Origin of the sequence: Exiguobacterium sp. 17-1 (assembly GCF_023096305.1) — a bacterium.
Lineage (GTDB): Bacteria > Bacillota > Bacilli > Exiguobacteriales > Exiguobacteriaceae > Exiguobacterium_A > Exiguobacterium_A sibiricum_A.
The window spans coordinates 519044-576714 of the sequence record NZ_JALIGJ010000001.1 but is presented as its reverse complement, the minus strand read 5'-3'; the positions used below and the strand labels follow the sequence as shown (position 1 = coordinate 576714).

General features: G+C 45.9%; 57 protein-coding genes and 2 other annotated features (2 of these 59 running past the window's edge). Of the genes, 20 read left to right on the top strand and 37 right to left on the bottom strand.

Annotation, left to right across the window (positions count from 1 at the left end):
• Positions 1 to 416 carry the 5' end (the start) of a class I SAM-dependent methyltransferase gene (locus tag MUN34_RS02810; protein WP_247856833.1) on the bottom strand. 493 nt of this gene lie to the left of the window's left edge, so only the first 416 of its 909 coding nucleotides appear in the window; it begins with the start codon at positions 414 to 416; its stop codon lies off the left edge, out of view.
• A 103-nt stretch (positions 417 to 519) separates the two neighbouring features.
• The gene (tpx, locus tag MUN34_RS02805; RefSeq protein ID WP_152538843.1) at positions 520 to 1026 is read right to left on the bottom strand and encodes a thiol peroxidase; all 507 of its coding nucleotides are present in this window, start codon (positions 1024 to 1026) and stop codon (positions 520 to 522) included.
• Positions 1027 to 1190: 164 nt separating this feature from the next.
• Here tpx and MUN34_RS02800 point away from each other — a divergent pair, with 164 nt between their 5' ends.
• On the top strand, positions 1191 to 2006 hold the full coding sequence (locus MUN34_RS02800; RefSeq protein ID WP_026827725.1) for an NAD kinase: 816 nt from the start codon (positions 1191 to 1193) through the stop codon (positions 2004 to 2006).
• A 34-nt stretch (positions 2007 to 2040) separates the two neighbouring features.
• Here MUN34_RS02800 and MUN34_RS02795 read toward each other — a convergent pair whose 3' ends face one another.
• Both MUN34_RS02795 and ezrA read right to left on the bottom strand, forming a co-directional pair.
• Positions 2041 to 3600, bottom strand: coding sequence for an amidohydrolase (locus tag MUN34_RS02795; RefSeq protein WP_247856832.1), 1560 nt, complete (start codon positions 3598 to 3600; stop codon positions 2041 to 2043).
• Positions 3601 to 3666: 66 nt separating this feature from the next.
• The gene (gene ezrA, locus MUN34_RS02790) at positions 3667 to 5373 is read right to left on the bottom strand and encodes a septation ring formation regulator EzrA (protein WP_247856831.1); all 1707 of its coding nucleotides are present in this window, start codon (positions 5371 to 5373) and stop codon (positions 3667 to 3669) included.
• A gap of 219 nt (positions 5374 to 5592) precedes the next feature.
• On the opposite strand from ezrA, the gene MUN34_RS02785 reads away from it, so the two are divergent.
• From MUN34_RS02785 to MUN34_RS02775, 3 genes are all read left to right on the top strand, one after another.
• Entirely contained in the window at positions 5593 to 6078 is a 486-nt protein-coding gene (locus tag MUN34_RS02785) for a GAF domain-containing protein (protein ID WP_026827722.1), read from the top strand.
• A gap of 226 nt (positions 6079 to 6304) precedes the next feature.
• Positions 6305 to 6904, top strand: a complete 600-nt coding sequence (gene rpsD / locus MUN34_RS02780; protein ID WP_026827721.1) for a 30S ribosomal protein S4 — start codon at positions 6305 to 6307, stop codon at positions 6902 to 6904.
• A gap of 117 nt (positions 6905 to 7021) precedes the next feature.
• A complete protein-coding gene (locus tag MUN34_RS02775; protein WP_026827720.1) occupies positions 7022 to 7549 on the top strand; it encodes a biotin transporter BioY in 528 nt (175 codons plus the stop codon).
• Between the two features lie 47 nt (positions 7550 to 7596).
• On the opposite strand, the gene tyrS is transcribed toward MUN34_RS02775, so the two are convergent.
• Positions 7597 to 8844, bottom strand: a complete 1248-nt coding sequence (tyrS, locus tag MUN34_RS02770; protein ID WP_247856830.1) for a tyrosine--tRNA ligase — start codon at positions 8842 to 8844, stop codon at positions 7597 to 7599.
• Positions 8845 to 8894: 50 nt separating this feature from the next.
• Positions 8895 to 9096, bottom strand: a binding site (T-box leader).
• A gap of 150 nt (positions 9097 to 9246) precedes the next feature.
• Here tyrS and MUN34_RS02765 point away from each other — a divergent pair.
• Positions 9247 to 11811 carry a transglycosylase domain-containing protein gene (locus MUN34_RS02765; RefSeq protein WP_247856829.1) on the top strand — a complete coding sequence of 855 codons (2565 nt, stop codon included), beginning with the start codon at positions 9247 to 9249 and terminating at the stop codon, positions 11809 to 11811.
• 133 nt (positions 11812 to 11944) lie between these two features.
• On the opposite strand, the gene acsA is transcribed toward MUN34_RS02765, so the two are convergent.
• A complete protein-coding gene (gene acsA / locus MUN34_RS02760) occupies positions 11945 to 13648 on the bottom strand; it encodes an acetate--CoA ligase (RefSeq protein WP_026827718.1) in 1704 nt (567 codons plus the stop codon).
• 146 nt (positions 13649 to 13794) lie between these two features.
• On the opposite strand from acsA, the gene MUN34_RS02755 reads away from it, so the two are divergent.
• The 4 genes from MUN34_RS02755 to MUN34_RS02740 all read left to right on the top strand — a co-directional run bounded on the left by MUN34_RS02755 (position 13795) and on the right by MUN34_RS02740 (position 17132).
• Positions 13795 to 14427, top strand: coding sequence for a GNAT family N-acetyltransferase (locus tag MUN34_RS02755; protein WP_026827717.1), 633 nt, complete (start codon positions 13795 to 13797; stop codon positions 14425 to 14427).
• Positions 14428 to 14438: 11 nt separating this feature from the next.
• Positions 14439 to 15071, top strand: a complete 633-nt coding sequence (locus MUN34_RS02750; RefSeq protein ID WP_026827716.1) for an acetoin utilization AcuB family protein — start codon at positions 14439 to 14441, stop codon at positions 15069 to 15071.
• The gene (locus MUN34_RS02745; RefSeq protein ID WP_247856828.1) at positions 15068 to 16261 is read left to right on the top strand and encodes an acetoin utilization protein AcuC; all 1194 of its coding nucleotides are present in this window, start codon (positions 15068 to 15070) and stop codon (positions 16259 to 16261) included. Before MUN34_RS02750 ends, MUN34_RS02745 begins: the two co-directional genes overlap by 4 nt.
• 106 nt (positions 16262 to 16367) lie before the next feature.
• Positions 16368 to 17132 carry a FixH family protein gene (locus tag MUN34_RS02740; RefSeq protein ID WP_247856827.1) on the top strand — a complete coding sequence of 255 codons (765 nt, stop codon included), beginning with the start codon at positions 16368 to 16370 and terminating at the stop codon, positions 17130 to 17132.
• Positions 17133 to 17187: 55 nt separating this feature from the next.
• On the opposite strand, the gene ccpA is transcribed toward MUN34_RS02740, so the two are convergent.
• The 4 genes from ccpA to MUN34_RS02720 form a co-directional block, all read right to left on the bottom strand.
• The gene (gene ccpA / locus MUN34_RS02735) at positions 17188 to 18198 is read right to left on the bottom strand and encodes a catabolite control protein A (RefSeq protein ID WP_026827713.1); all 1011 of its coding nucleotides are present in this window, start codon (positions 18196 to 18198) and stop codon (positions 17188 to 17190) included.
• Between the two features lie 157 nt (positions 18199 to 18355).
• Entirely contained in the window at positions 18356 to 19441 is a 1086-nt protein-coding gene (locus MUN34_RS02730; RefSeq protein WP_026827712.1) for a bifunctional 3-deoxy-7-phosphoheptulonate synthase/chorismate mutase, read from the bottom strand.
• A gap of 125 nt (positions 19442 to 19566) precedes the next feature.
• Complete coding sequence (locus tag MUN34_RS02725) at positions 19567 to 20133, bottom strand: YtxH domain-containing protein (protein ID WP_034769743.1); 567 nt, start codon at positions 20131 to 20133, stop codon at positions 19567 to 19569.
• Complete coding sequence (locus MUN34_RS02720) at positions 20133 to 20702, bottom strand: DUF948 domain-containing protein (RefSeq protein WP_026827710.1); 570 nt, start codon at positions 20700 to 20702, stop codon at positions 20133 to 20135. The genes MUN34_RS02725 and MUN34_RS02720 overlap by 1 nt, the downstream gene beginning before the upstream one ends.
• A gap of 140 nt (positions 20703 to 20842) precedes the next feature.
• Between MUN34_RS02720 and MUN34_RS02715 the strand changes: the two genes are divergently transcribed.
• Entirely contained in the window at positions 20843 to 21955 is a 1113-nt protein-coding gene (locus MUN34_RS02715) for an aminopeptidase (protein ID WP_026827709.1), read from the top strand.
• 53 nt (positions 21956 to 22008) lie between these two features.
• Here the strand turns inward: MUN34_RS02715 and MUN34_RS02710 are convergent, their stop codons facing one another.
• The 7 genes from MUN34_RS02710 to MUN34_RS02680 all read right to left on the bottom strand — a co-directional run bounded on the left by MUN34_RS02710 (position 22009) and on the right by MUN34_RS02680 (position 27373).
• Positions 22009 to 22449 (bottom strand): Dps family protein, encoded by a 441-nt coding sequence (locus tag MUN34_RS02710; protein ID WP_026827708.1) that lies wholly within the window; start codon positions 22447 to 22449, stop codon positions 22009 to 22011.
• A gap of 115 nt (positions 22450 to 22564) precedes the next feature.
• Positions 22565 to 23080, bottom strand: coding sequence for a DUF2179 domain-containing protein (locus MUN34_RS02705; RefSeq protein ID WP_026827707.1), 516 nt, complete (start codon positions 23078 to 23080; stop codon positions 22565 to 22567).
• 171 nt (positions 23081 to 23251) lie between these two features.
• Positions 23252 to 24547 carry a UDP-N-acetylmuramate--L-alanine ligase gene (gene murC / locus MUN34_RS02700; protein WP_026827706.1) on the bottom strand — a complete coding sequence of 432 codons (1296 nt, stop codon included), beginning with the start codon at positions 24545 to 24547 and terminating at the stop codon, positions 23252 to 23254.
• A gap of 78 nt (positions 24548 to 24625) precedes the next feature.
• The gene (locus tag MUN34_RS02695) at positions 24626 to 25513 is read right to left on the bottom strand and encodes a hypothetical protein (RefSeq protein ID WP_247856826.1); all 888 of its coding nucleotides are present in this window, start codon (positions 25511 to 25513) and stop codon (positions 24626 to 24628) included.
• A 37-nt stretch (positions 25514 to 25550) separates the two neighbouring features.
• Positions 25551 to 26159 (bottom strand): YtpR family tRNA-binding protein, encoded by a 609-nt coding sequence (gene ytpR, locus MUN34_RS02690; protein WP_247856825.1) that lies wholly within the window; start codon positions 26157 to 26159, stop codon positions 25551 to 25553.
• A 53-nt stretch (positions 26160 to 26212) separates the two neighbouring features.
• Complete coding sequence (locus MUN34_RS02685) at positions 26213 to 27010, bottom strand: DUF1444 domain-containing protein (protein WP_247856824.1); 798 nt, start codon at positions 27008 to 27010, stop codon at positions 26213 to 26215.
• A gap of 54 nt (positions 27011 to 27064) precedes the next feature.
• Positions 27065 to 27373: a thioredoxin family protein gene (locus MUN34_RS02680; protein ID WP_247856823.1), complete on the bottom strand. Its 309-nt coding sequence runs from the start codon at positions 27371 to 27373 to the stop codon at positions 27065 to 27067.
• A gap of 124 nt (positions 27374 to 27497) precedes the next feature.
• On the opposite strand from MUN34_RS02680, the gene MUN34_RS02675 reads away from it, so the two are divergent.
• Positions 27498 to 27788: a hypothetical protein gene (locus MUN34_RS02675; RefSeq protein ID WP_026827701.1), complete on the top strand. Its 291-nt coding sequence runs from the start codon at positions 27498 to 27500 to the stop codon at positions 27786 to 27788.
• A 99-nt stretch (positions 27789 to 27887) separates the two neighbouring features.
• Here MUN34_RS02675 and MUN34_RS02670 read toward each other — a convergent pair whose 3' ends face one another.
• Complete coding sequence (locus tag MUN34_RS02670; RefSeq protein ID WP_247856822.1) at positions 27888 to 28904, bottom strand: PTS sugar transporter subunit IIC; 1017 nt, start codon at positions 28902 to 28904, stop codon at positions 27888 to 27890.
• A gap of 134 nt (positions 28905 to 29038) precedes the next feature.
• Complete coding sequence (locus MUN34_RS02665) at positions 29039 to 30109, bottom strand: M42 family metallopeptidase (protein ID WP_026827699.1); 1071 nt, start codon at positions 30107 to 30109, stop codon at positions 29039 to 29041.
• A gap of 120 nt (positions 30110 to 30229) precedes the next feature.
• On the opposite strand from MUN34_RS02665, the gene MUN34_RS02660 reads away from it, so the two are divergent.
• A complete protein-coding gene (locus MUN34_RS02660) occupies positions 30230 to 30532 on the top strand; it encodes a PepSY domain-containing protein (protein WP_012371126.1) in 303 nt (100 codons plus the stop codon).
• A gap of 59 nt (positions 30533 to 30591) precedes the next feature.
• Positions 30592 to 30948, top strand: coding sequence for a DUF1304 domain-containing protein (locus MUN34_RS02655; RefSeq protein WP_026827698.1), 357 nt, complete (start codon positions 30592 to 30594; stop codon positions 30946 to 30948).
• 65 nt (positions 30949 to 31013) lie between these two features.
• Here the strand turns inward: MUN34_RS02655 and MUN34_RS02650 are convergent, their stop codons facing one another.
• Both MUN34_RS02650 and trmB read right to left on the bottom strand, forming a co-directional pair.
• Positions 31014 to 31529 carry a hypothetical protein gene (locus tag MUN34_RS02650; RefSeq protein ID WP_026827697.1) on the bottom strand — a complete coding sequence of 172 codons (516 nt, stop codon included), beginning with the start codon at positions 31527 to 31529 and terminating at the stop codon, positions 31014 to 31016.
• 115 nt (positions 31530 to 31644) lie between these two features.
• Positions 31645 to 32286: a tRNA (guanosine(46)-N7)-methyltransferase TrmB gene (gene trmB / locus MUN34_RS02645; protein WP_026827696.1), complete on the bottom strand. Its 642-nt coding sequence runs from the start codon at positions 32284 to 32286 to the stop codon at positions 31645 to 31647.
• Between the two features lie 175 nt (positions 32287 to 32461).
• Between trmB and MUN34_RS15995 the strand changes: the two genes are divergently transcribed.
• From MUN34_RS15995 to budA, 3 genes are all read left to right on the top strand, one after another.
• Positions 32462 to 32563, top strand: a complete 102-nt coding sequence (locus MUN34_RS15995) for a cytochrome bd oxidase small subunit CydS family protein (RefSeq protein ID WP_426353925.1) — start codon at positions 32462 to 32464, stop codon at positions 32561 to 32563.
• 163 nt (positions 32564 to 32726) lie between these two features.
• On the top strand, positions 32727 to 34421 hold the full coding sequence (gene alsS, locus MUN34_RS02640; RefSeq protein ID WP_026827695.1) for an acetolactate synthase AlsS: 1695 nt from the start codon (positions 32727 to 32729) through the stop codon (positions 34419 to 34421).
• A gap of 16 nt (positions 34422 to 34437) precedes the next feature.
• Entirely contained in the window at positions 34438 to 35151 is a 714-nt protein-coding gene (budA, locus tag MUN34_RS02635; protein ID WP_026827694.1) for an acetolactate decarboxylase, read from the top strand.
• A 292-nt stretch (positions 35152 to 35443) separates the two neighbouring features.
• On the opposite strand, the gene MUN34_RS02630 is transcribed toward budA, so the two are convergent.
• The 6 genes from MUN34_RS02630 to pepV form a co-directional block, all read right to left on the bottom strand.
• Positions 35444 to 36247, bottom strand: coding sequence for a phosphotransferase family protein (locus MUN34_RS02630; protein ID WP_247856821.1), 804 nt, complete (start codon positions 36245 to 36247; stop codon positions 35444 to 35446).
• Positions 36248 to 36298: 51 nt separating this feature from the next.
• A complete protein-coding gene (pulA, locus tag MUN34_RS02625; protein WP_247856820.1) occupies positions 36299 to 38404 on the bottom strand; it encodes a type I pullulanase in 2106 nt (701 codons plus the stop codon).
• A gap of 93 nt (positions 38405 to 38497) precedes the next feature.
• Positions 38498 to 39364: a hypothetical protein gene (locus tag MUN34_RS02620; RefSeq protein ID WP_247856819.1), complete on the bottom strand. Its 867-nt coding sequence runs from the start codon at positions 39362 to 39364 to the stop codon at positions 38498 to 38500.
• A 13-nt stretch (positions 39365 to 39377) separates the two neighbouring features.
• Positions 39378 to 39890, bottom strand: coding sequence for an RNA 2',3'-cyclic phosphodiesterase (thpR, locus tag MUN34_RS02615; RefSeq protein WP_026827690.1), 513 nt, complete (start codon positions 39888 to 39890; stop codon positions 39378 to 39380).
• Positions 39891 to 39895: 5 nt separating this feature from the next.
• Positions 39896 to 41041 (bottom strand): MFS transporter, encoded by a 1146-nt coding sequence (locus MUN34_RS02610; RefSeq protein ID WP_247856818.1) that lies wholly within the window; start codon positions 41039 to 41041, stop codon positions 39896 to 39898.
• A 90-nt stretch (positions 41042 to 41131) separates the two neighbouring features.
• Positions 41132 to 42529: a dipeptidase PepV gene (gene pepV / locus MUN34_RS02605; protein WP_026827688.1), complete on the bottom strand. Its 1398-nt coding sequence runs from the start codon at positions 42527 to 42529 to the stop codon at positions 41132 to 41134.
• Positions 42530 to 42835: 306 nt separating this feature from the next.
• Here pepV and MUN34_RS02600 point away from each other — a divergent pair, with 306 nt between their 5' ends.
• Together MUN34_RS02600 and MUN34_RS02595 are read left to right on the top strand one after the other, a co-directional pair.
• A complete protein-coding gene (locus tag MUN34_RS02600) occupies positions 42836 to 43054 on the top strand; it encodes a DeoR family transcriptional regulator (protein WP_012371138.1) in 219 nt (72 codons plus the stop codon).
• A 110-nt stretch (positions 43055 to 43164) separates the two neighbouring features.
• Entirely contained in the window at positions 43165 to 43797 is a 633-nt protein-coding gene (locus MUN34_RS02595; RefSeq protein ID WP_247856817.1) for an SDR family oxidoreductase, read from the top strand.
• Positions 43798 to 43838: 41 nt separating this feature from the next.
• On the opposite strand, the gene MUN34_RS02590 is transcribed toward MUN34_RS02595, so the two are convergent.
• Together MUN34_RS02590 and MUN34_RS02585 are read right to left on the bottom strand one after the other, a co-directional pair.
• Complete coding sequence (locus tag MUN34_RS02590; protein ID WP_026829610.1) at positions 43839 to 44558, bottom strand: pseudouridine synthase; 720 nt, start codon at positions 44556 to 44558, stop codon at positions 43839 to 43841.
• Positions 44545 to 46209, bottom strand: coding sequence for a putative polysaccharide biosynthesis protein (locus MUN34_RS02585; protein ID WP_034769734.1), 1665 nt, complete (start codon positions 46207 to 46209; stop codon positions 44545 to 44547). The genes MUN34_RS02590 and MUN34_RS02585 overlap by 14 nt, the downstream gene beginning before the upstream one ends.
• A gap of 183 nt (positions 46210 to 46392) precedes the next feature.
• On the opposite strand from MUN34_RS02585, the gene MUN34_RS02580 reads away from it, so the two are divergent.
• Positions 46393 to 47652, top strand: a complete 1260-nt coding sequence (locus tag MUN34_RS02580; RefSeq protein WP_247856816.1) for a BaiN/RdsA family NAD(P)/FAD-dependent oxidoreductase — start codon at positions 46393 to 46395, stop codon at positions 47650 to 47652.
• Positions 47653 to 47684: 32 nt separating this feature from the next.
• Here MUN34_RS02580 and MUN34_RS02575 read toward each other — a convergent pair whose 3' ends face one another.
• The 5 genes from MUN34_RS02575 to MUN34_RS02555 form a co-directional block, all read right to left on the bottom strand.
• Complete coding sequence (locus tag MUN34_RS02575; protein WP_026827685.1) at positions 47685 to 48665, bottom strand: hypothetical protein; 981 nt, start codon at positions 48663 to 48665, stop codon at positions 47685 to 47687.
• A gap of 130 nt (positions 48666 to 48795) precedes the next feature.
• Complete coding sequence (gene leuS / locus MUN34_RS02570) at positions 48796 to 51201, bottom strand: leucine--tRNA ligase (RefSeq protein WP_247856815.1); 2406 nt, start codon at positions 51199 to 51201, stop codon at positions 48796 to 48798.
• 47 nt (positions 51202 to 51248) lie between these two features.
• Positions 51249 to 51471: a binding site (T-box leader), on the bottom strand.
• A gap of 39 nt (positions 51472 to 51510) precedes the next feature.
• Positions 51511 to 52155, bottom strand: coding sequence for an HAD family hydrolase (locus MUN34_RS02565; RefSeq protein WP_247856814.1), 645 nt, complete (start codon positions 52153 to 52155; stop codon positions 51511 to 51513).
• Between the two features lie 62 nt (positions 52156 to 52217).
• On the bottom strand, positions 52218 to 53249 hold the full coding sequence (locus tag MUN34_RS02560; protein WP_247856813.1) for a peptidoglycan bridge formation glycyltransferase FemA/FemB family protein: 1032 nt from the start codon (positions 53247 to 53249) through the stop codon (positions 52218 to 52220).
• A 167-nt stretch (positions 53250 to 53416) separates the two neighbouring features.
• Complete coding sequence (locus MUN34_RS02555) at positions 53417 to 54598, bottom strand: MDR family MFS transporter (RefSeq protein ID WP_026827681.1); 1182 nt, start codon at positions 54596 to 54598, stop codon at positions 53417 to 53419.
• Positions 54599 to 54776: 178 nt separating this feature from the next.
• Between MUN34_RS02555 and mnmM the strand changes: the two genes are divergently transcribed.
• Positions 54777 to 55370 carry a tRNA 5-(aminomethyl)-2-thiouridylate-methyltransferase MnmM gene (mnmM, locus tag MUN34_RS02550; RefSeq protein WP_026827680.1) on the top strand — a complete coding sequence of 198 codons (594 nt, stop codon included), beginning with the start codon at positions 54777 to 54779 and terminating at the stop codon, positions 55368 to 55370.
• A 50-nt stretch (positions 55371 to 55420) separates the two neighbouring features.
• On the opposite strand, the gene MUN34_RS02545 is transcribed toward mnmM, so the two are convergent.
• From MUN34_RS02545 to metK, 3 genes are all read right to left on the bottom strand, one after another.
• Complete coding sequence (locus tag MUN34_RS02545) at positions 55421 to 56125, bottom strand: alpha/beta fold hydrolase (RefSeq protein ID WP_026827679.1); 705 nt, start codon at positions 56123 to 56125, stop codon at positions 55421 to 55423.
• Positions 56126 to 56209: 84 nt separating this feature from the next.
• A complete protein-coding gene (locus MUN34_RS02540) occupies positions 56210 to 56698 on the bottom strand; it encodes a GNAT family N-acetyltransferase (protein ID WP_026827678.1) in 489 nt (162 codons plus the stop codon).
• 145 nt (positions 56699 to 56843) lie between these two features.
• Positions 56844 to 57671, bottom strand: partial view of a methionine adenosyltransferase gene (gene metK, locus MUN34_RS02535; protein ID WP_026827677.1) — the 3' portion only. Its footprint extends 381 nt past the window's final position; 828 of the gene's 1209 nt are visible here — the last part of the coding sequence; its start codon lies beyond the right edge, outside the window; it ends in the stop codon at positions 56844 to 56846.

Sequence of the window (57671 nt, the reverse complement as noted above, 5' to 3'; positions counted from 1 at the left end):
AGTAATTCCGTCACGGCTGCCGATAGTCGAATTAACGTTTCATCAACCTCAACTGCTTCGGCAACTGTATCTTTTGGAAGTTGACTGAGGACAGCATGTAACATACCACCTGTTCCACTGCCAAGATCCAGCAGACGGACATCCTCCTTCTTGATTAATTTCCCGATTAAATAACCCGCAAACAATGCAACGCTGTCCGGTGTCGGCAAGTGATTCGGTTGTGCTTGTTTCATTCCTTCAAGGATTGCGAGTGAGACGGCTTTCCGGACGGTTTCCGGTTCTACGTTTTCCGTATGCCGTTCATTCAAACGATCGATGACTTCCGTCAGACCTTCCAGGTACGGCATGTCTAAATCGTGTTCTAATTTACGTGTTTGATGTGTCAATTCTTTATATAATTTTTCTAACGATTCCATGTGTTTTCCATCCTTTCAAAACGAAACGGCCCCCGCACTTCTTGGGAGCCGTTTTTTCTCATTACCTTCATTGTAGCGGTTTTACACCGTTTGTAAACTATTCTTACTTCGTCGCTTTTGCTCCTTTAGCAGCAGCAAGCGCTGAATCAAAGTCAACTTCGTTCGTTGACTCTTCTAAATATTCCGCGTAGACGACTTTATTCGCTGCATCGATGACGAATACTGAACGAGCCAGTAAACGAAGTTCTTCGATTGCGACTCCGTACTGTGTTCCGAATGAAAGATCACGGTGATCTGACAGCGTCACGACGTTGTCGAGTCCACTCGCCGCACACCAGCGACGTTGTGCAAACGGTAAGTCGTTTGAAATCGTCAAGACCGTCACATCTTCAATCGCCGCTGCCTCTTCGTTGAATTTACGTGTTTGGGCATCACAGACACCTGTATCGATTGACGGGACGACGCTGATGATCCGGACCCCTTCATACGTATCGCGTGTCACCGGTGAAAGATCGTTTGCTAATACTTCAAAATCCGGTGCCTCTTGTCCGATTTCAACAGGTGTTCCGATTAACGTGATTGCGTTCCCTTTAAATGTTGCCATGTAAATTCCCCATTTCCCAATAGATTCATATGTCGTTTTCCATTCTACTATAAAAATGCTACCGCGATAACACAAGATTTCTGCCCGCACTTTGAGCTAGCAGTACCGGTTTTTGTCAAAGACGGGTATAATAAAAGAGTTCATGAAACGCTTTCAAGGGGGAATTGACCATGGCTCGAAACAATGTCTACCTGTATTACCGTAACAAACAAAGACACGAGACGCAGGTACGTAAACTGATTGAAGTAGGAAATCGGTATGGATTGAATGTCGTCCAGGATCACAAACAGGCTAACATCATTGTCTCCATTGGCGGAGATGGCGCCTTCCTTCAAGCAGCCCGCTTTACGGGATTCCGGGAAGATGCCATTTATGTCGGGTTTGCCGAAGGACCGAACTCATTTTATTGTGACTTCGATATCAATGATCTCTCTTCGGTTGAAGCCATCTTCAAGGAAACCGGAAGCCGTGCTTCTGAAGGCGAAATTGAAGTCCGTCGCTATCCGCTTCTCGAAGCTTCGATTAACGGTGGACCAGGCATGCTGTGTCTGAACGAATGTTCCGTTAAGTCGAGCATCATCAAGTCGCTGGCAATTGAAGTTTACATCGATGGGTTCCTGTTTGAGACATTCCGCGGGGACGGTATGGTCATCTCGACACCAACCGGTTCAACGGCTTATAACAAATCATTATCTGGGGCAATCGTTGATCCATTAATTCATTGTCTTCAAGTCAGTGAGATTGCTTCCGTCAACAACAACCGGTACCGGACACTCGGTTCGGCGTTCCTCTTGAACCGTGGTCGTAAGTTATCTTTACGCATCATCGAAGATGGTAATGACTATCCGATTATCGGGATGGACAATGAAGCGCTCAGTTTAAAACGGACGGATTCCGTCGATATTCAATTATCGGAAAAAGAACTCAAGACCGTTAAATTAACGAACAATACATTTTGGCATAAAATCCAACGCTCTTTCTTATAAAACAAAAAAACTGCCGATTGGCAGTTTTTTTGTTTTACTTCATGACTGGTGTTGCTTCAAAAACGGTTTTCCCTGCTTGAACGGTTTCAAGCAGCTGGTTGGTTAAGACAGCTTCCCCACGTAACGTATAAAAATCCTGTTCAAAGATCACGAAGTCCGCATCGTATCCCGGAAGCAACATGCCTTTTCGTCCATGTGTATCCGTCGCGATATGCGGATTTTTCGTGAACAACAGCAAGGCTTCATACATCGACAACACTTCATTCGCCTTATTGATAGTACCCGCCGTTCCAGTTGTCGCAGCATACAACGCCCGCCGGACATCCGGACTTGAAATCGGGGCATCGGACCCACCACAGAGAAGCGCCCCTGTATCAGCAAGTGATTTTAATCGATACGCCCAATCCAGCCGGTTCAAACCAAGACGGTCTTGCGCAAAATCAGCATCATCAAGCAAGAAGACCGGTTGTACATCGATCAAGACCGGCAATTTACGAATTCGTGCCAATAGTTCCGGACGTACGACGGTTGCGTGGATGATTCGGTCCCGTGTCCCTTTCGGAGCCGGATATTTTTCAAGGACGGCTACGAAACGTTCGATCGCCAAATCACCGATGACATGTGCTGCCACCGTAAAGCCGTAACTCCGGGCCCGTTTGACGAGTTGCTCGAGTTGTTCCGGCGAATGGACTTCGATGCCGCGTGTCGTCGCGTCATCTGAATATCCTCTGCCGAGCAATGCTGTCCGTCCACCGAGAGCTCCGTCAACGAACAGTTTCATCGCTCCGGTCGACAGTGTCGACGGCAGGACAGGATTCATCTGAATAAGCTGATCGATAACTAAATGATGAACAAGCAAATGGGCATGGAATCCCGTTTCTTCCGTCACTTCACTGTACGCTTGCAAGACTTCGGCTAAATCGCCGTGATAGGCCAAATCTTCCGTATGGGCGGCAACGATCCCATGACGGTGCAAATCTTTAATGGCTGACCGCAATGAGGATTTATTCCGCTCGACTGATCCCGACTGTAACGCATACAACGGTTCAATCGCCGCATCATAAAGGAATCCGTCCGCTTCTCCCGATTCGAGCAATCCGATTTTCCCGCCTTCGACGACGGTTGACGCTTTGTACCCCAATTGTTTGAACAAAACATCATTAACGAGTACGGTATGCCGATCCGTCCGCTTCAATAAAGCCGGTTCTGTCGGGAAAAGCTGATTTAACCACGCTTTCGTCGGTGCCCGGTCAAGCTTCGTTTCATCGTATCCTTCCGCCACATGTAGCCCATTGATGGCTTCTGCCTCAGTAAACGCTTTTCCCAATTCCGCTAACGTCGTATAACGCGACGCATCAACCCGCCCGATGGCTTCGCCGTATCCGATCAAATGAATATGAGCGTCGGTGAAAGCCGGATAAACGGCTTTCCCGTTTAAATCAACGATTGACTGAATCCGTCTTCCAAACCGCCGGCGTAACTTACCCTCTTCGCCCATTGCAATGATCCGTTCTCCTTCAATGAACATCGCCGAATGAATATCTGTTTCGTGCGTCATTGTTCGAATGATTCCGTTTACGTACAGTTTCCCCATCTCAATCGCTCCCTTTTTTACAAAAACAGGGTGACCTGGACGGCCACCCTGAATTGTCAGTGATGATTATGCATGCATCGTTTCCGGTTGACCACATGCTTTTCGAATACGTTCGATCGAGTCAGGCTCAAACTGTTCCAGCACTTGTTCACCTAACGTGATCGTCCGTTCATAGTCTCCGGCCAGGAACTTCGTCTCAGCAATCGTCAACGACATATGTATCTCATTATCCTGTCGGCGGAATCGATTTGCGTATTGAACGAGTCGTTCTGCATAAGTGACTTCGAATACTACTTTATCTATCCGTTCTTGCAATGTTTTAAACGTCCCGTTGACATCTTCACTCTGGGAAACGATGTAATGAACGTTAAACGGTAACTCTTCCAACCGCGTCTCAAGCATCTGTAATGAACGACTTGATGCCTGTAAGGCTTCTTCGACGTCTGCCGGAATTTTAGGAAGACCAAGTCGTTTTAAGCGCAAGCGGATGGCCGATAACAGTTGTCGCCATTCGGCAACACGTTGACGGACTTCTGTTTCTTCCTTCCGTAACGCCTGCAACTCAACGGCGAATCGTTCATATTGAATCATCAACTGTTCTTCCAGGCGAACAGCATCCCGCATTTGATCTTCGAGCATACTGAAGGGAATGATCCGGCTCGCGATGGATTCATCCAAATCCTTCGCGGCTCCAAACAACATTTCTTCATCGCGTTGAATCGATTCGTAATGTTCACCCAAATCTGCTGAAATCTCATAATTTTCCCGCAGCATACTGAACTCCTGTGCCAATTGATGAACCTTTTCACGCATCCGTAATGCTTTTTGCTTCAACGATTGATTTTCTTTTTTCACATGGTGCCGGGCATCGACTTCACGGCGGAACGTATCGTACATTTGGTCGATGTCTGAAGCGAGCTGTTGCACCTGCTCTTCAAGTCCGGTAATTTCAAGGAATTCGAGCTTCTTGACGAGACTCAAGCGTTGTTCTTCAAATCGCTTAATGTCGGATTGCATGCCGAGTGGTTCAAGCGGATACCCATCCAGTGTCATCTCTTTATAACCAGCTCCGAGCTGGTCAATCCGCTGTCTGAGTTCATGAGCGAGCGTCTTCCACTGCTGTGGAATCACTTCGACGAGTTGACGTGTTTCTTCTACTTTTGTTTCAAGTAACAAACTTGTCTCATAGGCTTTCGTCACTTCACCCGCTTCTTCAAAGGCAACCATCTCAATCCGCAACTGGTCAATCTGTTCCGCCTGTTCTTCCAATTTAGGTAACGCAGGTCCGAATGACGTCGCCTGCAACAATAACGATTTACGAATTTGACTGGAGTTTGTTTCGCCTTGTGCCTTAAGCTCCGCCAAGACCGATTGATTTGTCTTGAACGTCGACATGTCTACCAGCATCTCATCAATTAATCCTTCGAGTTCGGCAATTAATTGTTCTGTTACTTCCAGATCATTTTTAACCGCAACAAACCGGTAACGATCCAGCCCTTCTTCCGCTCGATATAATGTCTCATCGATTTGTGCGACGTGGACTGTCACTAATTCCTCCCATGCCTGATGCCAGGAAGTGAATTTCGTCTCCGTCTCACCCGCCATTGGGAGTTCCTTCAGTTCTTGCAACTCCTTCGGAATCGACGCGCTGATGATTCCTTGTTTCCGAAGATCAAGTTCATCGATTTTCGTATAATATTTTTTCCGACTGATCATGCTAAACAGCATGACGAGTAATACGATGACGATGACACCAATCACCCATGCCCACATTTGCTACGACCTCCACCCTATCAAGCGACTTTATATTTTGAGAAATTCGCTTTAATCTTATCCTTATAATAGTATAGCGCAACCGATTTGCATAGATTTACTCGGGCTTTTACTAATTTCTTCCGAATTTTTAACCGGGTTTCTTGAAATCAATTGTTTGTCAGTCGTGTGAAAACCCGATAAGATGATTAAAATATGATTTTTCAGGAGGAATTCTACATGTTTGAGACAACGACTTATGATGGTGACCGGACAAAACAATACGAGATGCTGAATAAACAGCTTGATGCGTTACTGACTGGGGAAACCAATCAGATTGCCAACCTTTCGAATGCAAGTGCATTACTCGGTCAATTTCTCGACCGGACGAACTGGGTCGGGTTCTATTTAATGGATCCGGAACAAAACGAATTAGTCCTCGGTCCATTCCAAGGGTTGCCGGCGTGTGTCCGGATTCCGCTCGGACGAGGAGTTTGCGGAACAGCAGCTCAGGATCAAACAACACAGCTCGTAATGGATGTTCATGCATTCCCAGGGCATATCGCCTGTGACGCGGCAACTAATTCGGAAATCGTCGTGCCGTTGATCAAAAACGGAAAAACGATTGGTGTCCTCGACATCGACAGTCCGGAACTCAATCGGTTCGACGAGACAGACCAAGCCGGTCTCGAAGCGTTCACCGAAATTCTTCTTCGCCATATTTGATTGACAGCAGGAATCAGCAGACGTATACTTGTAAAAGTGCAGAAATGATAACGATAGCGGTCAAATCGCTTACGTATCACATTTTATGACTCGGTTTTTGCCGGAGGGGCATCGTGTAACTTTGCTATCAAGCGAGGGTGCCACATCATGAAATGGGCGTAACGTGGGTTTGATGGCGTTATTATTTTTATGCAAATAATAACGAACACTAAGGAGGAGTCTTATTATGGCTCGCTATACAGGTCCAGCTTGGAAACTTTCACGTCGTCTCGGTATCTCACTTACTGAAACAGGAAAAGAAATCGCAAAACGTCCGTACGCTCCAGGACAACACGGTAACAGCCGTCGCAAAATGTCTGAGTACGGTCTTCAACTTCAAGCGAAGCAAACGCTTCGTCACATGTACGGAGTAAACGAACGCCAATTCAACCGTATCTTCAACGATGCTGGCAAAATGCCTGGTATCCACGGTGAGAACTTCATGTTCTTACTTGAAGCACGTCTTGACAACGTCGTTTACCGTATGGGTATGGCTCGTACACGTCGTGCTGCTCGTCAGCTCGTCAACCACGGTCACATCCAAGTTGAAGGTGCTCGCGTCGACATCCCGTCGTTCCGCGTGAAACCAGGTCAAACGATCTCAGTTCGCGAAAAATCGAAGAACTTTGTCGTTATCAAAGAAGCACTCGAAGTTGCTCCAGCAACTAAAGACTTCGTTACTTTTGATGCTGAGAAGCTCGAAGGAACGTTCGTCCGTCTTCCAGAGCGTTCTGAATTGAACGATCAAATCCAAGAACAACTCGTTGTTGAGTACTACTCACGTTAATCAGTTGTTTCAAGCATCCACTCCGGTGGGTGCTTTTTTTATGTTTCCCTTTTTCACGTTATGTGTTAACCTTTATTTTATATTGGTTAACACATAATGAAGAGGACGTGTCATAACATGAAAACAAAAGATCTTACATTTATCGCTTTAGGTGCTGCCATCATTTCTGCGGTCAGTCTGTTGCCGCAACTTCAACTCGTCGGACCTGTTCCGATCACACTTCAAATGCTCGCCATCATGACGGTTAGTGCCATTCTCGGTGCCAAACGCGGTGGACTGGCTGTCCTGATTTTCTTACTGCTTGCCGCTGCCGGACTTCCTTTACTTGGTGGAAAAGGAGGCTTGGCTCCGTTTGTTGGTCCGACCGCCGGTTATCTGATTGCCTTCCCGATTGCTGGTTTCTTCATCGGTCTCGTCGCTGAAAAGACCCGTCGTTTCGTTCCGCTGTTCATCGGGATGCTCGTATTTGGGCTCGGGCTCGTCTATCTGCTCGGCACATTCGGTTTAATGGCCGTCTTGCATCTATCATTCCTCGATGCCCTGACGATCAATATTCCGTTTATTCTCGGAGATGTCCTAAAAGCGTTGCTCGCAACAACGATTGCCGTTCGTCTGCTTCCCCTTCGCTTGTTCCGTGTCGCTTAAACCAAAAACAACGCTGACGAAATCGTCAGCGTTGTTTTTTATTCACTTCAAGCGTGCTCGAGCACAAAGTATTTCTTTTTCCCACGACGGATGATTGTGAAATCACCAATCGCATCCTGGCGTGTAATCTCTTTCGTTAACTCTTGTTCCCGTTCTCCATTGATGTAAATCGCACCGTTCGTCACATCTTCACGGGCTTGACGTTTTGACGGGCTGATTTTGGCTTCGACAAGGATATCGACCAAATTCGTTGCCTCTCCCAATGTAAAGCGTGGCATTCCTTTAAAAGCATCGGCAATATCTTCCGCTTTCAATGATTTGATTTCCCCGCTGAAAAGTGCCTTTGTAATTCGCTCTGATTGTTCGAGTGCCTCTTCGCCATGAACGAGAACTGTCATCTCTTCTGCCAACCGGCGTTGCGCGACTCGTTTTTCAGGTGCCGTCTCGACTTCCCGTTGAAGAGCGTTGATTTCGTCAGGTGTCAGGAACGTAAAGTATTTCAAGAACTTGATGACATCAAGATCGTCGACGTTAAACCAGAACTGGTAAAACTCGTACGGCGTCGTTTTATCAGCATCGAGCCAAACTGCTCCACCGGCCGTTTTCCCGAATTTTTGACCATCGGATTTCGTGACGAGCGGCACTGTAATCCCGAAAGCTTTTTGATCGTGACCGACGCGGCGGATTAATTCCATTCCCGCCGTGATGTTCCCCCACTGGTCACTTCCGCCGACCTGCAGACGGCACCCTTCATTTTCGTACAGCTTCAAGAAATCAAACGATTGAAGCAACATGTAAGAAAACTCTGTGAACGAAATCCCGTTTTGGAGGCGTGAGTCCACTGAATCTTTCGCCAACATGTAGCTGATCGGGAAATGTTTTCCGATGTCGCGCAAGAAATCAATGATCGTCAAATCCTTTGTCCAGTCGAGATTGTTCGCAATCGTGACCGGATTTTCACCATCAAGCGGTAAAAAGCGTGACAATTGCCCTTTAATCCGGTTCGCGAATTCTTCGACGATATCCGATGTGTTCAAAGAGCGTTCTGTCGAGCGGCCACTCGGGTCACCAATCATCCCAGTTGCTCCTCCGACTAAACCAATCGCATGATGCCCTGCTTGTTGGAATCGCTTTAACACAAGAATCGGCAATAAATGTCCGATGTGGAGTGAATCTGCCGTTGGGTCAAAACCTGTGTAAAGCGTCGTCGGGCTAGCAAGTAATTCCTTAATTCCTTCTTCGTCCGTCATTTGGCTGATCAATCCGCGAAACTCTAAATCTTCAAGTAACGTCATCTGTCTTCCCCCTAAAAATAGTCTAAAAAAAAACCGTCCCCTCGTCTGAACGAAGGGACGGAATATTCCGTGGTACCACCCTAATTGCATGAATTTCATGCCACTTAGATTGCTGATAACGGGGCAATCCGCTTGATTTCTCAAGAAGCTCCTGGAAGCGTAATTCATGAAGCGCTATGTCCTAGTTCGCAGCACCACTAGGTCTCTGATACAGGGAGCGGTTCATTACTTTTTTCCAATCACAGCTGATTCTACTATACATTTGATGAAGATGTTTCCATGATACGTTGAAGCAGAATCGACTGTCAAGCCATTTTCTAATACTTCAATTATGGTATAATACGTCTATCTGTGATTTAATGTTAATTTACACCCAAGTTTAAGATGTAAAGGAGATCATTTATGCGCGAGAACTGGTTCAAGTTTTGGAATCACCCCCGGACGAAAGCCGTTCGGCACTGGTCAAATATCACATACGACGTATCTTGGAATATCATTTTATTCCTCATTATAGGGGTCTTGTTGGTCGGTAGTTTTTCTGTCGGGGCAGCAGGCGGCTATTTTGCTTCGCTCGTCAAAGATACAAAAGCACCGAAACTGGCAGAAATGAAGCAGCAAGTAAACAGTTATGCCATTACGAGTGAAATTTATTGGGGGAGTGGCGAGAAGCTGACTAATATTGCGACGGACGAAGAACGTCAACCCGTTAATATTAAAGAAATTTCCCCTTATTTACTCGATGCCGTGTTATCGACAGAGGACGTTGATTTTTATGAACATGATGGTATTGTTCCAAAAGCAACGCTACGCGCCGTTCTTCAAGAACTGACGAATTCTTCGTCACGTACAGGCGGAAGTACCTTAACACAACAGCTGATTAAAAATCAGATTCTGACGAATGAAGTCTCGTTTGAACGGAAGGCTAAAGAAATCATTCTGGCTCTGCGTCTTGAAAATGCGATGACCAAAGACGAAATTCTTCAAGCTTATCTGAACGTCGTGTCGTTCGGACGAAATTCACTCGGACGAAATATCGCCGGAATCGAAGCTGCGTCACGTGGTGTCTTTAACAAACCTGCCAAAAAACTGACGTTACCACAAGCTGCTTTCCTCGCCGGTATTCCAAAAAACCCTTACTATTACACACCTTACCTTCAAGGTGGAATAGTCAAAAAGGATTTGACACCGAGTACCAATCGTATGAAAACGGTCTTAAAGCGAATGTATGTCGCGAAAAGTATTACAAAAGCACAATATGAAAAAGCTGTAAAATACGATATTACAAAAGATTTTACCAAAACATCGAAACGTTCCCGTGATACGTATCCGTACGTCTATGATTTAGCTGAAAAAGAAGCACTTAAAATCATGACGAGCTATTTCATGAAACAGGACGGGATCAAAGAGGATGAAGTCAAACCTTCTGAACTTGCCGAAGTCAAAGCCAACTACCGCGACCAAGCATTGATCGCGATGCGACAAGGTGGATATAAAATCTATTTGACGCTGGACAAAAAGATTCACGAAGCAATGCAGACACCGGCTAAAAATGCGGCTAACTTCCCGAGTGCACCGCAGTATAAGCAAGTCGTCAATCCAAAAACGAAAAAGACAGTCACGAAAAAAGATCCAGAAGAAACCGCTGCTGTCATGGTTCAAAATGAAACAGGTCGGATTTTAGGATTTGTTGGCGGGCGTTATACGGATGGAACAGCGGATGATTTCAACCGCGCCTTCCAGGCGAAACGTCAAATCGGTTCGACCGCTAAACCAATTCTTGTTTATTCAAACGGTATTGAAAATGGATTAATTACACCGGCATCGACTATTAATGACGAAGAATATTACTATCAAACAGTTCCGCGTCAACCCGGTGATAATCCGATCAACAATGAAGGCGGACGTTACCGCGGAAACGTCACTGTCCGTGAAGCATTGGAACTGTCTCTCAACGTTCCTGCCGTTAAGACGTACGAGAAGATGAACATGTCGAATTCAATTCAAAAATTAGTCGATATGGGAATTGAAATTCCCGATAATATCCGCTACGCTCCATCTGCCGCTTTAGGAACGATGGAAATCACACCGGTCGAACTCGCCGGTGCTTATGCAACGCTTGCCAACTATGGTGAATACGTCAAACCGTATGTCATTTCGAAGATTACGAAAGACGGCAAAAACATCTATAAAGCAAAATCAAAGAAAAAGCGTATCTATCAAGATCGTACCGCTTATTTGACGCTCGATATGATGCGAGGTGTCTTTGATAAAGGAACGGCGCAATATGCCAATTCATTACTCAAGGCACCTGGTGATTGGGCAGGTAAAACCGGGACGACGAATGAAATCAAAGACTCATATCTTGTCGGTTCAACACCTGGTGTCACGCTTGCCGTCTGGACCGGACATGACCAAAACAACTCCTTGATGGGTGCGACGACGTACTATCAACGGACACAAAATCTTTGGGCTCAAATGGCGAATCTGACATATAACGCAAACAGCAGTTACTTCAAGTCAGGTGCCCGATTCAATCAGCCAGCCTCTGTCAGTGCAGACGACTTCAAAAATACCGGTCGTTTCAAAGAGGAAGATCAAAAGAAAAAAGAAGCGGAAGCGAAGAAAAAAGCGGAAGCGGAAAAGAAAAAGCAAGCCGAACAAGATCGAAAGAAAAAAGAAGCAGAAGCGAAAGCCGATGCGGATGCCAAACAAAAAGCAGACGATACGAAAGCCAAAGCCGATGCGGATGCCCAACGCAAAGCGGACGAGGCGAAAGCCAAAGCCGATGCGGATACCCAACGCAAAGCGGACGAGGCGAAAGCTAAAGCCGATGCGGATGCCAAACGCAAAGCGGACGAGGCAAAAGCTAAAGCCGATGCGGATGCCAAGCGTAAAGCGGACGAGGCAAAAGCCAAAGCCGATGCGGATGCCAAGCGTAAAGCAGACGCTAAAAAGAACGCTGATTAATCTAAATTCCGTCACTAAAACATCGACTCTACAGAAAGAGTCGGTGTTTTTTTAGCGTTCCGTTCAAAACCAAAAACAGATCACCTACTTCCGATGTTTCCGGAAATAAGTGGTCTGTTTTTGTAAGATAAACTTAGTCTTCCATCGTCGAAAGATCTCCAGCTTCGAGATTCAATTCCCAAGCCTTTAAGACACGACGCATGATTTTACCACTGCGTGTTTTCGGCAGTTTGTCGCGGAAGTCGATTTCACGCGGAGCCGCATGAGCTGCCAGCCCCTCTTTGACGAATTTTTGGATTTCTTGTTTGAGTTCTTCTGTCGGCTCATAACCATCTCTTAATGAGATGAAGGCTTTAATGATTTCACCACGAACCGGATCCGGTTTCCCGATGACACCCGCTTCTGCAACAGCCGGATGTTCAACCAAGCGGCTTTCTACTTCGAACGGTCCAACACGTTCTCCGGCAGTCATGATGACATCATCGACACGACCCTGGAACCAAAAGTATCCTTCATCATCCATATAAGCTGAATCGCCGGATACATACCATCCTTTGAAGAAATACGACTCGTATTTTTGTGGATTGTTCCAAATTTGCCGCATCATCGATGGCCATGGTGTTTTTAACGCTAAATTCCCCATCCGGAAAGGAGGTAACTCGTTTCCTTGATCATCTACAATCGCCGCTTTCGTTCCCGGAATCGGTTTCCCCATCGATCCTGGTTTGATGTCCATTGATTTGTAGTTACAGATCATCATTGCACCGGTCTCAGTCATCCACCACGTATCATGAATACGTTGATCGAAAGCTTCTTTACCCCACCGGATGACTTCCGGATTCAGTGGTTCCCCGACCGAAAGGACATGCCGTAAACTGGACAAATCATGTGTATTCGCGACTTCCGCACCAGCACCCATCAACATCCGAAAAGCAGTTGGTGCACTGTACCACACTGTTACTTTATATTTTTCGATGATACTGTACCAGAAGTCCGGATTAAAACGACCGCCCACAACGACATTTGTCGCACCGTTCAAGAAAGGTGCAAAGATACCGTAGCTCGTCCCCGTGACCCACCCTGGATCAGCAGTACACCAATAAACATCTTCTTCTTGTAAATCGAGTACCCATCGCCCTGTCATCATATGTTGAATCATTGCATTCTGGACATGCAAAACGCCTTTCGGTTTCCCGGTCGAACCCGATGTATAATGAAGAATCAAACCGTCTTCCCGGTCAAGCCAAACCGGCTCAAACGATTCAGACGCTTGACTAAAAGCCAGTCGGAAATCTTTAATTTTATCCTTTTCCTCGACGGCGTCATCGACTAGCAAAATCTGTTCAAGTGATGTCAGTTCATCAACAGGAACCCGCGGTAATAAAGCTTTTGTCGTAATCAGCATTTTTGCTTCCGAATCCAGTAAGCGATCCCGGACTGCTTGTTCCATGAATGCTTCAAATAGCGGACCGACGATTGCACCAACCTTCAAAGCACCGAGTAAGGCAAAATACAATTCCGGAGAACGTGGCATGAAAATGAAAATTCGATCTCCTGCTTCGACGCCTGCTTCTTTCAGGACGTTGGCCGCTTTATTTGTCATTCGTTTCATATCGGCATACGTAAATGTTTGTTCTGTTGTCCCGTCGAAATAAATCAGTGCCGTCTTATTGGCACGTTCACCTTCAGCATGACGATCGATTGCTTCGTAGGCCATATTGACTTTCCCCGTCGTCGACCACGAAAAATATTGTTCCGCTTCTTGCCAATCATATGAATCTGAACCATCATATTCGGATAACCAATGCTTCCCCGGAAGCGCTTTCAAAACTTTCATGTCTCGTTCCTCCCCTTCGCTGTTCTCTCCTACATTATAAGCTAGTTATCGTGTAGTTCAATCCATTTGCCGCCAATTTGTTAAAAAATCCCTCTCTTTCTTTCTCTGCTTTCGATTATAATGAACAGGAAGGTGGTGACGCTTACATGTTTGAAAAACAATTCAATCATCGTACTCATGAAACATCGCTTGGTCCAGTGGAAATTGAAGGGCCGGTCACAAGCCAGGTACTTGCTACTTATACACTTGATCCAGGGCTAACAGCTTTTCGACAACCCGCGGAACAGCTTGAAGCACTCGTTGAAATCGCTGCTTTGGAAGAAGGACGTATCATCATCGCACGACAAGGAAATGACATCATCGGCTATGTAACCTTTCTATATCCCGACCCTTATGAGACATGGAGCGAGGGGAACAATCCGTATATTCTAGAGCTCGGCGCCATCGAAGTAGCCGCCCGTTTTCGTGGGCAGCAAATCGGTAAAAAGCTTCTCGAAGTTTCGATGCTTGACCCAGCGATGGAACAGTATTTAATTTTAACGACAGAATATTATTGGCATTGGGATTTAAAAGGAAGTGGTTTATCCGTTTGGGACTATCGTAAAATCATGGAAAAAATGATGAACCACGGTGGTCTGGTCTTTTTCCCGACGGATGATCCAGAAATCGCCTCGCATCCTGCCAATTGTTTGATGGCACGGATCGGTAAACATGTCGCACCTGAAGTCGTTGCGCATTTTGATGCGTTACGGCTCCGTCGTCGCTTCATGTACGATTAAGGAGGGCTCGCATGTTAATCGAACAAATCATGAAGACACATTGTATTACTATTCAACCTACAAACTCGATTGCTCATGCCGCTGAGTTGATGCGCCGTCACCAGATTCGTCACCTGCCTGTGACGAATGCCCGACAGGAACTGCTAGGCTTGATTGGTCTGCGGGAGATGCAAAGTGCAAGCAGCGTCTTTCACCCGGAAACCTTTTTAAATGATCAGCAAAATGCCGTTTCTAGCATCATGCAACGAACACCAATTACGGCTCATCCGCTTGACTTCATCGAAGATGCGGCCGTCTTGTTTTACGAACACCGTCTCTCCTGTCTTCCGATTGTTCGGGGACGTCGCTTGGTCGGTCTAATAACAGAAACGGATTTGTTGCGGACCTTCGTCCAATTGACCGGCGCACTCGAACCGAGTTCACAAATCGAAGTCCGCGTCGAAAACACGGCAGGAACGCTTGCTAAAATCGCCGGACTCCTGGCGAAAACAAACGTTAACATCTTAAATGTCTTAGTCTATCCGACAAACGACCCGTACGTCCGAATCGTCGCTTTTCGTGTCCAAACGATGAATCCAATTCGTGTCATCGAAAAATTACGAAAGGAAGGATTTGACGTGGTCGGTCCTGATATGAGCCGATGAAAGAGTTTGCTTATCTTTATAGCAAAGAAGAGGCCGCCTACCGGTTCTCCGACTCCCATCCGTTTAATCCTATCCGTCTCGAATTAACACTGTCCTTATTGGAAGCAACCGGTGCTCTCGAGAATGTCGACTGCATCGCCCCCCGTCCGGCAACAGACGAGGAATTATCGTTGATTCATGATCCGGATTACATACAGGCGGTGAAACTCGCAGGACACGGCGAACTCTCTCCAATGAAGGCTCAAATGTACGGATTAGGAACCGAAGACACGCCACTTTTTGATCAGATGCATGAGAGTGCGGCCTTACTTGTCGGCGGAACAATCGAAGCCTGTGAACTGGTCCTGTCCGGTCAATACCGGCGAACGTTTCATATCGGAGGAGGTCTGCATCATGGCTTCCGGGGACGGGCTTCCGGCTTTTGTATCTACAACGATACTGCCGTCGCGATGGCAGCTATGATTCAAAAATATAACTGTCGGATTTTATATGTTGATACCGATGCCCATCATGGCGATGGGGTTCAGTGGGCTTTTTACAATCGGGCGGATGTCATGACGTTGTCGCTTCACGAAACCGGACGTTATTTGTTTCCCGGAACCGGAATGGTGACGGAGCGTGGCGCAGAGGAAGGGTATGGATGGAGCTGGAACGTTCCCTTTGACGCCTTTACGGAAGATGCTTCTTTTTTACATGCCTACCGGACAGTCTTGTTTGAAGCGTGCGAACTCTTTAAACCGGATTTGATCATTACTCAAAATGGCGCGGATGCACATGCACTTGATCCCTTGACCCATCTGTCGTTAACGATGGAGAGCTACGAACAGATTCCACAAATCGCTGTTGAGGCTGCTGACCGGTACACAGGCGGCCGGATTGTAGCTTTAGGTGGTGGCGGTTATGACTGGTACCGTGTCGTCCCCCGCGCCTGGAGTCAAGTATTTGCCGCTTTGACAAATAAATCTCCTTTTCGGGGAAACCTTCCGGAAGAATGGATTAAGCGATGGCAGAAAGAAAGTCCAACCGTTCCAATGACGTGGGCCGACCCTGTTCCGCTTTACCCGATGATTCCTCGCCGGCCGGAAATTGAAGAAAAAAACTGGGAGACTGTCAAACGATTACTGTGGCCGTTTGTCGACGATTCTAAAAAAGAACACTTATCGTTCTCCTCGCCTTATTCAAACGATTGAAAATGTCTTGTTCTTTTCACAATTACTTCGCGGGCACTTCACAAGTTCTTGTTATACTGAATAAGCTTTCATTACTTTATTTAGTAAACGAAAATTGGGGGAATCCGTGTTGAAGAAAAAAACAATGAGCTTCATGGGGATGTTCTTCGCGACAGGACTTTTACTTGCCGGATGCGCGAATGACAAACAAGCGATGGATCATGATACAATGCAAGGATCCGGAAAAAAACCAGTCGACGTCACGGTTGATGTACCAGCGAAGACGATGGAAAATCAAAAAGTGGTTTTCCAAGCGACAGCACTTGAGAATAAGAAGGCTGTTAATCTGGAAAACGTAGCTTTTGAAGTCTGGAAAGCTGATGAAAAAGAAGCGGTTCATCAAAAGTTTAAAGCGGCATTAAAAAAGACAGGTACTTATCAAGCCGAAGCCAAGCTTGCTGAAGGCGAATATGAAGGACTTTATCATATCAATGATAAAAACGGACTTCACCATATGGATAAGATCTCATTCGTCGTTATGGATCACTCGCATGAAGACACGAAAAAGAACACGACTGAACAGGCACATGAACACGCTACCGTCGAAGGATTATCTGTTCATTATATGGGCGCTAAAACAATGAAAGCCGGGGCAAAACTACCCGTCTCCTTTCATGTCTTCCTGAACGGAAAACCGCTCAAGGCAGATGTTCAAATTGAAGTCATCGAACCGGGTGTCGAAAAACATACGTATCTGCCGCTCACTAAAAAATCGGATCAATATGCAGGCGAAGTTTCGTTGACACACCCAGGGGAGACAATTATCCGCCTTCATGTCGAGAATGATCAATTGCATCACCATCAAGACCAAACGATTTTAGTTAAGCCATGACCATAAAAAAAGTCTGTTCTTTTTCGATTGAAAAAGAACAGACTTTTTTGTTTCATCAAGAACGTGTAGAATCACGTTTTTCAATCCGGTGTGGTAACGTTACATCATTTGTCTCAATTTCTTCTTTGTTAAGAATCTTCGTTAGTAAACGCATCGAAACTGCCCCGATATCATACATCGGTTGAACGACCGTCGTCAGTTTCGGACGAATCATCGTCGCAAGACGGGTATTATCATGTCCGATGACTTCAAAATCGTCTGGAACTTGATGACCGGCGTCTTGAAGAGCGTGAATGACACCAAGCGCCATTTCATCTGTCCCTGCAAAAATCGCACGCGGACAAGCATCACCGAGTTCAAGTAATTGGTTCATCGCCTTCATGCCTGAATCGTACGTATAGTTTCCAAGGACAACGTTTTGCTCATCAAACGGTAAATTTGCTTCTTCCAAGGCGCTCCGGTAACCGGCAAATTTCTTTTCTCCGTTAATCTGTTGTTCAAGTGGACCTGTAATGAATCCGATCCGTTTATGACCATTGTCAATCAGAGATTTTACAGCATCATGCGCAGCACTTTCGTAATCAATATTAACGGCTGGAAGATCATAATCTTGATTTAAAGTAGCCGCCAAAACGATTGGAACAGGAGATGTTTTAAATTCACGGACAAGATCTTCGTGAAGACGTCCACCCATGAAGATGATTCCATCCACTTGTTTACCAAGTAACGTATTCAACAGATGAATTTCTTTTTCAGGATTTTGATCCGAATTACATAAGATGATATTGTATTTGTACATCGTTGCAACGTCTTCAATTCCCCGTGCTAAATCTGCAAAAAAGATATTTGAAATATCCGGTACGATGACACCGACAGTCGTCGTTTTCTTACTGGCAAGACCTCGTGCGACTGCGTTCGGACGGTAGCCGAGTTGATCGATGGCATCCTGTACTTTTTTCCGCGTCGACGGTTTGACGTTCGGATTTCCATTTACTACACGCGAGACGGTCGCCATGGAGACGGCCGCTTCCCGGGCTACATCATAAATCGTTATATTACTGTTCAAAACAAATTCCTCCTTATTTTAGACAACCATTTTGTTTTCATTCTTGTTTTCATTTTTAGGCAACACGAAAGGAAGACAGGAAAAGATAACTTTCTTTTCCCATTCTTCCCTCATTGTAAAACGTTTTCATTCGCTAAAGAACAGCCTTTTTAGAAAATCATTGAACGTTTAGTGCCGGAAAAGTAGAAGTCAGATTCTCGATGAACGAATCGAACTCATTAAAATCTAGTTGTTGGTTCGCATCCGATAACGCAAGCGCCGGAAACGGATGGACCTCTACCATAACGGCGTCTGCTCCGATGGCATATGCTGCTTTTGCAGTCGGAAGAAGTAAATCTTTACGGCCCGTCGAATGGGTCACATCCACCATGACCGGAAGATGTGTTTCTTGTTTTAGAATCGGAACGGCAGAGATATCGAGTGTATTGCGGGTCGCCCGTTCATACGTCCGAATTCCGCGTTCGCATAGGATGACCTGTTCATTCCCGCTTGCCATGATGTATTCAGCAGCGTACATGAACTCTTCAAGTGTAGCCGATAAGCCCCGTTTCAACAGAACCGGCTTGTTCGTTCGTCCTACTTCTTTCAACAAGTCGAAGTTTTGCATATTGCGGGCACCGACTTGAATGATGTCCACATAAGGCAGAGCTGACTCGACCGCGCTTGGTGTCATGATTTCAGTGATGACATGAAGACCATGGGCATCAGCTGCTTTTTTCAACATTTTTAATCCGTCTAATCCAAGACCTTGGAAATCATATGGTGATGTCCGCGGTTTGTAAGCACCGCCGCGCATGAAGCGGACACCATGTTTCGCAAGTTGTTCTGCCACCTCAAAGACCTGTTCCTCACTTTCGACCGCACACGGACCTGCAATTAATTGTTGGGAACCGTCACCAATCACATCATCCCCGATACGAATGATCGTATTCGTCGGTTTTTGTTTTCGAGACACCAACAACTTCCGTGTTCGATCCTCTCCTTGAAGTTCAAGCGAGGCTTTGAAAATTTCTTTAAATACGTGCTGTAGGCGTCCTGTTTCAAATGGACCATGATTGCTCGCTGCAATCGATTCAAGCATCTGACGTTCACGGACCGGATCATACCGATCGATTCCCTGGGCACGTTTTACTTTACCGATTTCAACCGCTATTTCCCCTCGTTTATTAATTAACGCCAGCAACTCAGCGTTCACTAAATCAAGTTCATCCCGTAAACGTTTTAATTCTGCATGTTGATCCATTCTTCTACCACTCCCTAATCAGCATATAGCTCGTAATAGCAACTAATTATAGCGAACTCTTGTGAAATTGTACATAAATAAAGCGTACTCACTATTTAAAGTCAGTGAGTACGCTAAAAGGTTGCTTATTTTTTAGGTTGTTTTTCATGACTTAATTTGGACTGGGGATCATTGTCCTCGTCTTCTGTATCTTCTTCATTCTCTTCCCCTTCGAGATCTTCACGTAATTCAGATAGCTCGGCAACCGTTTCAGTATCAAGTTGTTCCGCTACTGGAGCACCGTCCACTTCGTCACCGATTTCACGTTCGATATCACGGACCAATTGTTCCGCCTCTGCAAGTGCAGCATCGATGCTCGATTGGTCTTTTTCAAAACCAGCGTATTGTGCCGCTTCTTGAACGGTCGGATTCTTTTTCGCTTTTTCAATGACAGGTGCTGCTTTATCTTTTGCTAATTGAATCCATTCTCCTACGAGTGGTTCTGCTTTTTCACGAACGACTTGCGTCTGTTCGTTCAGACGTTGGCGCGCTGGTGCTGTCCGCTCATCGAGCATTCCACGCATTTCACGGCCTGATTTCGGACTTGATAATAATGCTGCGGCTGCACCGATTAAACCACCGACGATGATACCAGCAAGGAATCCGCCACCTTTAGAAGTATCTTGTGTTTGGTATGGATGTTGTTTTGTCATTATGAACGATCTCCCTTCAACTCATCTGGAATACTCTCGACATCCGGGACAGAAACGACTTCCGGTGTGACCGGTGTTTCTGCTTTTTTACGGAAGCGGCGACGCGGTTTCTTTTCGACTGTCGTCGTAGCCGTTGTCGAAGATGAAACTTCTTGGCCTGGTTCAGGCTTATTTTTCTTAAAGAGTTCAACCGCGACTGATCCCCAACGGACGGCTTGTGCGATTTGTTCTTTGTTTGTATCGGCAGCACCTGCGACCGTGTCAGATACAGTCCGAACTGAATCTGTTACTTTATTGAGCGATGTCCCCAATTCTTCGATTGAGTTCGCAACCGGTGCAAGCAATTCTGTTTTTTCTTCAATCGTATCGACAAGACGGTTTGTTTTGTGTAACAACGCTGTCGTCTCCATCATGATACCGTCTAATTGACGTTCGAGCCCTGCTGTTGTATCAGCTACGTTGTTAAGTGTCTTACCTGCTGCGCTCAATACGCGTGCGAGGAAGATGACGAGTACTACGAATGCAATCGCAGCAACCAATCCGGCAATTCCGCCTAATGTAATTTCCATGGTTCGTGCCTCCAATTTCTTTTGCTAGTGTCTAGTTGGTAGTTCGACGTAGAAGCAATGGTTCCTGCTACTCCAAATGGTTTATTTCCGTTACAATGATAAATGAAACCTACATACATCATTTTGAGGAGGAACTTTTCATGCGTGACCCACGTCTAACACAACTCGCAACGAATCTTATCAATTATTCAGTAGCACTTGCTCCTGGTGAAAAAGTCTTGATCGAGAACTTCGGAATTGAACGTGAGCTTGTCGAAGCGCTCGTTGATGCCGCTTATGAAGCCGGTGGTCTTCCATTCGTCCTCTTAAAGGATAACCGCGTGTTACGGAAATTGTACCGCAATGCGTCGGAAGAACAACTTCAATTGATGGCGGACATCGAACAAAAACAAATGCAGGCGATGGATGCTTACATCGGTCTACGCGCTGGAGACAATATCAACGAACTTTCCGACGTACCGTCTGACAAAATGAAGCTGTACGGTAAAACACTCGGCAAGATGCATACCGAAGATCGTGTCAAAGGCACGAAATGGGTCGTGTTACGTTTCCCGACGACTTCAATGGCGCAACTGGCAAACCAGTCGACAGAGGCTTTCGAAGATTTTTACTTTGATGTCTGTACGCTTGATTACGCTAAGATGGGTGACGCAATGACGCCTCTCGTCGATTTGATGAATAAAACCGATCGTGTTCGTCTCGTCGGACCTGGAACAGACCTTGCTTTCTCAATCAAGGACATTCCAGCAATCAAGTGTGCCGGCAATGCCAACATTCCGGACGGAGAAGTCTTTACCGCCCCGGTCAAAGATTCTATTAACGGTACCATCTCTTACAACACGCCTTCTCCGTATCAAGGATTTACATTTGAAAACGTCACATTGACGTTCAAGGATGGAAAAATCATTGAAGCGACAGCAAACGATACGGAACGGATCAATCAAGTATTTGATACAGATGCCGGCGCCCGCTTTGTCGGAGAATTCGCAATCGGTGTCAACCCGTTTATCCAGCACCCGATGAAGGATATCCTGTTTGACGAAAAAATCGATGGTAGTTTCCACTTTACACCCGGTCAAGCATATGCCGAGGCGTACAATGGAAATGACTCATCCATCCACTGGGATTTGGTGAACATTCAACGTCCTGATTACGGCGGCGGAGAAATTTGGTTTGATGATGTCTTGATTCGTAAAGATGGTCGATTCGTTTTACCTGAACTCGATGTCTTGAATCCTGAAAACTTAAAATAAGGAAAAACGGACGGCTCATTCCATATAGGATGCAGCCATCCGTTTTTTTTGACTTATTTTTTTAATGTTGCGCGCAACATCCAAATTTGTTTTTCAATTTCTTTTGCTTGTGCCAGCAAATCGTCTTCCACCGTCACGTCCTGCGATTCAAGATGTACGATTGCATCCAACATTTCCTTACGAATCTGTTGGAAGTCGCTGATGACTGACTCGACCATTTCATCTGCTGATAAACCTGGTTTGGCTTCTTCAAGCGTCGTTTGCTCCAAATATTCCTTCAGCGTTGCAGAAGGCATTCCATTGTTCATCAACAAACGCTCTGCCACGACATCGTATTGTTCCGAAACCCATGTGTATAATTCTTCAAGCTTTACATGTAACGTCAAGAAATCAGGACCTTTAATGTACCAGTGGTAGTTATGGAGTTTTACAAACAGCACACCATAGTTTGCCACCTGTTGATTTAAAGCCGTCTTAGCATGATTACTAATCATTATCGATTTCTCCTCTCATAAAACTGTGTTTTGTTCTATTTCATCTTTATCCTTAAATAACAAAACTTAAACATGATTTCATGAGAGATTCTTCGAACGTCCCGTATGAAATTCCTTACTGGGATCGTTTCAATCCTTTGAGCATATAACCGCCTTTGAAATCAACCGAGTCAAAAGCGACAAGAAAAGCTTTCGGTTCATACTCCTCGACCAGGTTACGTAACACTTTCATTCTTGTCCGAGCTGCCAGTACGTCCAGTCGATAGCGAATTCCGTCACGACCTTGACCTTGATAATGTGTGACTCCGAATCCATTATCCCGGATGACTTGAATCAACTCTGCCGGAAACTCCTGTGTGTGAACTTGAATCATATTGTATCCAATCGCCAGCTTCCGTTCGACGAATCCTCCAATCAGAATACCAAGACCGAATCCAAGAGCGTAGACAATCATTCCGACTGTCGTCAAGTCACGGAATACAATACCGAGCGCAAAGATATAAATCAGCGTTTCAACCGTTCCTAACACACCTGCAATGATTGTTCTTCCTTTGACGAGCATGATGGTACGTAATGTCAAAACAGGTACGTAAATCAGCTGTAACAGTAAGATGAGTAAGATTTGTCCCATGACGTCTTTCCTTTCTAAATAACATACCCCCACTATTCCAAAAATCAATTCAAGATGCAATCAAAAAATTACAACATCGTGCATCAAAATCACTTCAGCTTTTTTGTTTCACGAAACTGACAAAAAAAGACGCCGACAAATGAATGTCAGCGTCCGTTTCTACTCAGGATGTTATTTCGTGTTTTCGTACTGGTGTTGATACGTTTGAATGTCTCCCGCTCCCATAAAGAGCAGCACTGCATTTTCATGTTTACTTAAAATTGATACATTATCCCGTGTCAAAATATCAGATCCAGATACTTTTTCTTGTAAATCTTCTACACGGACTTGACCTTCTTGCTCACGTGCCGATCCAAAGATTTCACAAAGATAAGTGGCGTCCGCCTCGCGTAACGATGTCGCAAAATCATCCATGAATGACTTCAAGCGGGTATACGTATGCGGTTGGAAAATCGCTACGACTTCACGATCCGGATATTTCTTGCGTGCTGATTCAATCGTCGCACTGATTTCTTTCGGGTGATGCGCATAATCGTCAACAAGAATTTGCGAACCGAAAGTTGATTCACTAAAACGACGTTTAACTCCGCCGAATGTAGACAGACGTGCTGCGACTTCGTCTTTGTTTAGTCCTTCGTACTGGCAAATCGCGATGACAGACAAGGCATTTAAGACATGGTGTCGACCAAATCCAGGAATCAGAAACGTCCCGTAGAAGTCATCCCGAAGATACACGTCAAACGATGTTCCATCTGGAGTCGACGTTGCATTTTCTGCACGGAAATCATTGTTTTCGCCAAAACCATAATAGAGAATTGGAACATTCGCCTGAAGGTTTTGTAGATGTTCGTCATCTCCACAAGCCACGATTGCTTGTTTAACCTGCATCGCCATCTCCTGGAATGCGGATACGACATCATCAATGCCCGTGAAGTAATCCGAATGATCAAAATCGATGTTCGTCATGATCGCATAATCCGGTTTGTAGTATAAGAAATGTCGTTTGTATTCACACGCTTCAAAGACAAACGCCTTTGCGTCTTCAACGCCAGCACCGGTTCCGTCACCAATCAAGAATGCCGTCGGTGTAATGCCACTTAAAACGTGTGACAGTAAACCAGTCGTCGATGTTTTACCATGCGAACCGGTAATGGCGACAGACCGATACTCATCTGCTAAATACCCTAAGAAATCATAATAATGATAAATCGTTAAATCCAGTTCCTTTGCCCGAGCAATTTCTGGATGATCATCCCCAAAAGCATTTCCTTGGATGATGACTTGATCTTCTTTAATGTTTTCCGCACTAAACGGGAAAAACGGAATTCCTTTTGCCCGCAAGGCATCTTCTGTAAAAATATGCTTGTCAATATCAGAACCTTGTACTTGATGATTCATTTCATGCAGTACTTGGGCGAGTGCACTCATCCCTGTTCCTTTAATCCCTACAAAATGATAGTTTGTCATATATGAGCCCTCCAATTCACGTTCCGGTCCGTACCATCGGGCTTGGGTACAAAACCTGTACCATTATAGCAAACCGACTTATTTTTTACCATTTAAATTATTTTGCTCCCGACGTGCACGATACATGGCCATCAAGTCCTTCGTCGTCATCACGACGTTTACCGGCGGACCAACCGGTTTTTTGATTTGAACCGACTGATTCGTCAGCGCTTCTTCGGCCACACTATTTTCTTCTTTGATTTTATCGACTAACTCATTTTCAGCAGAATGCAATTCTTCTATCTGCGTGACCGGCTCTTCCGTTTGAGAATCAACGTGTACAACACCTGTTGATAACTGGACGATTTCCGTATCTTCTTCATGAACAGATTGATCTTCCAAAGTCATCTCAGGCTTTTCTTCCACATGAGTCTCCGCTGTTGCTTCTTCAATCGTATCTTCTTCGCTGATTTCTTCTGTAACAGGATCTTCCGTTACTTTAACAGTATCGTCTGCTGCAGGAAGATGATTTTCAGTCGCCGCCTGTGCTTTGACTTGTTCTTCCGAAACATCGTCTAACGGAGAATTTTCTTCGATTGTCGGTTCTGGAACGAGGATATCTGAATCTGTCGTCGGTACTAAGCCAGCATCCGCTTCGGTTAGATCCGTCTGTTCCATCGTCTCGATCCGCGACTCTTCGTTCAATTCCTCTGCCTCATGTTCAAGCGACTCTTCTGATTTTTCCTCTTCATGCACACTTGAAACACCGACTTCAGATTCGTCCGAGTGGATTTCCTCTTGGATCGACCGTTGCTTTCTAGGTCGTTGGAATCCGTAAATAGGCGATGGAACATCCGTCAACACGAAACGATCTTCACGCTCTTCTTTTTTAGGACGTTCGACGGGTTTTGTTTCTTTTTCGCCTGCTAATTCACGTCGAATTCGTGCTGCCTGTTCCTTTAACGACTGTTCATAACGACTGCTCATTCCCTCACCCCTCCATCTTGTTAAAAAATCGGCCGAATTATCGACCGATTAAAAATGCTTCTCCCGTTTTCGCAGTATCTTCAAGGACAAGAATTCCTTTTTCCTGCGGTGCATCCGGTAATGCGAGTTCCCGTGCAGAACAAAGCATTCCGCTAGAAGCCACTCCACGTAAAGCGGACGGACGAATGATTAACCCAGACGGCATGACGGCGCCAGGTTTAGCGACTACTACTTTTTGTCCGGCAGCAACGTTTGGTGCCCCACAGACGATTTGCAGTGTCTGACCATCCACTTCTACTTGACAGACCGACAACTTGTCCGCATCTGGATGTTTTTCAGCAGATGCTACAAATCCCACTACGAATTTAGGTGAATAATCAATTTCACGCGCTTCGAAATCGATTCCATTTTCTCCTAGTACGCGTTGAACCGTTTCAACAAGTTCCGGTGTCAATTCGACCGGTCCTACAGCATTCAATTCAAACTGCTTTGATGCTTCGAAGATGTTATAGCCAATGACGTCTTCGCCATGGAAAATCGTTGCTACATCGCCTTTTCTTTCGGCAGTGATTTCAGCGCGTGGTGCATCTGCTAAGATGACCATCAAGACGTCTCCGACACCTTCTTTATTATAAAAAACATTCATGCAATCCATGACTCCCTTCAAACTTTCTCACAATGCCTATTGTAGCAGATTATTCAACTTTTCGGATGCTTGTTTTTTGCAAGGACGAAGACCGGTTCCAGTTTACCTTCTTCGTACATGAATGGAAGTGCCGTTACCGGAACCCGTCCATTCGTGAAGAAGTCAAACATTAATTGTTGTAAAACATCGTATCCTGCGTCGTTTCGAATATCGGCAAAAATCAGTACATCCTGATGCGGAATCCCGACTGCAAACTCTCCTGTCATTTTTTCGGCATAATCGCTCAATAATTGTTTATTTAAGACACGACTCGCTTCATATCCGTCACCCGTACTCAGGAAATAAAAGATGTTCCCGGCTACTTCGTCCATCTTAAAAGGCGCATCCAGTGTTTTTAAATTAAAACGAGCTGCCTCTGACAAATGTTCGGTCGTCCATCCTGCTCGTTGTAACAACTCTTCATCAATCAACCGGTACGTGGCACCTAAATCAAGGGCGTACATGATTTTCGTTTCACCGGTATGGGGGGTACTGATGATTTTCTTGCCGTCTTTCGTCTCATCTGCAAAAGATTTAGCCCGAATGACAGGAAAGACCTGTTGTTCATGACCAATCAGCGAAACCGGTCCCGTCTGTTCCAAAACAGCTTTGATGTATTCGATCGTCTCTTCGACCGCTATCACCCCGCGACGTTTCGCTTTGGCCACAAGTGGATTCAACCCTAGATCGACTCCTGTCCGATCTTGTTTCCGTTCGATACGAAGAACCGATTTTTCTCGATCAAAATAAGTTGTATATTGTGTTGTATCAAATGCCTCAGTGACAAGGCGACGAATTTGTTGTAGTTCCATGAATCCATTTCATCCTTTCCTATTAAAAAAAGCGAGTCAGCGCTCGCTTTTGTCTCAGACTGTTTCTAAAAATGCTGTAACCTGTTCAGGTGTTTTTCGTTCTTTTCCGACATAACGACCCGTCTCTTCATTTTCACGATACGCAACGAAACTCGGGATTCCGAAGATGTCCATTTCCTGGGCAATTTCAATGTGCTGATCACGATCGACGTAATAAAAATTGAATTCACTAAACGTCTGTTCCATCTCCGGCATGAATGGATCTAAAAACCGGCAATCCGGACACCAATCCGCCGAGAAGAGGAAAATCGATTTTTCTTGTTTCGCTTGTTCAAATTGTACTTTCGATTCTAATTTTTTCATCTGTTACACTCCCTCAATACTTGCTTTTTCATTGGGTTCATCATAGCATATTCGAATGTTTCTGTGCGTTTTGGTGCTCTGTTTGCTATACTGCAACTAGAAAATGTCCTGAAAGGAAATTATTATGACTGATCAACCTGTTAAACATCCTTTCGAACGATTTGTAGGTTTTGTCGGCATGACAAGTTGTCTCCGATATGGATATTCGTTCATCGATTCCGAGCGTAGCCTGCCTCAAATTCTTATTTTTCTTGTGGTCGGATTCGCCATCATCATGTTACTCGAAGCCATCGGGAAACGGCTCGCCAGAAAATTACCAATCGTTCGGATGCGTTACTTGATTCCGCTCTATCTATTGTACTTGTATGTCTTTTTCACAAGTTTTTACTCCAGCTCGTTTGGTTTTTCCCTGTAAGTATACGTATGTAAAGAGAAACAGGCGGTGGATGCGCATCCACCGCCTGTTTCTCTTTCTTTGCCTCTTTCAAAAAGCCAATGAACAAGTATATTCTCATTAATACTCGATTTTCAAATCTCCGTCTTTAATCCGTCCCATGCGATGCAGGGCCCGATAAATTAAATAACTCAGCAGCGCTGGTGCCAGGAAACATAAAACAAAGACAGCTAAATAATACTCCGCTTCAAATCCCATCGTTTTTAGCATCATCAGTGGACCGACAAGTCCGCTTGTCCCCATACCCGATCCTTCAGGATTACTTTCGAGTGTCAACAAAACTGTCGCGAACGGTGCGAGCAGTGCTCCCGCCAGTGTCGGCGGGACAATCGTCCATGGATTTCGAATGATATTACCCACTTGTAACATCGACGTGCCGATTCCTTGTGCAATGAATCCACCAATCCCGTTATCCCTGTAACTGATGACACCAAATCCGATCATCTGTGCCGCACAGCCAATCGTTGCAGCACCGGCCGCCAGTCCGTCAAGACCTAACATGATACCGAGGGCAGCACTTGAAATCGGAGCTGTTAAGGCGAGACCCATGACGGTCGCGACAAAAATCCCCATGATCAAGGGTTCTCTTTCTGTTCCCCACCGGATGACTTCTCCTAAATCGGTCATCAATGTTCCAATCCAAGCTCCGACGTACTTACCACTCACAAAACCGACGAGCAACGTAATGAATGGCGTCAAGATGATATCAAGACGCGTCGTCTTTGAAATCAATTTTCCGATTTCAGTAGCAATGACCGCTGCGACATAACTTCCGGCAGGACCTCCTGCTTCATAACCAAATGCACCGACAGCAACGGCAGAAAACAAAACGAGTGGTGGAGCTTCGAGAGCAAATGCCACAGCCACGCCAATCGCCGGTCCCGTCAGCGCGATTGCCTGTTCCCCGACCGTAACGAGCATTCCCGCTCCGATTCCTCTTGTAATCAACCCTTCACCAATCGTCTTTAAAATTAATCCCATAATCAAAGAACTGAAGAGTCCTAACGCCATATAACTGAGTACTGTAATAAAATATACTTTCGGACTAAGTAAAATCCCTTTTCTTTTTAACAACATGCCACTTCCTTCTGTTTGAAATCAGATTCATTATAACAAACTCTAAAAAAAGGTCATACATTTGTTTTTCATATGACAAGACAGTTAGGACACAAAAAAAGAGGATGCACAAAGGCATCCTTCTTCCATCATCTTCATTTAATTTGTAATGTTGCGAGTGTCGTCGCATCCAGTTGCGTTACAAGTTTCTTGAGCAATTCTTTCGCCGCATCATAGTCATCCGTATGCATGATCGAGGCATGTGTATGAATATAACGTGCAGGAAGACCGACGACCGTCGTCGGAATTCCGTTGTTCGAACGATGAATGACTCCTCCGTCCGTTCCGCCTGCACCGACATAGTATTGATACGGAATCTTGTTTGATTCTGCCGTGTCGAGGACATAATCTGTCATTTCTTTCGATAAAATCATGACGCTGTCCTTAATCCGTAACAATGGCCCTTGACCGAGCTGGCCAAATTCTGTTTTATCCCCCGACGCATCATTGGCCGGTGAGGCATCGACGACAAAAGCAACATCCGGATCAATCAGGTTCGTTGCTGTTTGTGCACCGCGTAAGCCGACCTCTTCTTGAACCGTCGCCCCTGAGAACAAGACGTTTGGATGATCCGATGCTGTCGTCTCTTCCAGCAACTCGATTGCCATGCCGACGCCGTAACGGTTGTCCCAAGCTTTCGCCATGATTTTTTTCGGATTAGCCATCGGTGTGAACGGGAAGAACGGAACAGCCGGAATGCCCGGACGGATACCAAAAGATTCCGCTTCTTCTTTTGAGTCTGCCCCAACATCGATGAACATATCTTTGATTGCCATCGGCTTATTCCGGACTTCATCCGTCAATAAATGTGGTGGTATCGAGGCAATGACACCAGGAATGATGCCGTTATCCCCACAAATCGAGAAACGCTGTGCGAGCAGGACCTGACTCCACCAACCGCCGAGCGGTTGAATCCGGAGCATGCCGTTTTTCGTAATCTGTGTGACCATGAAGGCCACTTCATCCATATGACCGGCAACCATAACTTTTGGACCATCTTCTTGTCCTGTCCGTTTGCCGAAAATCGAACCAAGACCATCCATGACGATTTCATCCGTCACCGGTGCAATCCGCTCTTTCACGAAGCGTCTGACATCGTGTTCAAATCCAGGCGCACCATTTAATTCCGTCAATGTTCGAAACAAGTCTCTTGTTTTTTCATTCATATGTATCGCCCCCTGTTCATTCATTATACAAAATTTTGCTTCAATCACTTAACCTTTTGTTTCTCACTGGACGAATTATTTGGTACAGTAGGAATAGAACCTGTAAGGAGGGGAATTTTAATGAAAAAACGCTATTGGATTATCGGTCTCGCAGCAGCGGTCGTTGCCGCTTTCGCAGTCAAGAAGGCTGTCGACAACAAACAACTCTCTGCCGAGGAAGCGCTCGAAATCACGAAACGCACATTTTCAGCAAAAGGACGTGTCCAAGGTGCATGGATCTCTGCAACACCAGAGGCGTACGCATACGAGTCACGTGACTACCAAAGCTACAAAGGTGGCATCTCGGTCCTTGAAGGTGACGATGAAAAAACGTATCAATTCACAGTTGATGCGGAAACAGGTGCTTTACTCGAATACGCATAATAGACGGACCATACTTCGATCGACGGAGTATGGTCTTTTTTTAAGAAAGGAGCTCCGACATGTCTTTACTCGCTACCTTCTTCGTACTGCTAGTCGCTGTGGAACATTTTTATATCATGGTACTTGAAATGTTTCTTCTATCATCCAAGTCTGCCAAGCGTACATTCGGACTGACAGAAGAGGCTGTCTCGAATCCACAAATCCGGACATTATTCGCCAATCAAGGTCTTTACAACGGTTTTCTTGCTGCCGGTCTGATTTTTGGACTGATTCTTGATTCCCCGGCTGTTCAGTTGTATTTCCTCGGCTGTGTCATCGTCGCTGCCCTTTATGGTGCAGCTACTGCAAATGTCTCGATTCTTTTCAAACAAGGACTTCCGGCCATCATCGCTTTTTTACTCGTTTTATTTGTCTAAAAAAATCCCTTGTCGGTCCCAACGAATCGGGTCAGACAAGGGATTTTCATTTGATTTAAAAAAGATTAACGCGGGTTATCATTACGCTCGTAGATCGGGTTCATGTATTCAGTTGTTGAATACAGACGCGGTACAACAACGTATAGCATGATAGCTGGTACAGCAATGATTAATAACATGAGCAACATCGGCAACCAGTAGACCACTTTTTGGTGCAGGTTATCTGAGTTGCTGTCGATGTATTCTTTGACGCCGTCTACTTTAGCCGCATCTGCGCTTGTAAGTAACTTACCGCTGTCTGCGTTAAAGAAATGGATTTCACGTTTGATCGTGATGAAGATTCCATCACGAACTGTCTCGATTACCGCGATTCCGCCGATAATCTGTTCACCTTTTTCACCAGTGAATGTTTTTGGATCTTCAATTTCTACAGAACCTTTTTTATAGTCGTAATGTGTACTCTTCAAATCCTCGTCAAGTGCTTTTTGCATAGATGACGTATCAATCGCAGCGAATACCGATTGTCCGATACTCAATGCGAGAAAGAGTGCTGTTACGAAGGCTAAGCTTTTTTGCCACATCCCCAATTTCCCCCTTTACCTGTAAATACAGTTCTTCAGTCAACAACATTGTACCAATTAATAAGAAAAAAGTGTGAAAGAAATGCTAGGAAAATAAGAAAACTTTTTGTCTAAATTATTTCGTATACGTTGCTTCCATCCGATAAATCGGTTGACCCAGTGCTGAAAAACGTTCTTCGTATTCCGTTCTGATGTTATTTTCCGGCTCATTGGCATGTAAATCAAGCGACATCCAATCGAATGTCATCCCATAAGCAGACATCGTCATCAGACTGGATTCAAATAATTTCCGGTTATCCGTCTTAAAATGAATCTGTCCTTTTTCCGGTAAAATATCTTCATACGTCGCCAAAAACGTTTTATACGTCAAGCGGCGTTTGGCATGGCGTGATTTCGGCCAAGGATCAGAGAAGTTCAAATAAACACGGGCAACCTCTCCTTTTTCAAAGAAGTCACGCAAGTCTTTTGCATCAACCGTCAAGACACGAACGTTAGCAAGTGGTTCTTCAACCATCTTCTGAACGATGGCGACCGCAACGCTCTCAAATAACTCGATTGCAATGAAGTTGACTTCTGGATACTGTTTTGCCATCCCTGTGATGAAGGCCCCTTTTCCTGACCCGACTTCGATGTAAATTGGATTCTCATTTTTAAATTCATTCGACCAGTTTCCTTTTAAGGCCGACGGGTCTGCTATATAAATGGAGGATTGCTCTTTCATATAATCCAGTGCCCATGGTTTGTGACGTAAACGCATACTGCTCATCCTTTCGATTCTTAAATTATCCGCAGATAAGTTTATCATGATTCGGGTAAATATATAAGATGTTCTTGATTGACGCCAAAAAGAAAGTTCAGCAGATCGTCACTTGAGAATTACTGAGCAATCTACTACACTTACAGTACAAAGTTTCTTGAAGGAGGTTTTAATGATGGATGACTTCTTAATTGCCTGGGGTTCTCCGATTGTCCTTGTCATGGGTGTAGCAGCCCTCTTTGTTTGGGCGACATTCGGGAAAGTTAATGCGGAATAATGCTGACGTGTCAGACATCTTGTGTAAATCACAAGGTGTCTTTTTTAGTTTCTGAACGATTCACCTTGGTTTCTCACTAAAACAGATGTATACTTTTTACGAAACAGTTTTCATATTACAGCTATCGAACAACCAAAACTACTGGTAGAAAAGGAGAATTGTAATGAAAGAAAAACAAAACAGCGAATCCAAAAAATTAGTACAGAAGAAAACAGGGGCCGATTTGGTCGTTGATACCCTCATCGAACAGGGTGTCGATTACATTTTCGGAATTCCTGGAGCGAAAATTGATTCTGTCTTTAACGTTTTGCAAGACCGCGGACCAGAATTGATTGTCGCACGTCATGAGCAGAACGCCGCTTTCATGGCACAAGCAATCGGTCGCTTGACGGATAAACCGGGCGTGGTTCTTGTCACGTCAGGACCAGGTGCTTCGAACCTTGCGACCGGTCTTGTCACGGCAAACTCAGAAGGTGACCCTGTCGTCGCGATTGCCGGCGCCGTCACACGAGCCGATCGTTTGAAACGAACACATCAATCGATGGATAACCAAGCACTGTTCAAACCGATCACGAACTTCAGTGCTGAAGTTCAAGATGCCGACAACATTCCTGAAGTGTTATCCAATGCTTTCCGGACGGCTGAAACGACATCAGGTGCTGCTTTTGTCAGCATTCCGCAAGATGTCGGATTAAATGAAGCAAACGTCACTTCGTTTAAAGCCGTCAAAACACCTAAACTCGGAATCGCACCAGAAGAATGGATTGATGAGACGGCTACATTAATTGAGCAAGCGAAGTTACCGGTCTTATTACTCGGTATGCGTTCAAGCCAACCTCGTGTCGTCGAAGCAATCCGCGCTTTGTTGAAACGTGTCTCGATTCCAGTTGTTCAGACATTCCAGGCGGCCGGTACACTGTCGCGCGAGCTAGAATCCAATTTTTATGGCCGAGTCGGACTTTTCCGAAACCAGCCGGGAGACGCTTTACTTGCTGAAGCCGATCTTGTCTTATCAATCGGGTACGATCCGATTGGGTACGATCCGAAATTCTGGAATCAACCGTCTCAGGAGCGGACATTAATCCACCTCGATCAGATGCGGGCTGAAATTGATCATTTCTATCGTCCTGACCGTGAGCTTGTCGGTGATGTCGCAGCTACCATCAATGCTTTATCAGAACGATTGAATACATTAACATTCCCGGCGAGTTCAACTGAGTTTTTACGTGGTCTTCAACAACGGTTGGAAGAACGGGACATCCCGCCAATCGTCAAAGACTCACCCCTCACTCATCCGCTTTACTTTATGAAAACGTTACGTGAACAAATTGCTGACGATGTAACGGTCACAGTCGATGTGGGCTCACATTATATTTGGATGGCCCGCCACTTCCGTTCGTACGAACCACGTCACCTTTTATTCAGTAACGGGATGCAGACACTTGGCGTCGCATTACCGTGGGCGATTGCGGCGACACTCGTTCGTCCCGGCAAAAAAGCCGTCTCGATTTCGGGAGATGGCGGTTTCCTCTTTTCTGCGATGGAACTGGAAACGGCAGTCCGCTTGAATGCCCCGCTCGTCCATTTCGTCTGGCGTGACAGCGGATTTGACATGGTCGCATTCCAGCAAGAAATGAAGTATAACCGAAAATCCGGTACATCGTTCGGTGAAGTCGATTTAGTGAAATATGCCGAAAGTTTTGGCGCAAAAGGACTTCGTGTCAATCATCCGTCAGAGCTCATCTCGGTCATGGAAGAAGCATGGAAAACAGATGGTCCTGTCATCGTGGATGTCCCGATTGACTACAGCGATAACATTACACTCGGCAAAGAAGTACACTTGGATCAACTGAACTGATAAGGAGATGGAAGCGATGCAACACGAGGATACGTTACTTCAGATTTCGACAATGATGGCTTTACTCGACGGCGTGTTCGAAAGCGAGACACGTTACGAGTCAATTCTTCCCGGACATGATTTCGGAATCGGAACATTTGATCATCTCGACGGAGAAATGATTGGTTTTGACGGTTCTTTTTATCAATTACGGTCGGACGGCAGTGCCCGTCCGCTCGATCCGAAGACGACGACGCCGTTCTGTTCTCTCACACGATTTGTTCCGGAACAGTCATTATCCGTGAAGCAAACGATGACTAAAGCTGATTTCGAACACTGGTTAAGTCAGCAACTGAGTACCGTTAACAGCTTTTATGCCGTACGAATCGAAGGACGATTTTCCGAGGTCAAGACACGGACAGTCGCCCGACAGGAAAAACCATTCCGTCCGATCACCGAAGCTGTCGCGACACAAAGCGCCCGAACATTCGAACAAATCGACGGTACGCTGGCCGGTTACTTTACACCTCGATTCGGTCATGGCATTGCAGTCGCAGGTTACCACCTTCACTTCATCGATCAGGAACGAAGTGGTGGCGGACACGTCTTCGACTATACGGTTCAAGACGTGACAGTCATGTTCGAAGAAAAACCGCGATTGGATTTACGTTTGCCGACGACAGAAGCCTACCGTAAAGCGGATCTCGAAAGTCACGATATTGAAAAAGAAATAAAGATTGCTGAAGGCTAAAAAAAGAGGCTGAATCAAAAAAAGAATCACTCGTCTTTCACGCCCTTTCCTCAGGCGAGACACAAGCCCGTTTTCCTGCCTCATTCAGGCAGGAAAGCGGGTCTTGTTTGTCTAAAAGCGCAAAAATGCGCTTTTTCCTGCAGGAGTTGCGTGTAGCGAGTGATTCTTTTTTTTACGAGATAAGGGTGGCAGATTATAATTCTGCCACCCTTATCTTTGTAGAGACTGACTTTTGAGTCAGCCCCTTTTTTATCGTTAAAAGCTTGTTGTGTTGAAAGTACATGACATCGATTTAATCTTCTTGGTCCATCTCGAGCAGTTGCGCCAAGAAAAGATAACTCTCTGCCGCATCAGGATGCACGGTATCTTCATACCAATAAATCGAGAGCACCGCCTGAGCCACGACGTACCAATACATCCGCTGTTTTAATTCCGCCGTCAACGGATGTCCGTAATTTGCAAACCATTCCGGCCAGCACTCTTCGTCGACATAACTGTATAACATCATCCCAAGATCGTAAGCGCGATCCGCGATGATGGCATCATCCCAATCATTGAGATACAGATGTCCATCTGTTCCAACCAACCAGTTATTATGATTTAAATCCGAGTGGCAGACGACTTGCTCGTCCGTTCTAACGTAAGGTAATTGTTCAGTCAGATAGTCGATTGCCTGTTCAATCAATTCCGGATGTGCCAGTTCAGCAGGTTGAAAATACAGCCGACACTGCCGTAAAAGTTCATCCGGCTCGATTGGACGCTGATCCAACTGTTGTAACATGAACAGCAGTTCCTTCGAGTCATGAATTTTCCCGAGCAATCGGGCGACTTCCGGTCGTTCCATCATTTCCGGTTCCAGTTCTTGCCCCTCAATGAACTGTTGGGCACTGATGACATCACCGCTATAAATCCGCTTCGTCCAAAGCAGCTTCGGTACGATTCCATCCGCTGATAAAATCGCCAAAAATGGCGAGGAGTTTCGTTTTAAAAAGAGTTTTGACTGCCCGGTCGAGGCAATATATGCTTCTCCCGTGATTCCGCCTGCTGGCGTAAGGGTCCAGCCTTCGCCAAGCGCATCTAAAATATCTAATTCCATTATAATCCGCTCAACTTTTTAGTAGATTTGCCTTAAGGCACAATGATTATCTTAACATGTGGCGATCGTTGTTGACAACGGAAGGACCGTGATCTGCGAAACACCCTTTTCAATCGGTGTAACGGATGCTTCGTTTCCATGGACATGGACATTCCATCTCGGATGATCGAGCGCGATTTCAATCTTTTCAAACGTCACATTATGGACGATAAGCGTCCGTTGCCAGGCATCATACGAATGAACGGCCTCCACTTCGTAGGCGATGACTCCCGGATGCATCGGCAAAAAATGCATCAGTTCTTGAACTTGATTGGCTCGGTGCAACCTGAATCCTCCATGCATTCGACGGATTTGTAAGATATTTTTTAAATACTCAACCATCTGCGCATGTTGATCGCGTAACGTCCAATCCATCCGATTAATCGTATCAGGTGCATTATAGCTGTTTTCGACGCCTTGTTTTGTCCGTCCGAACTCTTGTCCGGCGTGTAGAAACGGAATGCCAGCCGCTAAGAAAATAATCGTCTGAGCCAGTCTACTCATCTGTAACCGTGTCGTTTCCTCCAAATCCGGTCGGGCAAGTGCTAACTTATCGTACAAGGTATGGTTGTCGTGCGCTTCGACATAATTGATTGAATACGTCGGCTCAGGGAAACGTCCGGTCGTTTGACCGTCCAAAGTGATACTACCGGCCATTCCGTTTCGCACTTCACCTTCCCACCAACCGTTACCCGACACAAAACCACAATCCGTTTCATTGAACGTCGAGCCTTTTAAAGCATCCCGGAAAACATCGTTAAAATGACCAATCCGAGGCATTTGTGAAGCAACAGAACTGATTGCCTTTTGACGTTGCGGTAAAGGTGTCGACAAATCCCACCCTTCTCCGTAAATAAGAATCGTCGGATCAATGTTATCTAACGCTGCCCGAACACGATTCATCGTCTCAACATCATGAATTCCCATCAAGTCAAACCGGAAGGCATCCACCTGAAAACTGTCCGCAAAATACGTCAGGCAATCAACAATCATCCGTCTCATCATGAACCGTTCCGATGCCGTATCATTCCCGACACCTGTCCCGTTAGCAAGTGTTCCGTCCACTTCATAGCGGAAGTAATAACCCGGAACCAGATGTTCGAGTGCGGATTGTTCGCGAATGTAGACATGATTCATGACAACATCAAACGTCACCCGAATCCCTGCCGCGTGAAGCTGTTCAATCATTTCGACATATTCAAAAATCCTGACTTTCGGATCGTTCGGGTCACTGGCATAACATCCCGTCAGTGAAAACCATTGAACAGGATCATACCCCCAGTTATAAGGAAGGCGACTGACTTCCTCTGTCGTCGTAAACAAATGAACCGGCAACAATTGAAGATGGGTCACCCCCAGCTCAAGTAAATAATCGATGCCTGTCGAACGTCCTTCTGGTGAAACGGTTCCTGTTTCCGTCATCCCCGCGTATTGCCCGGGATGATGAGAGCCGGAAGACGGATCAATCGTAAAATCCCGCACATGTGCTTCATAAATGATGGCGTCTGTCGGCTTGATTAACAGCGGTCGTTTCTGTCGATGCGGAAACTGCCGGTTGATTTCCTGCTCGACATCAAGCAAAACAGCAAACTGTCCATTTACGCTGACCGCCTTCGCATAAGGGTCGATGACTTCATGTGTTCCTTGATACGTCGTGACCCGGTAACGATACAGGCTGTTTTCCCATGCTCGAGGCACCACCAAACGGTGCGCACCTCGTTCCTGCCGTTCGAAGTCCCGTCTGCCAATTTCGACACCGCCTTGATCGTAACGGATACACTCCAACCGCTCTGCCAGCGGTGACCACACATATAAGGAAATCGCCTCGGCGTCATAAACGACACCCAAGGGTCCTTCATAACTGTATTTACGATCAAATAACATCGTTTGTACAATCCGATTCGGTAACACACGGAATCGTTCCTGATCGGGTAAGATGATTTCATAACATCGTTCTACTTCAACCGCCCGGTCGAGCAGCAATGTCAGTTTGATCGTCCCGTCCGTTTCTTCTCGATTTTCAATGGAGTAGTTCATCGGCTGACCATCACAGACGAGTAAAAAATCAGCCTGTCCAACCAGTGTAGTCGTCTCCATCAGGATAGTTTGAAATGTCACGAACTCAACTGAACACAATCTGACTTGCTGCGTTTCCGATTCATTATTTATCATCTGTTTACGCGACAATCAAACATCTTGCCGCTTCCCTCCCTATTTTTGAATCCGCCCGTTTTCTTGACTGGTCAATGCCATTTGAAAGGTCACCGAAACCGTTTCTTTTAATATCTGTTCGCATACCCGCATTTGAGAAGCTTTTGTATGCACAGCCGACAAATTCATTTTCCGTAGCCAATCCGTGAAGTCCACCTTACTGACGTAAGTTGTCGTCGTCTCTTTCGGAATTTGATCGAAATAACCTTGTGACGCGATGACGACACGCTCGATTGGTAACATGAATTCGGAACCTAGAATCAATCGCAGGATATCCTCCGTCCGCTTTAAGCTGATTAATGGATTGACGATATTTTTCGATGAGGCTTTAAATGGTTGTTCTCGCCATAGTTTATCCCGTTTGATATGATAGATACTTTCTTCTCCATCTAACCAGTCCAGTACATAGATAGCAGAAGGTCCTACGACAAATGGACTGAGTTCGACTTCCCCCTGCTGGTATTGAATGACGGCACGATAAAACATGCCGAACTGATCATTTAAGAGATGCAACATTTGATAGAAGTCAAGATGGCGTCTTAAGGGCAAGCGCCAGATGTCTTCTTCTGTCGCTCCACCTGCCACGTAAATTAATTTTTGGACTTCCACTCGCTTTTTATACCATTTATCAAAAGCCGACTTCGAGATTTGTTTTCCCGGCACCTGAAACATCTCCGGTTTTCTAAAAGGCTGCCACCATTTTTTCGGTCGGATAATCGTTTCACCCGGAAACAGTTCACCCGACTCCCATTTTTTCAAGACGTTCGCATAATCCACCAGCTGCTGCTCTTTGAAACGCTTCGAAACTTCCAACGGATTTCGTTCATATCGGCTTTCTAAATCATAAAGTTTCATCAATAATGCCAATCATATCACCTCGTTATTTCTTCCCAAATGGAAATCGTGTGTCTGCCTGATACCGCGGCTGACCGTCGGGGTAAATCTGATACAGAACGATTTCTTTGACGATCAAGCTGCCTACAGGTGTGCTTTCGGGTGGATAGAGCGACACTTCTTGATTCCACTTTTTCGCAAGGGTAATGTGTGGAACAAACGGTTTAACCGGATCCGGATCAATCCGTCGGGCAAGCTGAAACAGTTTTTCCTCATACGCTGGTCCGACAGCAAAGACACGAGGCCGTTCGGCTAATCCAAACCGTTCCAGATGATCTAATTTTAACGTAAAAGCAGAAGTCATTTGAGCAATTTCTGTCAGTTGACGTCGCCAAATCCTCAACTCGTCCTCTGTTAATGTTCCTAAAAAACGTAGCGTCAGATGATACTCGCCTGATTCGTACACCGTTTTGTAATAACGTCCGAGCGCCAGATGAGCCGCGAATCGCGTCAACGTCTCGTCAGCAGCCGGAATGGCGATAAAATAGTGTTTTTGCATACGGATCACTCCTTGATTTTTGAGCTGACCAGATACAAACAAGCACCTAACAGGCTACTACCTGTATATACCCAAAATACGGCGTAGATGGTCCATTGATCCAGAACAAACCCACTCATTAAATTAAATAAAGCAGTCGCAAGGCCGGTCGTCGTCGCCATATATGTACTGACTGCCGTTGCGACCGTCGAGGGGGAGACGAGCGAGCGAACATAATCGAGCGCGACCGGAATCAGCAAGCCGATGATCAATCCTTGTAACGCCGCCAATAACCAAAGTGTAAAAACGGGCGGTTCAAGCGCTAAGATGCCTGTCCGCAACGCCGACAAGACTGAAACAAAGACCAGAACCGGAATCGGCCCAAACCGCATCATCACACGTGTTGCAATCCGCATGAATGGAATTTCGCATAACACGGCGACAAAAAACAGTGTTCCGACGAGTGCTGTCGATTCACCACGGATCGTCACATAACTCCCGAAATAATAGTTGTTTGCAAAAATCGGTCCAAACACTAAACTTCCACCTGCTAAAAACAGTAGAAAACGTTTATTCGAAAACAACGATTTCAATGGGATGTGTTCATGCTCGACCGTCGAAACAGGTGTTTCTTCAATTCCAATCAACACAAGAAATCCAAGAACAAGTGCAGCTCCGCTGGCATAAAAAATCGCATCAAGTGATCCTTGTTCCGTCACCTGTCCGAGGATAAAGACAGCCAGTGCAAAACCGGCAGAGCCAAATAAGCGTAGTGCTCCGTAATCGACTGATTTTCTTTTTGAAAATTCGATTGCCAACGTATCGACAAGCGGAATATGTGCACACTGGAACAATGCCCAGAGTGAAGAGATCAATAACAGAAATAAGTAGATGGACGTCAATAAATAACTGATGGTTAATAGACCGGCAGCAAGTAAGGCTACTAACAGTAAACGTTTCGGTCGTCCGAAGCGGTCTGCCGCCATTCCCCAAACTGGTTGTAGGACAATCGATAACACCGGACCTACTGCTACAATCGTTCCGATTTCGGATGCCGATAATTGAAAGGCATCATTGGAAAAATAGAGTGCCAAGTATGGAATCAGTGCACCTTGCCCAAAGAAGATGAAAAAATAAAGAGCTTGAAAATGGTGTTTTTGACGATGGATCACAACCGACTCTCCTTCAAGAATCAATCCCCCTATCACAATGGATTCGGGGGATTCATTTCATTATAAATTATTTTTTAGATGAACCGATGCTTATTTCGCCAATTCGTAAATCGCTTCTGCATAGATGGCGACGGCTAATAACAGCTCTTCAAAATCAACATACTCATCCACTTGGTGCGCCACTTCCGGTCCGCCCGGGAAAACAGGTCCAAATGCGACACCTGCTGTCAACGAACGGGCATACGTCCCGCCACCAATGGCAATCAAATCCGCCTTTTGATTTGTTTGCCGTTCATATACTGCACTGAGCGTCTGGATCAGTTCGTGGCTCGGATCGACGTGATGCGGCGGCATATGTGTGCGTGTCTGAAGCTCGAATCCGTATGCGATCGCAGCTTCTTTAATCAATTGTAATCGTTCTGTAAAATCGGCACTGTAGGGATAACGGATATTGATCGAAGCTGTCCCTTGCCCTTCTTTATAACGGAAAACTCCGCCGTTGATCGTCAAATCGCCTGTTTCATCAGATGCGGCAACTCCGAGTGCAACTCCGCGTGAATCGCGGAACATGTGCACGATCATCTCGAGATAACGGCGTCCGTTGTAATCCAAGTGGAGCGTATGCAAGAAACGCGCCAAATGCAGGGCAGCATTTTTCCCATTGTCCGGTTCCATGGCATGAGCGGCAACTCCAATGACGTCAAAGACGAGTCCTTCTGCCGTCTCCTTGATTGTACCCGTCACACCCTGCTTCTCCAGATACCGATGGAAATCTTCTTCAATCGTCCCCCGCTCGGCGACATGAACCGTCGCTGTCGCATGACCCGGTACCATATTCGGACGTTCTCCACCTTCAAAGTGAATCAGTTGATATCCTGTATCTGCGGCTTTAACCGGTTTACCTTGAGTAAGCAAACCGTCGTATAATCCCTTTTCTGCATTGATGATCGGAAAATCAGCGTCCGGTGCAAATCCAAGCGTCGGCATTTCTTCATGCTTGAAGTAATGATTCACACACCGCCATTCACTCTCTTCGTCCCCACCGGCAATCAGACGAATCCGTTTCGAAAGCGGAAGGCCTAATTCTTTGACGATTTTCAAGGCATAATACGCCGCCATCGTCGGTCCTTTATCATCGATTGCACCCCGCGCAATCAATTTCCCATCAGCCATCGTCGGGTTAAATGGTCCGTACGTCCAGTTATCCCCGCCCGCTGGTACGACGTCCAGGTGGCAAAGAATGCCGAGTAATTCATCCCCTTGACCATATTCAAGGTGACCGGCATATCCATCGACGTTTTTCGTAATGAATCCATCTCGTTCTCCGAGCGCGAGCATCCAATCGAGTGCACGTTTGACTTCCGTTCCGAATGGAGCTCCTTCCTGAATCGTTGTTTCATCCAGAATACTCGGTATGCGTAATAACTCTTTTAAATCAACTAAAAGATCTTCGCGTCGTGCCATGACTTCTTCTTTCCAATTGACCATTTGACTTCTCTCCCTTATCCGCTAATTCGTTCACCTTTAAGTATAGCGAAAATTTGACAATGACGAACATCCAAAATACTAAATCTTTTGTTATTACGTTTTTAACGAACGTTTAAAGATAAAAAACATGTTTCATTCGCTATTAAGCATTGAAAGTTTGTATTCTTTTTGAAAACGTTCGGTTAAATTACTTGCATTCTATATTAAAAGAGTTATACTAAAGGCGAAACAACTTAATTAATCATCGTCTTTTGTCACCCGAAGCTTTAGAACACTATTCTATCCATTGGGGGAGTGGTTATACCAATGAAAGATTCTACAGACCGTATGTTGACCCGGATTAAATCGATTTATCTCTATATCAATGAGAACGGAGCTACTACGACAGCAGACTTGGTTGAAGAGTTCGGCATTACTTCAAGGACCGTCCAGCGTGACTTGAATGTGCTCGAATATAACAACCTCATTGTAAGCCCAAGACGCGGTACTTGGACATCAAGTAAAAAACAACGACAAGCCGGCTGATTAAGATGTTTCATCAGACTATTTTCTGTTACGACGCGAATCATTCGCGTCTTTTTTTTGTTATTTTTTTTTGAAGCAGGGTATATCTAGTTTGAGAAGGAGATGATGAAATGAATATTTTAATTATTGGAGCAAACGGAACAACAGGGCGGAAAATGGTTGAACTGATCGGGAAACAAGGTCAGCATCAAGCCATCGCTGTCGTCCGCGAAGAAAATCAAATCAATGACTTGATTGCACTCGGAGCATCTGAAGTACGCCTCGGCGATCTAACGAAAGATGTCACGGATGTCGTAAAAGATGCCGATGTCGTTATTTTTGCTGCTGGTGCAGGCGGTGCTTCCGACGAATTAACACGTGCCGTCGACCAAGACGGCGCCATTAAAGTCATCGATGCGGCTAAAGCAAGTGGGATTGAGCGTTTCTTGATGCTTAGCTCAGTTGGTGCAGATCATCCGCAAGGTGAATTGAAAGTGTATTTGGAATCTAAAGGTGCGGCAGACCGTCACCTAAAAGACAGCGGTCTGGATTATACAATTGTCCGACCAGGTCCACTCAGTTATGATGAGCCGAGCGGTACGATTGAGACACAAGAACACTTCGATTCGTATGAAGGACGCGAAGTCTCGCGAGATGATATCGCGGCTCTTTTCGTCACATTGATCGATCATCCGACTCAAACACGTCAGTTCGAAGTATTAAGCGGTCCATTCCCGATTGCGGAAGCGCTGCGGAATCAATAATCAACAAAGGACGCCCTTCTAAAAGAAGCGCGTCCTTGTTCTTATTCCGGTTTAAAATCAAACAGTGCCAATTCGCCACGTGTGAGTTCCCGGTATTCGCCTGCTTCCAGTGCCGGATCAAGCGGCAATTGTCCAATCGACAATCGTTTCAAATACGTCACTTCTTTTCCGAGAGCCAGCATCATCCGTTTGACCTGATGAAACTTCCCTTCCGTGATCGTCAGCTCGAGTGTTGATGTTTCATCCGTCGCTTCCAAAATGACCAGCTTACCGGGTTTTGTTTTATACCCATCTTCAAGTGTGACCCCTTCTGCAACTTCCTCCACGTCCTCTTCTGTCAGCGTACCGATGACTTCTGCATAATACACTTTTTCGACGTGTTTTTTCGGTGACATCAACGCATGATTAAATGATCCGTCATTCGTCAACAGCAATAACCCTTCCGTATCCTTATCGAGTCGTCCGACCGGAAATGGTTTGAAATATGTTACGTCTTCAAACAACAGATCAATGACGGTTTGATCCCGCTTATCTTCTGTTGCACTGATCACACCCGGTGGTTTGTTCATCATTAAATAAATGAATTTTTGATACGTGACCGGTTCGCCGTATAACAACACTTGTTGATTTTCTGTATCGACGTGCTGTTTCGGGTCGTAAACGATTTCGCCATCGACTTGAATCGCACCCGACTTGAGTAATTGTTTTACTTCTTTTCGGGATCCTGCTCCCATGTTTGAGAGTAATTTATCTAGACGCATTTCCTCGTCCTCGTTTCATTGAAAATTTTCGTCCTAATACAGCTTCCGCTAATCCACTCCAAATGGCAAGACCTGCAAAGACGACGATACCGATTCCTGCTCCGACGATTAAAATGACGAGCGAACCGACCGTCGTAGCGGGTAGTACGACCGATAATCCCCATTTCACTAGTGCGACGCTCGCACCCATGATGGCACTAATGATCATGATCAGTGACGTCCGGCGCAAGACCGTACTGAACGGGAACTGAATCGTTTGCGTAATCCGGAAGAACATCAATCCTGTTGCGACGAGGTATCCAAGAATCGTCGCATATCCGGCACCCGTCCCGTCTCCTGTCCAGTGAATCAATGGAGCATTCAACAGATACTTCGTCAGCAAGCCTGCCAATGTCGCGACAATCGTGAAATACTGGCGGTTGATGCCTTGCAGTACCGCGGCCGTGACGGAATACAGCGCAAGGAAAAGCGCACTTGGTGCATAGCTCAACAAGTAGACCCATGCGGCCTGATCTCTCGGGAACAAGACATGGAACGTCTCTTCACTGAGCAAAATCATTCCGACGACGGCTGGAATCGTCACGAAAAAGGCCAATTGATAGATTTGCGAAATCTGTTTCCGGACTTTCCGCATATCCCCTTGTGTAAAGGATGCCGTCAAAAGTGGTGTCGCAGATAAGGATAATCCTGTCGCGACCGAAACCGGAATCAAGACAATTTTGTGACTATCTGCAATCAGATAGGCTGTTGCATTCCCGGCTGCTTCCAACGTGTAACCAATGCTTTGTAAAGCAGCATTCATCGTGTTTTGATCAATGACCTGATACAGCGGTGTCGACAAGCCGACCATGACAATCGGAATCGCATACGTCAACAATTCCTTATACAGCCCTGCTAACGGACGATCCGGCGATATCGTCGTTTGACCATCGCGTAAGGCTTTTAAACCAGGTGCGCGTTTTCGGAAATAATAAACGAGCACGACGACACTACCGATTGCCCCGATGAAGGCACTGAACGTCGCAATCGTCGCGGCCCAGGCCGCATCCGTATCAAACAGGTAAATCGCGATGCTGACACCGGCCAGTAAAAAGATGATTCGTACGATTTGTTCCAGGATTTGCGAAATCGCCGTAGGTCCCATTGATTGATACCCTTGAAAATAACCGCGCGTCATACTCATCGCCGGAATCAGAATCAAGGCAAAGCTGACGCCACGGATCGTCATCGTGACGGCATCGACATAAGAAGCCGAATCGACGTCTCCTCCGGGTATTGCCCGGTGAGCCAAATAAGGAGCCAGTAAAAATAAGGCCAGAAAGGATACTACACCGGTGATGGACATGATTTTTAATCCGGATCGGTATAACCGTTCGCTTGTGTCGTATTCCCCCATCGCATTATACTTTGCGACAAACTTCGAAACGGCTACCGGGATACCGGCTGTTGCGAGACCAATCATGATGGCATAATAATTATACGCATACGTGTAAAACATGATTCCCGTCGCTCCGACCATGAACTGAAACGGAAATAGATAAATCAGACCAAGGGCACGGGAAATGAGTGATGCACCGGACAACAACATCGTTCCACGAACGAATCCGGTATTACTGGATGAAGTTTCTTGCTTTTTGCTCACAGTCGACATGGATAACCTTCCTCGCACTTTCTATTTTTCTTGACTCGATAAACGTCTCAATATACAAGTTCTCTCTTGCACAATTGCAAATCATTATACCGCTCAGCTTCCATAAAAGAAAGAGACGGTTTGTTTACAGTACAAACTTCTGCTAAAGTGAAACAAGCAGAATCCAACAAATGAGGTGACCACATGTATGATGTAATCGTAATCGGAGGCGGCCCCAGCGGCTTAATGGCAACACTCGCCTCGTTACAAGCAGGTGCTAAGACGCTTTTGCTCGATAAAGGAAGTAAACTCGGACGAAAATTAGCGATTTCAGGTGGCGGTCGGTGTAATGTCACAAACCGCAAACCACTGGAAGAGCTTGTTCAATCGATTCCCGGAAATGGCCGTTTTCTCTACAGCGCCTTTTCACAGTTCAATAACGAATCCATCATTGAACTGTTCGAAGGGTTCGGTGTCGCATTAAAAGAAGAGGACAATGGACGGATGTTCCCGGTTTCCGATAAGGCCGCCGATGTCGTTCGTGTGTTGATTGATCAAATTCGTCAACACGGCGCCGAAATCCAAATCAATGCGGAAGTTGCAACCCTTGACTTTCACCCGGACGGTTCGTTCGCAGCCGTCTTGCTTGCTGACGGAACCCGTCTTGAAGCCAAAAGTTGTGTCGTCGCGGTTGGTGGACAATCGGTTCCACACACTGGTTCAACCGGTGACGGTTATCCTTGGGCACGTAAAGCCGGCCATACGATCACGGACCTCTTTCCGACCGAAGTTCCGATTTTACTGAATGATACGTTTATCCAAGAAAAGACACTACAAGGTCTTTCGTTACGTGACGTCGCCTTAACGGTCCACGGTAAAAAAGACAAACCGATTAAAACGCATACCGGTGACCTCTTGTTCACACATTTTGGTTTAAGTGGTCCGATTGCGTTACGGTGCAGTCAGTACACGATTAAGGAAAGAAAACGGTCAGGCGAACGTGTCGTCCATCTCTCCATTGATTTATTCCCGGACGAATCGATTGGTGCCTTGACGGAACGGTTCCAAGCCGCCCTTGCCGCTAATCCGAAAAAGACAGTCCGTAATGCGTTAAAAGGATTTGTTCCGGAACGATTACTCGATCTGTTATTTGCCCGAATCGGTTTTGGTGATGAAGTGTGCACGCAAATTAAAAAACAAGACTTCACCCAATTGTTAGCAACGCTCAAACGATTCCCGCTTCAAGCAGTGGGAACACTCGACTTTGATAAAGCATTTGTCACCGGTGGCGGCGTTTCGATTAAGGAAATTCAACCTAAAACGATGATGTCGAAAAAAGCAGACGGTCTCTTTTTCGCCGGCGAAATCCTCGACATTCACGGCTATACAGGTGGTTACAATATCACAGCCGCTTTCGTGACCGGACATTGTGCCGGAACGAATGCTGCCCTGACCGCATTATGACAAAAAGGCTAGTTCCACACGGAGCTAGCCTTTTAGTCGATAGGTGTAAACGAACGACTCGAGAATTTATCCGTTTGGATGAGTGCAAACAACTCATTATCCTGAACAAATATCCCTTCTGCCCCGTACACTTTTGGACTCGCTGATTCCCCTGTGATGGTCACATCATTCGTGTCAATCGAATACAGGAATAACGTTTCCGAATCCAGTGTATAAATCCGCCCTTGCCGCTCGGCAAGACCGATCGGACGGAAGTTTTCCGCGAACGCTTTTTTCGCATCACTGCGCATACCACTGGCCGTGTCGATCCGCTTTCGTGCCACGATCGTCAAATACGGTGGTTTTTGTTTTTTCTTCAAGGCCCGTTTTTCCTTCGCAGTCGCATCTTTATCAATCTTGATTTCATCTTGTTTCGTCGTAAAATACGTCAGTTCACTTCGCGCTAACGAGCGAATGTGATTGATCGTGTAAAATTGTTTTTTCTTGGCGTCATAGCCAAGTCCGTGGAAACTGTCGCGGATTGTCGTACCTGCTACCCGTTCTCGTTTGTCTTCTTTCCAGACACCCTCTTCCCGTTTAACTGTCACGAGAATTTGATTGGATGTCAATAAAGCGACGGTCTCACCGTCAACGAGCGTCATCCCGTCAACACCCGACAGCATCAACTTGCCTTCATCTTCGATTTGGAACGAAGCGTTGATCCGTTCTCCGGTCCCGCTGATTTCAAAAAAGTGATAGTCTTCCGTTACGACAAGATAAGAACCAATCGAATCATCGTACAACATCTGTTGGACATTCTTGATCAACGGCTCTTCCGGATTCGGAATCGAGGACGGTGTTTTCGGTGGTACTTGTTTAACAGCTGCTTGGTGTTTCGATTGTGTCTCGATTTTTGCAAACGTCTCTTTGATTTGTGCGACGGTCTCGGGTCTTGAAAAGACGAGGGACACACAAAGGATCAGACCGGAGACGACGGCAAAAATCGTTGTATAGACTATATAAGTTCGTTTCATTTACACAAATCGCCTTTCTGTCTCGGTTTCTGATTCAGTTTAGCAGAAGGCGCCCTAAAAAAAAAGCGGACTTACGACGGAGATAAACGAAAACCCCTCCATCTGATTAAATCAGATGAGGGGTTTTGCCTTAGTTTGCTACGATATTGATCAGTTTTTTCGGAACGACGATGACTTTCCGAACCGTTTTATCGCCAATCCACTCTTGTGTTTTTTCATCTGCAAACGCAAGGGCTTCAATTTCTTCTTTCGTTGCGTCGATGCTGATGACAAGCTTCGAACGGACCTTGCCGTTGACTTGAATGACGAATTCCATCGTATCACTGACGAGTTTCGTTTCATCGAATGTCGGCCATGCCGCATATGTCAATGTGTCGTCAAAGCCAAGTTGTTCCCATAACTCTTCCCCTAAGTGCGGAGCAACAGGCGTCAATAACTGAATGAATCCGCGAAGGAAATGACGCGGTAAGACCGGTTGTTTGTTTGCTTCGTTGACGAAGACCATCAACTGCGAAATGCCGGTGTTGAACTGAATATTCGTGAAGTCTTCCGTTACCTTCTTGACAGTCTGGTGGTAGACACGTTCAAAGTCGGCATCGACTGTCGTCACGTCCTGAATGTCCGCTGTGCGTTCGAACAAACGCCAGACGCGGTCAAGGAAACGACGGGCTCCGTCAAGACCGTTCTCCGACCAGGACACTGAGGCGTCAAGTGGTCCCATGAACATCTCGTACAAGCGAAGCGTATCCGCACCGTGCGACTTGACGATTTCATCCGGGTTGATGACGTTTCCGCGTGATTTCGACATTTTTTCATTGTTTTCTCCGAGAATCATCCCTTGGTTGTATAACTTTTGGAATGGTTCTTTCGTCGGTACGACACCGACATCATACAAGACTTTGTGCCAGAAACGGGCATACAGTAAATGAAGAACAGCATGCTCAGCTCCTCCGATATAAATATCAACCGGGAGCCAGTATTTCAATTTTTCCGGATCTGCAATCGCTTCTTCATTATGCGGATCAATGAAGCGAAGATAATACCAGCAGCTGCCGCCCCATTGTGGCATTGTGTTCGTCTCACGACGTCCTTTAAGTCCCGTGACAGGATCCGTATAATCAAGCCAGTCTTCTGCAAGGGCGAGTGGAGATTCACCTGTTCCGGACGGCTTGATTTCAGGAATCATCGGCAATTCAAGTGGAAGTTCAGATTTATCCAACGTCTTCATCGTTCCGTCTTCCAAGTGGACGACCGGAATCGGCTCACCCCAGTACCGTTGACGACTGAATAACCAGTCACGCAACCGGAATGTGATTTTTTTGCGTCCGACTTGATTTGTTTCAAGTTCTGCAATAATCGTCTCAATCGCTTCTTGTTTTGAAAGCCCGTCGAGCATCTGTGAATTCACGTGCTCGCCTTCTCCTGTATAAGCCGCTTCGTCGACGTTACCGCCTTTTACGACTTCGATAATCGGAAGGTCAAACTGTTTCGCAAATTCATGATCCCGCTCGTCATGTGCCGGTACGGCCATGATCGCGCCTGTCCCGTATGTTGATAACACATAATCGGCAATCCAGATCGGAAGACGTTCGCCGGAAATCGGATTGACGGCAAAGGCTCCCGTAAAGACACCTGTTTTTTCTTTGGCAAGATCCGTCCGTTCCAAGTCCGATTTCGTCTGAACAGAAGCGATGTAGGTTTTGACGGCTTCTTCGTGATCAGCTGTCGTGATGTCCGCAACGAATGGATGCTCCGGTGCAAGGACAAGGTAGGTTGCGCCGAACACTGTATCCGGACGTGTCGTAAAGACTGTCACTTGTTTTTTATGACCATCAATCGTAAAGTCAATTTCCGCACCTTCCGATTTTCCGATCCAGTTCCGTTGCATCTCCTTCACCGATTCCGGCCAGTCAAGATCATCTAAATCTTCGAGTAAACGGTCCGCGTATTCCGTAATTTTCAAGACCCACTGCCGCATCGGGACACGGACGACGGGATGATTGCCACGCTCGGACAGTCCGTCAATGACTTCCTCGTTCGCAAGCACGGTTCCAAGCGCCGGGCACCAGTTGACGGCTACTTCGTCGACAAATGCTAATCCTTGTTCATATAACTTCGTGAAAATCCACTGCGTCCATTTGTAATATTTCGGATCCGTCGTATTGATTTCACGATCCCAATCGTAAGAGAACCCTAAGTCTTTTAACTGACGTTTAAACGTTTCGATGTTTTGCGCTGTGAATTCCCGCGGATCATTCCCTGTATCGAGGGCATACTGTTCTGCCGGGAGTCCAAACGCATCCCATCCCATCGGATGAAGGACGTTGTAACCTTGCATCCGTTTCATCCGGGCGAGGATATCGGTTGCCGTGTATCCTTCCGGGTGCCCGACATGCAGTCCTGCTCCCGATGGATAAGGAAACATGTCTAACGCATAAAATCCTTCTTTTTCCGGATCTTCTGTTGTGACGAACGCATTGTCCTGTTCCCAGCGCGCTTGCCATTTTGGTTCGATTTCACGATGATTGTACGGCATCTCTATTCCTCCTCTGAATATACAAAAAACCGGTCTCCGCCCCTAGGAATAGGGACGAAAGACCGGTTTGTCTCCCGCGGTACCACCCACGTTGTCTGCAGAAGCAGACCACTTGATTCACAGATAACGGTGTGAAGGACCGGAGTTCGCTACTTGGTTTCACGAATCATGCTCCCTGACGAGTTCACGGACGATTCCGACTGGTTTACACCGACCACCAGCTCTCTAAAACGGAATGACTCCCTTACTACTTCAGTTCGTCGCAATGGACTATCTATTTGTAAGTGTAAGCTGAACCTTCCCTTACCGTCAACGGTTGCGTAGAATTTCTCCGATTTCGGCGTGAGACGAAACCACATGATCCGCATGTTGCAAAACTTGTGCCGGCATCCGGTCGTCAAGCAAGGCGATGACTTCCATTCCCGCTTTCTTCGCACCAATCATCCCGTTTGCTGCATCTTCGATGACGATACAGGTGTCCGGTGTTTGATCAATCCGCTTTGCCGCGAGCTGAAAAACTGCCGGGTCGGGTTTCGAACGTGGTACTTCAAATCCACTCGTGTACGCATCGACCGTTAATCCATAATGCGTAATGACCTGTTTAATTTTTTCGAGTGAACTTGAGGAAGCGATCGCGATCCGGTATCCTTCTATCCGTGCCAGTTCCATCAGTTCTTTGATTCCGTCTTTTAAGCCACATTCTTCCGGTTTCGCATGTTGTTGGAATAATTCATGTTCGAGTGCCAGTAATGCTTCCGTCGAGTGAGGTAGATCGTGTTGCGCGATCAATTCTTCCCACATCTCGTCTCCTGTTTTTCCCATGAACGTCGCATACTGCGTATGATCGAGTGGGATGGATAACATCTTGAACATGTGTTGATGGACTTTAAAATATTGAATCTCACTGTCGAGGATGACACCATCCATATCAAAAATCAGACCTGTTTTTTTCATTGCTTACCCTCCTCTTATCAGCCTACCAAAAAACCTGATCATCCGCAGACGATCAGGCTGGTTCATCTAGCTAAAACCGTCTCTTGGTAGCGGTATTCCGGGAAATAGTTCGCTTCTTTATCACTTCCATACCGTTGGCACAATTGTTCATAGACATGTGGGAGAAGAATCGTTTTTCCTTGATGGTATTCAAACATCCGGTATCCTGTGTAGCGGCACTTGCTTTCAAACAGACTGTCCTGTTCCTTATATCCGCCGCCTAAATGCTGTTCGACCATACCTGCCGTCTTGGAATGTAAAATCGCCTCATACTCCAGGCGCTGATTCGGAAACAGCTTGTATTCATCCCGTTGACATCCAATTAAATGTCCGTGTGCATACTCTTGTCCAAGCAATACGAAATAACTACCGACTGCTTCCCCTCTCCACTCGGCAATCAACAGTAATGGTTCACACAGCTGTGTCGGTTGAAACAGTTGTTCAAAGTACTCAGGTGTAAAATAATAATGGGAAGAGGCATCTTTTCGGTCCATCGTTTGGTAATAAAGACGGATGAAGGTCGGCAAATCTTCTTTTGATCCTCGGCGAACCGTCAGCTCTGAAGCTAATGACTTCCGAATCATACTCCGGTTTTTTTTATGGAATGTTTGCATGATTTCCTCGATGGATGGACGAAGATCGATACTTGTCGTATGGCGAATGAATTCAGTTGTCGTCCAATCCGCTATCCGTTTTTGATTTTCCGTCAACGGATTAAAACGAATCAACTCCGAGACAATTTTGTGACGCATTGCCCATTGCCGAAAAGAACGCTTGGCATCTGCCAGTTCTTCTAACGTCAATTCACCAACAACTTCCGGACCTCCATAACCATAAGGTGTGATCATATCAAAATACTCGGTATCAAAAATTCGCCGCTTTAAGAATGGATAAAACATTTCGCCAGAAGTTCCCTGAAAATAAATCAATCCAGCAGTTTCTTCAGCACGTGCGTTCAAATGAACGTATTCATAGCTATAAAAAATATCAAGCCTCTTATTTTCGACTAGTGTGGTCCAAGTCGACCGGTCTTCAATGAAAATACATTGCCTCATCTTCTCCACCTCCGGCACACGACACGTCTAACACACTTTATTTTTTCTTTAATTTGGTTAATTAATTATTTTTTTCCTTTTAATTGAATACCCATTTCACATGTTTTTTATGCTTCAACAAAAAAAGACAGATGGCGCCATCAAACGACCGTCTCTGTCTTTCTAACTTATTTTATTGCCTTATTCGGAATCGCTCGAATGAACGTAAATCCTGCCATCAGAATAAGTCCAATCAGCGTAAGAAATACAGCGTTCATACCGGATAAATCATAAATCAGACCCCCGACGGTCGGACTGATCATTCGTCCTGCCGAAGCGGCGATATTGACGTATCCCTGAAACTCACCTTCTTTACCAATCGGAGCCAGGCGCGCTGCCATCGCAGGAACTGCCGGCCAAATGAACATCTCACCAATCGTCAAGATGATCATGGCGACTAAAAACATCTTAAATCCACCAGCAAATGGGACGATGGCATAGGACAAAAGAAAAATACCGGTCCCCGTTAACAATTGACGTTTCAAATCGTCACCAAACCAACGTAAGACCGGCGTCAATAATGGTTGTGCAAACACAATCAACGCACCGTTGATTGTCCATAAAATCGAGTACTCAGAAATCGTTACTCCGAGCGATTTTGTATGCACGGCAAACGTTCCCTGCCATTGAACATACACAAACCACAACAGTGCGTAGCCGATCGAGACATACAACATCGTCCGGACCGAGCTCCGCGAAAGCGGTTCCCGCACTTCCTCACCTGCAGCCATCGATTGACGTTTGATCGGGTGCACCTGAATCCAGTTCAACCCTACTAACAGTACAATCGCAAACAACAAATAAAGTATCAGATTGGCAATGAAGATGAACTGGATATCGATTGCCGCGATTTGCCCACTGATAGCGGTCCCTAATGCAACACCGACATTTTGGGCAACATATATCGCGTTAAATGCCCGTCTCCCGCCTTCCGGCCAAATGACGCCGGTCAAGGCATAGATGGTCGGAAACACCATTCCACCGACAAACCCGATCAATCCTAACATCAGAACATACCCGGTGAAGGTCTGATGGAACAACCAGAGACCAATCGAGGCAAGGACCAGCCCAATGACACTGATGACAAGTGTCCGTTTGCCGCCTAACCGATCAAATGCTTTTCCACCGATGTAGTTACCGATGATGGCGAGAGCCGAGTTGACGAATAAAGCCATTCCGGCCTTTGTCATCGACTCTCCCAGATATTCATGAATGTATAATGTATTAAACGGCCATAAAAAAGAGGATCCTGTCGTATTGATCGCCATCGCCAATACCAGAATCCAGACCGCGCGAGGTAATTTCGGCATGGTAAGTATCCTCCAATATAGTTTCCAACCTTGCCACTTTACGAAATTATTCTGCCCTCTGTCAAGGAACTTCAATTTAAACGAACAATCGGAAAAATGATACAATTGACTAAAGGGTCGATTTTACGGGTACTTAGAAAAAAATAGAGCATATCAATCAGAAAGAGGAGTTTTTGCCATGTCACTTGCACGTGTATTACCTTACGCAAAAGAATTGTTGGAATCCGTCATCCATGAAGGGGATTGCGTCGTCGATATGACTGCAGGGAACGGTTATGATACGCATTTTCTTGCAGAGCAGGTCGGACCGAGCGGACGGGTCATCGCTTTTGATGTCCAGGAGCAAGCAATTGAGGAAACGACCCGCCGACTGCAGGCGGCTCACGTCTTTGACTGGGTCGATTTGTATCACGAAAGTCATATTCACGTCGGAGCTCGGTTGTTTGCTGAACAACGTCCGATTCGTGCCGGAGTGTTTAATCTTGGTTACTTACCGGGAAGCGATAAATCGGTCACGACGACCGGAGAAGAGACGCTTGAGGCACTCCGGGCCCTTCTTCCGGTCCTTGTTCCCGGCGGTCTGATTGTCCTTGTGATTTACCATGGTCACTTGGAAGGACGCCGCGAACGCGATGCGGTGTTGGAACACGTTTCATCACTTCCGCAACAGGATTATGCCGTCCTGCAGTACCGTTTCTTGAATCAGCAAAATAACCCGCCGTTCATCGTGGCAATTGAAAAAAAATTAAAAAAACAAGTTATTGACCAATAAAAAGAGGAAGCCGGATTCTGACATCCGGCTTCCTCTTTAATTTAGCGTTGTTAATCTTCCACAATTTTTAGGAACAACAATAACTTTTCAGCAAATCGTGTATTCAAACGTTCAAAACTGAAGTGGGGAAATCCATGCAGGCGTTGCAGATAAATCTGGTCTCCGCCCATCTTTCGACACACTTCAAGCGTCAATTTGACGTCAGCGAATTGATCGTCCGGTGCATAAAAACAAGCGAGTTGGACTCGCGGTAATTTCTTTCTTTCTTCATCATGGATGACGATTTCTTCTTCAATCTCGCGATACTGCGCATATGTCAACTCACCGAGACGAGCAGCATCCTCATTGTTTTGTCCGAACGGTAACGTTCCAAGCGGAGCATCGGGACGGAACCGGTCGAAGGCGCTCGCAAAGACTTGCTTGACGCCCCCCAATTGTTTGGAGTTATGCCAATCAAACAACGGCGAGATGAACGTCAGGCTCGCCACCGGTAATTCATATTCTTGCAGCAGTCGATTGACGACAAGTGCTCCCATGCTGCAGGCAATGATATGAATCGGGAGCTTCCGCTTCCCGGCTTCGCGTAATGCTTCTTTTAACAACTGTTGGTGTTCTTCAAACGACACACGGCGGGGTGCATCGACCAGAAGGATTTCATATTCGCGCTCTAAAACGCGAATCAGTGCTTCACTTGGTCTGGCACGTAATTGGAGTGGGTACACAAGGACGATCACTCCGGTTGGTTGTTCTACCACACGCTCACCTCTTCATCAGATATCCATCTAGTATGAAACAAATCCGACTTCAGCAAAACCGCCTCAAGTCGGATTTCTTTTCCCTTATTCGTATATACGTTGCAATCGCGTCACAGGTTCCACCTGACCGAAGACTTCTTCTGTCGTCTCGCTGATTTCCTTGAATCCGTATGCGGTCAAAAAGTGACGGGCTTTATAGTTCCGGGATTCGACATAGACTTCAATTGGAGATGCCCCTTGCAATTCCAGTTCGCGGATCAGCCGGCGTCCGATTCCGTTTTGTTGGTATTTCGGCAAGACATACAAACGGACGATTTCCCACGTTCCATCCACATCGATGGCGTGAATGAAACCGACAATTTCCCCGTCAATCAGTCCGACGTTGAAGTATTCTCCACGTGCTTCTTCCGCTGTTCGAATTGCCCGAACCACTTCTTCCTGCGGATACGCTTCCTGAACGAAATGGGCTTTCGAACGCTCCGAATAGATTTCCTCATATGTGTCCATCCAAGACGTGAGCGCAATATCATGAATGCGTGCTGCATCAGCCGGAACTGCTTCGCGTATCTCCATACCGAAATCCCCCTTTTCCTTTTACAGATTACAGACTCATGTTCTTTTACCCTTTTCTAGAAATTTCAGTCGTATCCCTGCAAAGTTCAGGAGAAACAAAAAAAGTTCAGAAACACCCTTTAACAGGATGTTTCTGAACAATGGATTATACGAAACGTTTTGCCTGCTCTTCAAGAGTAGCAGCTTTATCTGTCTGCTCCCATGGCAATTCGATGTCTGTACGACCGAAGTGGCCATAAGCTGCTGTCTGACGATAAATCGGACGGCGGAGATCAAGCATCTTGATGATCCCTGCAGGACGGAGATCAAAGTTTTCTGCAATCAATTCGACGAGTTGCGCTTCAGGAAGTTTTCCTGTTCCGAACGTATCGACAGCGATTGAAACCGGATGTGCCACTCCGATTGCGTAAGCAAGTTGAACTTCTGCTTTGTCTGCAAGACCAGAGGCAACCAAGTTTTTCGCGACATAACGTGCTGCATAAGCAGCTGAACGGTCGACTTTCGTTGGATCTTTACCAGAGAAAGCTCCACCGCCGTGGCGTGCGTAACCGCCATACGTATCAACGATGATTTTACGACCTGTTAATCCTGCATCGCCTTGTGGTCCACCGATGACGAAACGGCCAGTTGGGTTGATGAAGAATTTCGTGTCTGCATCGATGTACTCCGTCGGAATGACCGGAGCGATGACATGTTCTTTCAGATCCGCTTGGATTTGCTCAAGCGTCACTTCTTCTGCATGTTGCGTTGAGATGACGATTGTATCGACGCGAACAGGTTCATTGTTCTCGTTGTATTCAACCGTGACTTGCGTTTTACCATCCGGACGGAGGTAATCGAGTTGTCCTGTCTTGCGGACTTCTGCAAGACGACGAGCAAGTTTGTGTGAAAGTGAAATCGGAAGTGGCATGAGTTCAGGTGTTTCTTTCGTTGCGTAACCGAACATCAGACCTTGGTCTCCTGCTCCGATCGC

Coding starts and splice junctions, on each gene's coding strand:
- MUN34_RS02685 (WP_247856824.1), bottom strand. CDS start 27,010: ATGGAACTACAACAAATTCGTCGCCTTGTCACTGAGGCATTTGATACA.
- MUN34_RS02715 (WP_026827709.1), top strand. CDS start 20,843: ATGCGTGACCCACGTCTAACACAACTCGCAACGAATCTTATCAATTAT.
- ezrA (WP_247856831.1), bottom strand. CDS start 5,373: ATGTGGGCATGGGTGATTGGTGTCATCGTCATCGTATTACTCGTCATG.
- MUN34_RS02755 (WP_026827717.1), top strand. CDS start 13,795: ATGTTTGAAAAACAATTCAATCATCGTACTCATGAAACATCGCTTGGT.
- MUN34_RS02565 (WP_247856814.1), bottom strand. CDS start 52,155: ATGAAAAAAACAGGTCTGATTTTTGATATGGATGGTGTCATCCTCGAC.
- MUN34_RS02655 (WP_026827698.1), top strand. CDS start 30,592: ATGTCTTTACTCGCTACCTTCTTCGTACTGCTAGTCGCTGTGGAACAT.
- MUN34_RS02775 (WP_026827720.1), top strand. CDS start 7,022: ATGAAAACAAAAGATCTTACATTTATCGCTTTAGGTGCTGCCATCATT.
- tyrS (WP_247856830.1), bottom strand. CDS start 8,844: ATGACGTTACTTGAAGATTTAGAGTTTCGCGGATTGATCAGCCAAATG.
- MUN34_RS02675 (WP_026827701.1), top strand. CDS start 27,498: ATGACTGATCAACCTGTTAAACATCCTTTCGAACGATTTGTAGGTTTT.
- MUN34_RS02555 (WP_026827681.1), bottom strand. CDS start 54,598: ATGCCGAAATTACCTCGCGCGGTCTGGATTCTGGTATTGGCGATGGCG.
- MUN34_RS02595 (WP_247856817.1), top strand. CDS start 43,165: ATGAATATTTTAATTATTGGAGCAAACGGAACAACAGGGCGGAAAATG.
- MUN34_RS02750 (WP_026827716.1), top strand. CDS start 14,439: ATGTTAATCGAACAAATCATGAAGACACATTGTATTACTATTCAACCT.
- budA (WP_026827694.1), top strand. CDS start 34,438: ATGCAACACGAGGATACGTTACTTCAGATTTCGACAATGATGGCTTTA.
- trmB (WP_026827696.1), bottom strand. CDS start 32,286: ATGCGTTTACGTCACAAACCATGGGCACTGGATTATATGAAAGAGCAA.
- leuS (WP_247856815.1), bottom strand. CDS start 51,201: ATGCCGTACAATCATCGTGAAATCGAACCAAAATGGCAAGCGCGCTGG.
- MUN34_RS02695 (WP_247856826.1), bottom strand. CDS start 25,513: ATGAGCAGTCGTTATGAACAGTCGTTAAAGGAACAGGCAGCACGAATT.
- MUN34_RS02590 (WP_026829610.1), bottom strand. CDS start 44,558: ATGCGTCTAGATAAATTACTCTCAAACATGGGAGCAGGATCCCGAAAA.
- murC (WP_026827706.1), bottom strand. CDS start 24,547: ATGACAAACTATCATTTTGTAGGGATTAAAGGAACAGGGATGAGTGCA.
- MUN34_RS02765 (WP_247856829.1), top strand. CDS start 9,247: ATGCGCGAGAACTGGTTCAAGTTTTGGAATCACCCCCGGACGAAAGCC.
- MUN34_RS15995 (WP_426353925.1), top strand. CDS start 32,462: ATGGATGACTTCTTAATTGCCTGGGGTTCTCCGATTGTCCTTGTCATG.
- MUN34_RS02585 (WP_034769734.1), bottom strand. CDS start 46,209: ATGTCGACTGTGAGCAAAAAGCAAGAAACTTCATCCAGTAATACCGGA.
- MUN34_RS02540 (WP_026827678.1), bottom strand. CDS start 56,698: ATGGAGATACGCGAAGCAGTTCCGGCTGATGCAGCACGCATTCATGAT.
- MUN34_RS02710 (WP_026827708.1), bottom strand. CDS start 22,449: ATGATTAGTAATCATGCTAAGACGGCTTTAAATCAACAGGTGGCAAAC.
- MUN34_RS02725 (WP_034769743.1), bottom strand. CDS start 20,133: ATGACAAAACAACATCCATACCAAACACAAGATACTTCTAAAGGTGGC.
- rpsD (WP_026827721.1), top strand. CDS start 6,305: ATGGCTCGCTATACAGGTCCAGCTTGGAAACTTTCACGTCGTCTCGGT.
- MUN34_RS02800 (WP_026827725.1), top strand. CDS start 1,191: ATGGCTCGAAACAATGTCTACCTGTATTACCGTAACAAACAAAGACAC.
- thpR (WP_026827690.1), bottom strand. CDS start 39,890: ATGCAAAAACACTATTTTATCGCCATTCCGGCTGCTGACGAGACGTTG.
- MUN34_RS02560 (WP_247856813.1), bottom strand. CDS start 53,249: ATGAGGCAATGTATTTTCATTGAAGACCGGTCGACTTGGACCACACTA.
- MUN34_RS02580 (WP_247856816.1), top strand. CDS start 46,393: ATGTATGATGTAATCGTAATCGGAGGCGGCCCCAGCGGCTTAATGGCA.
- MUN34_RS02785 (WP_026827722.1), top strand. CDS start 5,593: ATGTTTGAGACAACGACTTATGATGGTGACCGGACAAAACAATACGAG.
- ytpR (WP_247856825.1), bottom strand. CDS start 26,159: ATGAATGTTTTTTATAATAAAGAAGGTGTCGGAGACGTCTTGATGGTC.
- MUN34_RS02670 (WP_247856822.1), bottom strand. CDS start 28,904: ATGTTGTTAAAAAGAAAAGGGATTTTACTTAGTCCGAAAGTATATTTT.
- MUN34_RS02575 (WP_026827685.1), bottom strand. CDS start 48,665: ATGAAACGAACTTATATAGTCTATACAACGATTTTTGCCGTCGTCTCC.
- MUN34_RS02630 (WP_247856821.1), bottom strand. CDS start 36,247: ATGGAATTAGATATTTTAGATGCGCTTGGCGAAGGCTGGACCCTTACG.
- MUN34_RS02795 (WP_247856832.1), bottom strand. CDS start 3,600: ATGGGGAAACTGTACGTAAACGGAATCATTCGAACAATGACGCACGAA.
- MUN34_RS02600 (WP_012371138.1), top strand. CDS start 42,836: ATGAAAGATTCTACAGACCGTATGTTGACCCGGATTAAATCGATTTAT.
- MUN34_RS02650 (WP_026827697.1), bottom strand. CDS start 31,529: ATGTGGCAAAAAAGCTTAGCCTTCGTAACAGCACTCTTTCTCGCATTG.
- MUN34_RS02680 (WP_247856823.1), bottom strand. CDS start 27,373: ATGAAAAAATTAGAATCGAAAGTACAATTTGAACAAGCGAAACAAGAA.
- alsS (WP_026827695.1), top strand. CDS start 32,727: ATGAAAGAAAAACAAAACAGCGAATCCAAAAAATTAGTACAGAAGAAA.
- mnmM (WP_026827680.1), top strand. CDS start 54,777: ATGTCACTTGCACGTGTATTACCTTACGCAAAAGAATTGTTGGAATCC.
- MUN34_RS02745 (WP_247856828.1), top strand. CDS start 15,068: ATGAAAGAGTTTGCTTATCTTTATAGCAAAGAAGAGGCCGCCTACCGG.
- MUN34_RS02665 (WP_026827699.1), bottom strand. CDS start 30,109: ATGAATGAAAAAACAAGAGACTTGTTTCGAACATTGACGGAATTAAAT.
- MUN34_RS02660 (WP_012371126.1), top strand. CDS start 30,230: ATGAAAAAACGCTATTGGATTATCGGTCTCGCAGCAGCGGTCGTTGCC.
- MUN34_RS02705 (WP_026827707.1), bottom strand. CDS start 23,080: ATGGGACAAATCTTACTCATCTTACTGTTACAGCTGATTTACGTACCT.
- MUN34_RS02730 (WP_026827712.1), bottom strand. CDS start 19,441: ATGGATCAACATGCAGAATTAAAACGTTTACGGGATGAACTTGATTTA.
- acsA (WP_026827718.1), bottom strand. CDS start 13,648: ATGAAAGTTTTGAAAGCGCTTCCGGGGAAGCATTGGTTATCCGAATAT.
- pepV (WP_026827688.1), bottom strand. CDS start 42,529: ATGGTCAATTGGAAAGAAGAAGTCATGGCACGACGCGAAGATCTTTTA.
- MUN34_RS02720 (WP_026827710.1), bottom strand. CDS start 20,702: ATGGAAATTACATTAGGCGGAATTGCCGGATTGGTTGCTGCGATTGCA.